Annotated in this window: 50 protein-coding genes (1 of these 50 only partly in view); 34 read left to right on the top strand and 16 right to left on the bottom strand. The window is 34.7% G+C overall.

The genetic code is table 11. The features are described from left to right. The first annotated feature begins 5 nt into the window (after positions 1–5). From GQ46_RS07795 to GQ46_RS07765, 8 genes are all read left to right on the top strand, one after another. Positions 6–2,003 carry a Piwi domain-containing protein gene (locus GQ46_RS07795; RefSeq protein WP_044400168.1) on the top strand — a complete coding sequence of 666 codons (1,998 nt, stop codon included), beginning with the start codon at positions 6–8 and terminating at the stop codon, positions 2,001–2,003. After that, positions 1,991–3,037, top strand: coding sequence for a hypothetical protein (locus GQ46_RS17125; RefSeq protein WP_052503431.1), 1,047 nt, complete (start codon positions 1,991–1,993; stop codon positions 3,035–3,037). The genes GQ46_RS07795 and GQ46_RS17125 overlap by 13 nt, the downstream gene beginning before the upstream one ends. 261 nt (positions 3,038–3,298) lie before the next feature. Further along, complete coding sequence (locus GQ46_RS07785) at positions 3,299–4,459, top strand: integrase core domain-containing protein (protein WP_197077344.1); 1,161 nt, start codon at positions 3,299–3,301, stop codon at positions 4,457–4,459. 57 nt (positions 4,460–4,516) lie between these two features. Beyond that, on the top strand, positions 4,517–4,798 hold the full coding sequence (locus GQ46_RS17970) for a hypothetical protein (protein ID WP_052503430.1): 282 nt from the start codon (positions 4,517–4,519) through the stop codon (positions 4,796–4,798). Between the two features lie 141 nt (positions 4,799–4,939). Beyond that, positions 4,940–6,124 carry a DUF4435 domain-containing protein gene (locus tag GQ46_RS07780; RefSeq protein ID WP_369793456.1) on the top strand — a complete coding sequence of 395 codons (1,185 nt, stop codon included), beginning with the start codon at positions 4,940–4,942 and terminating at the stop codon, positions 6,122–6,124. 156 nt (positions 6,125–6,280) lie between these two features. After that, positions 6,281–7,495, top strand: a complete 1,215-nt coding sequence (locus GQ46_RS07775; RefSeq protein WP_044400164.1) for a hypothetical protein — start codon at positions 6,281–6,283, stop codon at positions 7,493–7,495. A 201-nt stretch (positions 7,496–7,696) separates the two neighbouring features. Beyond that, a complete protein-coding gene (locus tag GQ46_RS07770) occupies positions 7,697–8,152 on the top strand; it encodes an SMI1/KNR4 family protein (protein WP_044400162.1) in 456 nt (151 codons plus the stop codon). A 201-nt stretch (positions 8,153–8,353) separates the two neighbouring features. After that, entirely contained in the window at positions 8,354–8,887 is a 534-nt protein-coding gene (locus tag GQ46_RS07765) for a YcxB family protein (RefSeq protein WP_044400160.1), read from the top strand. 338 nt (positions 8,888–9,225) lie between these two features. Here the strand turns inward: GQ46_RS07765 and GQ46_RS07760 are convergent, their stop codons facing one another. Both GQ46_RS07760 and GQ46_RS17965 read right to left on the bottom strand, forming a co-directional pair. Next, positions 9,226–10,971, bottom strand: coding sequence for a DUF4375 domain-containing protein (locus GQ46_RS07760; RefSeq protein WP_082041722.1), 1,746 nt, complete (start codon positions 10,969–10,971; stop codon positions 9,226–9,228). A gap of 163 nt (positions 10,972–11,134) precedes the next feature. Further along, positions 11,135–11,449 (bottom strand): hypothetical protein, encoded by a 315-nt coding sequence (locus GQ46_RS17965; protein ID WP_231567338.1) that lies wholly within the window; start codon positions 11,447–11,449, stop codon positions 11,135–11,137. Between the two features lie 639 nt (positions 11,450–12,088). Between GQ46_RS17965 and GQ46_RS07750 the strand changes: the two genes are divergently transcribed. The 22 genes from GQ46_RS07750 (at position 12,089) to tsaB (ending at position 39,731) form a co-directional block, all read left to right on the top strand. Next, positions 12,089–14,374, top strand: coding sequence for an NADP-dependent malic enzyme (locus GQ46_RS07750; protein ID WP_044400152.1), 2,286 nt, complete (start codon positions 12,089–12,091; stop codon positions 14,372–14,374). Between the two features lie 375 nt (positions 14,375–14,749). Beyond that, a complete protein-coding gene (ruvA, locus tag GQ46_RS07745; protein WP_044400149.1) occupies positions 14,750–15,331 on the top strand; it encodes a Holliday junction branch migration protein RuvA in 582 nt (193 codons plus the stop codon). 6 nt (positions 15,332–15,337) lie between these two features. Then, positions 15,338–22,609 (top strand): cell surface protein SprA, encoded by a 7,272-nt coding sequence (sprA, locus tag GQ46_RS07740; protein WP_044400147.1) that lies wholly within the window; start codon positions 15,338–15,340, stop codon positions 22,607–22,609. A gap of 60 nt (positions 22,610–22,669) precedes the next feature. After that, positions 22,670–23,050: a glycine cleavage system protein GcvH gene (gene gcvH, locus GQ46_RS07735; RefSeq protein ID WP_044400144.1), complete on the top strand. Its 381-nt coding sequence runs from the start codon at positions 22,670–22,672 to the stop codon at positions 23,048–23,050. Next, positions 23,043–23,435 (top strand): VanZ family protein, encoded by a 393-nt coding sequence (locus tag GQ46_RS07730; RefSeq protein ID WP_197077343.1) that lies wholly within the window; start codon positions 23,043–23,045, stop codon positions 23,433–23,435. Before gcvH ends, GQ46_RS07730 begins: the two co-directional genes overlap by 8 nt. Positions 23,436–23,483: 48 nt before the next feature. Beyond that, positions 23,484–24,206: an energy transducer TonB gene (locus tag GQ46_RS07725; RefSeq protein WP_044400142.1), complete on the top strand. Its 723-nt coding sequence runs from the start codon at positions 23,484–23,486 to the stop codon at positions 24,204–24,206. A gap of 116 nt (positions 24,207–24,322) precedes the next feature. Next, positions 24,323–25,123 carry an energy transducer TonB gene (locus GQ46_RS07720; protein WP_044400140.1) on the top strand — a complete coding sequence of 267 codons (801 nt, stop codon included), beginning with the start codon at positions 24,323–24,325 and terminating at the stop codon, positions 25,121–25,123. Positions 25,124–25,234: 111 nt separating this feature from the next. Continuing rightward, complete coding sequence (locus tag GQ46_RS07715) at positions 25,235–27,343, top strand: hypothetical protein (protein ID WP_044400133.1); 2,109 nt, start codon at positions 25,235–25,237, stop codon at positions 27,341–27,343. Between the two features lie 207 nt (positions 27,344–27,550). Next, the gene (gene cyoE, locus GQ46_RS07710) at positions 27,551–28,444 is read left to right on the top strand and encodes a heme o synthase (protein ID WP_044400119.1); all 894 of its coding nucleotides are present in this window, start codon (positions 27,551–27,553) and stop codon (positions 28,442–28,444) included. A gap of 2 nt (positions 28,445–28,446) precedes the next feature. Then, entirely contained in the window at positions 28,447–29,028 is a 582-nt protein-coding gene (locus tag GQ46_RS07705) for a cytochrome c oxidase subunit 3 (RefSeq protein ID WP_044400116.1), read from the top strand. A gap of 140 nt (positions 29,029–29,168) precedes the next feature. Further along, entirely contained in the window at positions 29,169–30,167 is a 999-nt protein-coding gene (locus GQ46_RS07700) for a cytochrome c oxidase subunit 3 (protein ID WP_044400113.1), read from the top strand. A gap of 58 nt (positions 30,168–30,225) precedes the next feature. After that, a complete protein-coding gene (locus GQ46_RS07695; protein ID WP_044400110.1) occupies positions 30,226–30,606 on the top strand; it encodes a cytochrome C oxidase subunit IV family protein in 381 nt (126 codons plus the stop codon). Positions 30,607–30,717: 111 nt separating this feature from the next. Continuing rightward, complete coding sequence (locus GQ46_RS07690) at positions 30,718–31,449, top strand: hypothetical protein (RefSeq protein WP_044400107.1); 732 nt, start codon at positions 30,718–30,720, stop codon at positions 31,447–31,449. A gap of 57 nt (positions 31,450–31,506) precedes the next feature. Continuing rightward, positions 31,507–32,259, top strand: a complete 753-nt coding sequence (locus GQ46_RS07685; protein ID WP_044400104.1) for an SCO family protein — start codon at positions 31,507–31,509, stop codon at positions 32,257–32,259. Positions 32,260–32,335: 76 nt separating this feature from the next. After that, complete coding sequence (locus tag GQ46_RS07680) at positions 32,336–32,881, top strand: DUF420 domain-containing protein (RefSeq protein ID WP_044400101.1); 546 nt, start codon at positions 32,336–32,338, stop codon at positions 32,879–32,881. 93 nt (positions 32,882–32,974) lie between these two features. After that, entirely contained in the window at positions 32,975–33,199 is a 225-nt protein-coding gene (locus GQ46_RS07675) for a hypothetical protein (RefSeq protein ID WP_044400099.1), read from the top strand. Positions 33,200–33,305: 106 nt separating this feature from the next. Next, positions 33,306–34,007, top strand: a complete 702-nt coding sequence (locus GQ46_RS07670) for an ABC transporter ATP-binding protein (RefSeq protein ID WP_044400096.1) — start codon at positions 33,306–33,308, stop codon at positions 34,005–34,007. Further along, positions 34,000–35,229, top strand: a complete 1,230-nt coding sequence (locus tag GQ46_RS07665) for an ABC transporter permease (RefSeq protein WP_044400093.1) — start codon at positions 34,000–34,002, stop codon at positions 35,227–35,229. Before GQ46_RS07670 ends, GQ46_RS07665 begins: the two co-directional genes overlap by 8 nt. A gap of 2 nt (positions 35,230–35,231) precedes the next feature. Further along, positions 35,232–36,476: an ABC transporter permease gene (locus tag GQ46_RS07660; RefSeq protein WP_044400090.1), complete on the top strand. Its 1,245-nt coding sequence runs from the start codon at positions 35,232–35,234 to the stop codon at positions 36,474–36,476. A gap of 65 nt (positions 36,477–36,541) precedes the next feature. After that, on the top strand, positions 36,542–37,657 hold the full coding sequence (locus tag GQ46_RS07655) for an efflux RND transporter periplasmic adaptor subunit (RefSeq protein ID WP_044400087.1): 1,116 nt from the start codon (positions 36,542–36,544) through the stop codon (positions 37,655–37,657). Beyond that, positions 37,644–39,047 (top strand): TolC family protein, encoded by a 1,404-nt coding sequence (locus GQ46_RS07650; RefSeq protein ID WP_231567337.1) that lies wholly within the window; start codon positions 37,644–37,646, stop codon positions 39,045–39,047. The genes GQ46_RS07655 and GQ46_RS07650 overlap by 14 nt, the downstream gene beginning before the upstream one ends. 6 nt (positions 39,048–39,053) lie before the next feature. Next, a complete protein-coding gene (gene tsaB / locus GQ46_RS07645; RefSeq protein ID WP_044400084.1) occupies positions 39,054–39,731 on the top strand; it encodes a tRNA (adenosine(37)-N6)-threonylcarbamoyltransferase complex dimerization subunit type 1 TsaB in 678 nt (225 codons plus the stop codon). Here tsaB and GQ46_RS07640 read toward each other — a convergent pair. The 5 genes from GQ46_RS07640 to GQ46_RS07620 all read right to left on the bottom strand — a co-directional run bounded on the left by GQ46_RS07640 (position 39,728) and on the right by GQ46_RS07620 (position 44,783). After that, positions 39,728–40,540, bottom strand: coding sequence for a mechanosensitive ion channel family protein (locus GQ46_RS07640; protein WP_044400081.1), 813 nt, complete (start codon positions 40,538–40,540; stop codon positions 39,728–39,730). The two genes, tsaB and GQ46_RS07640, sit on opposite strands and share 4 nt — an antisense overlap. Before the next feature lie 17 nt (positions 40,541–40,557). Continuing rightward, positions 40,558–40,914, bottom strand: a complete 357-nt coding sequence (locus tag GQ46_RS07635; protein ID WP_052503427.1) for a DUF1304 domain-containing protein — start codon at positions 40,912–40,914, stop codon at positions 40,558–40,560. A gap of 1 nt (position 40,915) precedes the next feature. Next, entirely contained in the window at positions 40,916–42,949 is a 2,034-nt protein-coding gene (locus GQ46_RS07630; protein WP_044404721.1) for a thioredoxin domain-containing protein, read from the bottom strand. Between the two features lie 202 nt (positions 42,950–43,151). After that, positions 43,152–43,421 (bottom strand): hypothetical protein, encoded by a 270-nt coding sequence (locus GQ46_RS07625; protein WP_044400074.1) that lies wholly within the window; start codon positions 43,419–43,421, stop codon positions 43,152–43,154. Positions 43,422–43,517: 96 nt separating this feature from the next. After that, positions 43,518–44,783, bottom strand: coding sequence for a 3-deoxy-D-manno-octulosonic acid transferase (locus GQ46_RS07620; protein ID WP_044400071.1), 1,266 nt, complete (start codon positions 44,781–44,783; stop codon positions 43,518–43,520). A 42-nt stretch (positions 44,784–44,825) separates the two neighbouring features. Here GQ46_RS07620 and GQ46_RS07615 point away from each other — a divergent pair, with 42 nt between their 5' ends. From GQ46_RS07615 to GQ46_RS17395, 3 genes are all read left to right on the top strand, one after another. Next, complete coding sequence (locus GQ46_RS07615) at positions 44,826–45,983, top strand: DegT/DnrJ/EryC1/StrS aminotransferase family protein (protein ID WP_044400068.1); 1,158 nt, start codon at positions 44,826–44,828, stop codon at positions 45,981–45,983. A 181-nt stretch (positions 45,984–46,164) separates the two neighbouring features. Continuing rightward, a complete protein-coding gene (locus GQ46_RS07605) occupies positions 46,165–47,442 on the top strand; it encodes an amidohydrolase family protein (RefSeq protein ID WP_044400063.1) in 1,278 nt (425 codons plus the stop codon). Between the two features lie 164 nt (positions 47,443–47,606). After that, positions 47,607–47,798, top strand: a complete 192-nt coding sequence (locus tag GQ46_RS17395; protein WP_082041720.1) for a hypothetical protein — start codon at positions 47,607–47,609, stop codon at positions 47,796–47,798. A 54-nt stretch (positions 47,799–47,852) separates the two neighbouring features. Here GQ46_RS17395 and lspA read toward each other — a convergent pair whose 3' ends face one another. The 4 genes from lspA to GQ46_RS07585 all read right to left on the bottom strand — a co-directional run bounded on the left by lspA (position 47,853) and on the right by GQ46_RS07585 (position 52,023). Beyond that, the gene (gene lspA, locus GQ46_RS07600) at positions 47,853–48,362 is read right to left on the bottom strand and encodes a signal peptidase II (RefSeq protein WP_044400060.1); all 510 of its coding nucleotides are present in this window, start codon (positions 48,360–48,362) and stop codon (positions 47,853–47,855) included. A gap of 1 nt (position 48,363) precedes the next feature. After that, positions 48,364–49,257 carry an ACP S-malonyltransferase gene (gene fabD, locus GQ46_RS07595; protein WP_044400057.1) on the bottom strand — a complete coding sequence of 298 codons (894 nt, stop codon included), beginning with the start codon at positions 49,255–49,257 and terminating at the stop codon, positions 48,364–48,366. Positions 49,258–49,337: 80 nt separating this feature from the next. Then, on the bottom strand, positions 49,338–50,894 hold the full coding sequence (locus GQ46_RS07590) for an NAD(P)/FAD-dependent oxidoreductase (protein WP_044400054.1): 1,557 nt from the start codon (positions 50,892–50,894) through the stop codon (positions 49,338–49,340). A gap of 217 nt (positions 50,895–51,111) precedes the next feature. Continuing rightward, positions 51,112–52,023 carry a dihydrofolate reductase gene (locus tag GQ46_RS07585; RefSeq protein WP_044400051.1) on the bottom strand — a complete coding sequence of 304 codons (912 nt, stop codon included), beginning with the start codon at positions 52,021–52,023 and terminating at the stop codon, positions 51,112–51,114. 264 nt (positions 52,024–52,287) lie between these two features. Between GQ46_RS07585 and GQ46_RS07580 the strand changes: the two genes are divergently transcribed. Continuing rightward, positions 52,288–52,584: an isoamylase early set domain-containing protein gene (locus GQ46_RS07580; protein WP_044400049.1), complete on the top strand. Its 297-nt coding sequence runs from the start codon at positions 52,288–52,290 to the stop codon at positions 52,582–52,584. Between the two features lie 119 nt (positions 52,585–52,703). On the opposite strand, the gene GQ46_RS07575 is transcribed toward GQ46_RS07580, so the two are convergent. From GQ46_RS07575 to GQ46_RS07555, 5 genes are all read right to left on the bottom strand, one after another. Next, a complete protein-coding gene (locus tag GQ46_RS07575; RefSeq protein ID WP_044400047.1) occupies positions 52,704–53,390 on the bottom strand; it encodes a M24 family metallopeptidase in 687 nt (228 codons plus the stop codon). A gap of 469 nt (positions 53,391–53,859) precedes the next feature. Beyond that, positions 53,860–54,684, bottom strand: a complete 825-nt coding sequence (locus GQ46_RS07570; protein ID WP_044404720.1) for a thymidylate synthase — start codon at positions 54,682–54,684, stop codon at positions 53,860–53,862. Between the two features lie 239 nt (positions 54,685–54,923). After that, positions 54,924–56,663: a NupC/NupG family nucleoside CNT transporter gene (locus GQ46_RS07565; protein WP_044404717.1), complete on the bottom strand. Its 1,740-nt coding sequence runs from the start codon at positions 56,661–56,663 to the stop codon at positions 54,924–54,926. A 7-nt stretch (positions 56,664–56,670) separates the two neighbouring features. After that, complete coding sequence (locus tag GQ46_RS07560) at positions 56,671–57,285, bottom strand: bifunctional nuclease family protein (RefSeq protein WP_044400045.1); 615 nt, start codon at positions 57,283–57,285, stop codon at positions 56,671–56,673. A 77-nt stretch (positions 57,286–57,362) separates the two neighbouring features. Further along, positions 57,363–57,671, bottom strand: the final stretch of a protein-coding gene (locus tag GQ46_RS07555; protein ID WP_044400043.1) for an electron transfer flavoprotein subunit alpha/FixB family protein. The gene runs 654 nt beyond the window's last position; 309 of the gene's 963 nt are visible here — the last part of the coding sequence; the start codon falls outside the window, past its right edge; it ends in the stop codon at positions 57,363–57,365.

The following is a 57,671-nucleotide window of genomic DNA, read 5'->3' as shown; positions in this document are numbered from 1 at the left end:
AATAAATGAGTGGACTTTTTTTAAACTTTTACCAAGTAGAAATTGACTTAAAAGAAGTCTCTGCAAAAGCACTGAATTACTCTGATTATCAAAGCAAACAAGATTTTGTAAGTTTAAGAGATTCTAATAAAAAATGTACTTTTTATAGAGAAAATGACAAAATACTTGTTTGGAGTGTCAATGAGTTAAATAGTGAGTTCAAACAATTACCTGATTATAAAATCAATTTAGATGATAACCCGAAAATACTATCACGTATTATTGAAAATGGCGTTATTGATTTATTGAAAGAAACTGATTCCTATCGGATTTTTAAAAACAAATACTCAAATACTTGGGAAATAATTTCTTCAAAAGATGTACTTCAAAACTCAATTAATGGGTTAGAGATTAATCGTGTCGTGCATTTTTCACCATACTTTTGCTATAAAGAAGAGAAGTTACTATTAGGTTTCACTCTATCTAGTTCATTAAAAAATAGATTTACTTGGACTAAACAAGAATTTGAAAAGAATGGAATCGACACCAGTGGTTTAAAAGGAAAAGAAGATATAATTTTTGCAAATAGACATTCAATCAAACGATTTTTAGAGTCGAGAGGTGCTACAGAAAATTATGAATCTACAAGAACGAGAGAGAATCAAAATTCTACTTCTTTCCAAATTATAAACAAATTTTATAATTGGCTAGAGAATAGTAAGAATAGAATAGAGCTCCCATTTGGATTGAATATATCATCAATAACTAGAAGGTATCTTCCATTTGAAAATGATATCATTAAATCAGAAATCATACATAAACCACAAAGGTACTTTTATAGCAACCGAAAAAATACTCAAGGTTTAAGGTATTATGACCAAATGGTTAAAACTTATATGCCATATTCTTTAGAGCAATACCAAAATAAGAATATTAAACTAGGTATTATTTGTCCTTCAGAGTACCAAGGAGAAACAGAAGGTTTTGCGAAAAAAATAGAGTCAAAACTTAAGGAAGTATTTCACTTTAATCACTTAAGTTTTTATTTCCTAAAAATCCCTGATTCAGACCTAAAGTCATATGAACACGCTATTTATGATAAAGAATTACTTGAGTGTAATTTGGTATATGTAATTGTAAACCAACTTCAAGAAAAATTATCAAATAACCTTTCTCCATATTTCAAATGTAAAGCGAAATTAATAGGTAATGGTATTCCAACCCAAGACTTGCAAATAGAAACAATCAGACAAAATTTAGGTGCATTTACAATGACTAATATAGCTCTGAATTCATATGCTAAGTTAGGAGGAACAGCGTGGACTATAGAAAAAGAAGACAAATTAAAGGATGAGTTAGTTATTGGAATTGGTTCAACTATTTCAAAAGATGGACAATTTGTTTTAGGTATTGCGCAAATTTTTCATAATGATGGCCGATATATGACAGGTAACTGTTCTCCTCTGTCTTCATTTGATAACTATGCAGAAAACTTAGAGAATCATTTATTTGAAACTTTAAAACCTCTAGTAGAAGAAATGAAAAATTCAGGAACATTTAGGTTAATTTTCCATTTATTCAAATCTGCAAGTGAAAAGTATGAAATCAAGGCAATTAACAATCTTAAAGAACGCCTTTCTGATTATAATTTTGAATTTGCTTTAGTACACTTAGCCTATGGTCACAATTTTCGACTATACTACAATGATGGCAGAAACGATATTATGGCAGGTTCTTACATTCAACTTAGTAAGCATTCAGCAATTTTACATTTCGTAAAAAATAGCGACCTTCCATTAAAAATAGATATTGACAAACGGTCAACTTTTACCAGTATGTTTTATATCGCAAAGCAAGTATATTGGTTCTCCCATTTATCACATCGAAGTTATATGCCATCCAAGAGAACAGTAACGATAATGTATCCATCATTAATGGCTAAAATGACAGAAGAACTTAAAAAAGTTGATAATTGGGATTACGATAGATTAAAATTTGTAGAAGATAAATTATGGTTTATTTAAGAGAAATAATAAAAAATAATAAAACACAAATTTCTCAATATAATAATATTGAAACTGTTGCATATTTATATGCTTCATCTTCAATTCAATCTACTCAAATAGAAAATATCAATTTTGAACTTTCTCCTGAAGAGTCTGTAGCATTAGATGGTTATTTAAATAAACCTGATTCTCACGAAAAAATAATTTCAGTTATCTCTAAACCACCAATAAAAGGTATTGATGCTACTTCAAACATATTTAAATTTGCAGGATTATATTTAGGAGCAAAAGACCAATTAGAAGATAAACTAATTGAAAGGTTTAAAAGAGGAGACATAAAAGAGCAATTTTTTCTTAGCAAAATTGAGCCTTCTCTAAAAAACTTATTAATTGAAAATCTAAATATTGATTTAACAAACCCATTTTCAGTTTTAGCAAATAAATTGTTTGGAATTAATGATGTTTCAGATAAAAACACAAATAATGCATTAACTGCAATTATTAATACTGACCTTGACATACATACTTTACTTTTACTAGAAGATATCGAAAATCAACTTTTGGAAGTTATGTTTATCTCTAAGAGTCCAGAGGAAGTTTTACGCGATATATTTTATAACTTTCCAAATGCAGTACAAAAAATCATCAAAAACAGAAGGAAAGGTCATCCCGAATTTGAAATAAAAGATGAATATGATGTACAAGATATTCTCTATGTAATAGTTAAGTCGTTTTTTCCAAATATGAGAGACGAAGACCCAATTCCTAAAGTTGGAGGTAAGTCTACAAAAATAGATTTAATACTAAGAGAGGAAAAAATTCTAATTGAGGTTAAAATGATAAAAGAAAAGGATTCTAATGAAACACATTTTATCGAAGAACTTAAAGTAGATTTTGAATCATATCACAAATGTATTTGGCTTGAAAAATTATTTTGTTTTGTATATGACCCATTTAAAAAGACAAGAGACATATCGAATTTTAACGACCTAAATGGTGAACGGACAAAAGGAGAACACAATTACAATGTCGAAGTTATAGTTGTAAACTAAAAGAAAACCTGCAGGTAACAATGTATATAAAAAATAGGCGATACATCAATAAAATTAAGGGTTTTAGCTCGCATGAAAATTTGTGTTTAACCGTAAGATTAGTCCATCTAAATCGCCTACTTTTCATATACTAAACGTTAGGCACAATTTGGTACGTTATACAAACATCCTTTACAAAGTTATAGATACATCGTTTACACTTTTTAACTTGCAATTTGAACCAAAATTCAGATTGCTATGCCTTGGAAAGACACAACGATTATGGAACAAAAAATTGAATTTATCTGTGAATGGCGAACTGGAAAATACACCATTACAGAACTATGTAAAGCTTTTGAAATATCACGGCCAACTGCTTATAAAATCATAGCCAGATTTGAGAAAGATGGTTATGAAGGGCTACGAGAATTATCGAGAAAACCCAGAGGGTTGCATCCTAACGCAACCAATGAAAAAGTAGTAGAAAGCATTCTCAATTTGAAAGAGAAGTATAAGCTGTGGGGTGCAAAAAAAATATGGAAATTGTTGTATAACGATTATCCAGATGAAACTATTCCAACTATTTTGACAGTGCATAACATCCTCAAAAAACATGGGTTAGTAAGTCCCCAAAAACGAATGCGAAGAGTCAAGCCAGTCTTCCCTATTTTCGATCCAAAAGCATGTAATGAAGTATGGAGTGCAGACTACAAAGGAAAGTTCTTAATGGGTAATAAAATCTATTGTCATCCATTAACCATTGCTGACTCTAAAAGCCGTTTTTTGTTTACTGCTAAAGGGCATTATAAAGAAAATTTGGCTTCAGCAAAAGCAGAGTTCACAAGGGTTTTTAGGAAATATGGTATTCCTAAACAAATCCATACAGACAATGGTAGTCCCTTTGGTTCTGTAAGAGCCATCCAGAGATACACACAGCTATCCTATTGGTTTATTGAACTTGGTATAAATCCCGTGTTTTCCGATCCTGCTCACCCAGAACAAAACGGAAGACATGAACGCATGCACAGAGATTTAAAGGCAGCTTGTGCTAAACCTTCAGCCTTTGATTTAAAGGCGCAACAAAGACGTTTAAATCACTTTGTAAAGGAGTATAATCATATTAGACCACATGAAGCTCTGGGAATGGAAACACCTGCTTCTGTGCATGATTTTTCTGCAAGACCTTTTCCTGAAAAAATACTTAATTTTGACTACGAGTCTAACTATAAAGTGATTAAAGTAACTCAAAATGGTGCTATAAGATGGAAATCTTATTATTGGGTGTATCTAACAGCTGCATTAAAGGGAAAACATGTAGGAATAGAAGATCAAGGAAATGGTATTTGGAAAGTATTTTATAGAAACGTGTTTTTAGGTTTCTTTAACGAAAATGAATTAAGAACAAAACAAAAATCAATAAGGTTAGAAACCAATTTAGTGTAAAGTCTAATCTATAACTTGTGTAAACTATGTATCTTAACGAACATTTAAAAACCAACTATGAGAATAACATTACCAACAAAAAAAGGACTGGCTAATACTAATCCAGAGATTGATTTTGAACAATTAGTTATTGTAGGTGCAAATGGCTCTGGAAAGACAAGATTTGGCTCAAGAATTGAAGAAAATAATCTAAAAAAAGTACATAGAATTTCTGCTCAAAAGTCACTAAGTTTCCCAGCAGAAGTTAGTCCTAAATCCAAGGAAAGAGCAACAAAAGAATTTTTGTATGGTTACTATCAAGAAAATAAAACTGAACAACAACAATTAAATAATAAATAATCATTTAGATGGGGAAGTAATTTTAGCACATTTTTATTAAATGATTATGAGAAACTTTTAGTATTTTTACATACCGAAGAGTACGAAGAATCGCTCAGTTATAAAGAAGGTCGTTCTGAAAAGCCAACGACAAAATTAGATATAGTACAAAAAATTTGGGAAGCAACATTACCCCATCGAAGGCTGTTAAAAAAAGCAGGAGTAATTGAAACCTATCCAGCAGGTCAAGAGCGAAATAGTTACAATGCTACAGAGATGAGTGATGGAGAAAGAGTTATTTTCTATCTTATAGGAGAAGTCGTTTGCGCACCAGAAAACTCTATATTAATTATAGACGAACCCGAAATGCACATTCATAAATCTTTAGTAAAAAAACTATTTGATTTGATTGAAAATGAAAGATTGGATTGTTCATTTGTATATTTAACTCACGATATTGATTTTGCTTTCTCTCGTCAAACTGCAACTAAAATTTGGGCAAAATCATATGATGGCTCTAATGTTTGGGATTATGAAATTCTTGCTGAAGAAACACCAATTCCAGAACAATTGTACTTAGAAGTTTTAGGTAGTCGTAAACCTGTAGTATTTTTAGAAGGCGACAATAGTAGTATCGATTATGAACTTTATAATCAGATATATTCAGATTACACATTAAAATCCTTAGGAAGCTGTGAGAAGGTAATACATTCCGTTAAATCATTTAACGAACAAAATGGATTCCACCACATAGAATCATTTGGAATTATTGACCGAGATAGAAGAGTAAATGAAGATGTTGTTAGATTAAACGCTAAGTCAATTTGGGTACTTGATGTTGCCGAATCAGAAAATCTTTTGCTTCTTGAAGATGTCGTGAAATCTGTTTGTGAACATATGGGAAAGAATGCAAATGAGGTTTTTGAAGCTGTAAAAACTAATCTGCTATCCTTTTTTAGTTCTCAACTTGAGAGTCAAGTACTTTTACATTTTAAAGAAGCTCTAAGAAGAAAAATGATTGAAGCTTCAAATTTCGAGACAAGAGAAATTGGAGAAGTTATTGGAGAAGTAGATGCTAATTTCACTTCCATAAACAAGCAGGAAATTTATGACGGAATACGACTAGAGTTTGAACAGATTATAAACACTAAAGACTTCGTTAGTATGCTTCGAGTATTTAATTTAAAAAATGCACTAATCCCAAATTCAAATATTTGCGAATTAACTGACGTAAAAAATAAAAGAGGCTATCTGAAATTAGTTGTAACGCTTCTTAAAAGAAATAATTCGATAAGTGAAAAAATATCGAAGGCAATTGATGAAAGAATAGTAAAAAACGCCACATAACAAAGTACTGTGGTAAAAAACAAGTAAAAATTCATTAATTCATACAAGGAAATAAGATTACATTTATCTTTAGAGTTTAAAACACCTAAATATGGTATATTTAAAAACAGCTTAAATTCAATTTTAACCTGTAGCCCTATTTCAGGACGCGACATTATGAGACAAACATTCTACATATTAACAATCATTCTTTTATTTACCTCTTGTAAAGAAGAAAAAAGAGTAATTGAAAAAATTGATTTTAAAACCGACTATAAATTTTATTCTGAAATAGAAGACAAAATCGCTAAAGACACCGTTCGTTGGAAACATCAAATTTCTGCTTCTGATTATGCTACAAAGGGAGATTATAAAAACGCTTTAATTCAATGGGACTTGGCAATGGGAACAAGAGAAAAAAGCTATTCACAAACCCAAATAGATTCAATAAATCAAAAGTATTCTAAAGTTAAAGCTACAGACTATATTATCGAGCAGTCAAAGAAAAATCAAGTAGTAATAATAAATGAAGCACATCACAATTCTTTTCATCGCGTATTCACAAAATCACTACTTCAAAAACTATTCGATAATGGATATAAAAATTTAGGTCTTGAAGCATTAAGTAATGGAGAGTATTTAGATTCAACACTAAATAGTAGAAAATATCCAATTCATAAAACAGGTCACTATATAAAAGACCCTCAATTTGGAGATTTAGTCAGAGAAGCTTTAGACATTGGATATGAATTATTTGCATATGAGAATATGGGAAAAGGAAGTGGTAAACCAAGAGAGATTGAACAAGCAAAAAATATTGAAAAAGTAATAAGCTCTAAACCGAATGAAAAATTTATAATTCATTGTGGTTTTGACCACGCTTTAGAAGGAATTCATAAATCTTGGGAAAAAGCTATGGCTGGAAGATTAACCGAATATACAGAAATAAATCCTCTAACTATTAATCAAGTCCTTTATAGCGAGAAAAGTAAACCTGAATATAATCATCCTCTTTTAAAAGCATTAGATATAAAAGAGTCATCAGTATTAATTGATAAAGATAATAATCCATTAAAATATGGGCGTGGAGACGCTTGGACTGACATAGCTGTTTTTCATCCAAACACAAACTATATTGATGGTAGACCTAATTGGCTCTTTGAAAGTAGTAATGAAAAAATTTCTATTTCACTAAACGCTATTCAAATTGACTTTCCAGTTATGGTTTTAGCTTTCAAAAAAGGAGAAGATATAAACTTGGCTGTTCCAATTGACATAACGGAAGTAAAAAACCAAACAGAAAATTGTAGTCTCGGATTAAAAAAAGGAAACTATAATATTGTAATTACAAATGGAAAAGAGTCCGTGAAATTTGAACAAAACGTGAAATAACTATTGCCAGCCGTATAAAATTAATTGCTTGGTTATCGCCTACTTACGAAAATTGCTGGCGCCAGTTCGCTTTGCTCGTGTCTCACGGCTTTTGCTTAGCCAGTTCGCTTCGCTCGGGTCTATTTGGTTTTTATTTACTAAATTAGGTGCTTAAACAACGCCACAAATCACATACAACACGTTGTACACAATTTGACCAAAATGACATTTGAAGATATAAAAGCAAAATATTCTGACCGAGAACCTGCATTTCCCGAACACTTACCAAAACCTAATGTATCGGATTTAAATAATTTAATTGCAAAGTATAATTGTAAATTTTCAAAATCATATATTGACTTTCAATTAAAACATTGTAATGAAATTCCAATGGGAGATTTTTCTTTTGAAGGGTTTGGTTGGGCTAATAAGGAACTTGGTCCAAATATGAATTTAGAGGAAATTCTAAAAGACTACTCTGACTTGGAATATCCTGAATATCTAACTCCTTTTAGATATGATAATGGAGATTTTTGGTGTTTTGACAATCGCAGTTCTGGATCTGAATTTCCTGTGATTATTTTTGACCATAACTCTAATGGAATTGAATCTGACCCAAATTATAACTGGAAAAATTTCATAGATTGGATTGACAAAACAATGGAAAATGAATATTAAAAAACGCTGTAAAAAAAAGTACTGTGGTAAAAAACAAGTAAAAATTCATTAATTCATACAACGAAATAAGATTACATTTATCTTTAGATTTTAAAACACCAAATAAGGTATACCTACACGTCAGGCAGGCGGGTAAATTAACAGCATAAATTCAATTTTAAGCTGTAGGCATATTTCAGGACAAGACATTAAAACCTACCAATGAAATTAGAATACATATTAGAAGAAAAAGATTTTATAGACTACCATTTATTCTCGATATCTGAAAATAGGAAAACGAGAAAACTAATGAATACGACGAAATATATTCTCGTTGGTGTGTTTTTGTTTATTGGAATGAATATGTATAACAGAAACAATGTTGAGTTTGCAATCATACTCGGAATCGCAGTTATATTAACTTTATTCTTTTTCGATAAATTATATAAATCCAAATTAAGAAATCACTTTTCAAAAATTGTCAAGAACAATTACTCAAAGAATATTGGAGAAAAACAAACAATGGAATTTACGGCTGAATATCTAATTACAGAGGACAAAACTGGAGAAGGAAAAACTAAAATATCGGAAACTGAACAAATTGACGAAACTCAAAACAATTTTTTTATAAAACTATCAAACGGTTCCTCCTTTGTAGTGTCTAAAAATGGAATTGATAATTTGGAACAAATTAAAAAGAAATGGAATGAATTGAATATTCCAATTTCTGAAAATTTAGATTGGGAATGGAAATAAAAACTACCGCCAACAAAGTACTGTGGTAAAAAACAAATGAAAATGCAATTAATTCATACAACGCAATAAGATTACATTTATCTTTAGATTTTAAAATACCAAATAGGGTATACCTACCCGTCTGGCAGGCGGGTAAATTAACAGTATAAATGCAATGTTAACCTGTAGCCCTAATTCAGGACAAGACAAAATTGTAGCTAACGGTATTGTGTATGGTTAGTTGCGTGTTTAAGCAACTAATTTAGTAAACATAAACGAACGCGAGAAAATTCCGAAGGAATTTTCCAAGTAGGCACTTGCCCAAGCAATTAATTTTACACGTTGTTAGCTATAGTGTTTTATTCAATCAGTTTTAATTTATACCGAACATAATGTATACTTTTAATAGGCTTCCCTTCTATTATTGCAGGTTCAAATTTCAATTCCGCCATACTTGATTTTACTTGTTCATCCAACCACATATTGTCTGCTACAGCAAACTTGATTTCATCTATAAATCCTTTTTCATTAACGAATACATAATAGCCATAAAACATAATATGGTCGTCTCCATAAGGTTCGAATATTGAAACTTCGGCTTTAAAATTCTCTGTCAATTCCAAATCATTTAAGGGTTTTGGTTCATTGTCAGGTAATTGATATTCTTCATAATCCTCATAGCATCCTTTACAAATTCTTGAAACAACAAATGTTTTTACTTTAGGGTTTTTATATTTCCGAAACTTTTTGGTGGAAACAGAATTTCCATTTTCATAGATAGTTTCTTCTTTTAGATTTCCATTTTCATAAAAAGTTTCCATTTTACCGTGACGTTTTCCATTTTGATAATTTACAAGTCTTTGAAGAGTATCGTTTTTAAGTTCTTTCCAAACTCCGTGAGCTACAAAACTTTTGTATTCACGATAATGGAATTCAGGTACATCATCTTTAAAAAATGGTTTTGAAAAAAACTGACTATAGCCAGTTCCACTTGTTAAAGTTTGTTCTCCTTTTTCATTCCAATGATTTTTAAGTCTGTATTCTCCATTAACAAATTCAGCCTCTACTTTTTTGCTTCCATTTTCATAGAATTCTAACCATTCTCCTTTACGTTCATATGCTGATTTGTAATTTCCAGATTCAGCAAGTTGCCCGTTTTCATACCATTCTTTATAATCTCCAATTCTTTCATCTTTATCAATAAGTTTTGACTCAAGTTTTTTTGGATTTCCATTGTCATAATACCATTCGTGCACAAAGATATTTTTTGATGGCTTTTTAGTTATTTGATATTTTAGTTTACCATTATCATAGAATTCTTCTTTCTCTCCAGTTTGTTCTCCTTTTTTGTAATCTATTTTTTCTTTTAGTTTTCCGTTTTCATAAAAAGACTTGAATTCTCCATTTATTACACCTTGTTCAAGCAGAAACTCTTCTTTGACTGTTTTGTCAGCATAAAAGGTCTTGCAAAGACCAGTAAAAGTTATATCAAATTCTTTTCCATCTTCGTCAAGACATATTTCGTTTGGGTTTTCACGAATATAAGTTTCAATTAAAGACATTGTCTTTTCATTCATTTCATAGTAACTGTCATCAAGTAAAGACATTTCATCAAGTCTATCGTAAAGGTCGCTATCAAACAAGTCACTTTCTTGTGCTTTGTCCATTAGCTTTTTGTTTTTCTGATAGATTTTATCTGCTTTTTTAACCAGATTTGCCATTTCAGTATCTCCAATATGTTCCAGTCCTTTAATTATTGTTGGAACATATGGTCCATAACCATTGTAGTAGAATTGAACAAATCCACCATTTGTAACTTGAGCATCTAAATACCACCAATAATAAAGTGCTTTCTGTCCATATGATAAAGATTTTCCACGCTCAATTTCGTACTCCTTGTCCTTTACAAATTTCGATATTGGTTCAAGTACAAACCAGCCAAAATCATAACCACTTAATTTAAAGAATTCGCCTTTGTTCAGTTCAGGTCGGAAATGTTCAGTTTTATTAAATTCCCAATAAGGGGCACTTTCGTTTTGGGCTTTGCAACCGAATATATTTAATAGGTTTATCATTATGATTGAAATGGTAAGTATTCTTTTCATTCTCGATGTTTGTTCAACATTATAGCTAACGTGTTTGTATAAGATTAGTTGCGTGGTTTAAGCACTAAAGTTAGCAAATAAATCACAGATAGAAAGTCCGCGAGGACTTTCGTAAGTAGGCTAGAACTAGCAATTAATTTTATACGGTGTTGCCAGTAGTATTTTATTCCACTTTCTTTTCAATTAGTTTTAATTCTCCGTTTTCAACTTTCCAATGTTCGTAATATTCTTTGTCCTCTGAATTGTGTCCAATAACAAATCGTTCGGTCAATTTTGGGATTCCGTTTGTCAATTCATAAACATCTCGTCCGTGTTCGCAACAGCCATTTCTCCAAGTCGAATTAATTTGCTTTTTTTCGTAATCAAATTCAGGTGAAGTTATTTCTCCGTATTCTGTGCTTTTTTCAAAGAGTTCATTTGTCGGATTATAAATCCAAAATAGAAAAGGAACATTCGGTCCAGCAGGAAGAAATTCCATTAGCCTAAAATCCGTTTTCCCGTCAAAATTCATATCCTCAATTGCAAAAAGTTGGTCGTTTGGAAAAGTTTTACTGAAATAGTTTTCGCTCGGTTTTATAGTTTGCGTTAAGATTCCATTTTTCAGAACCTCAATTTTAGTTATTTCACAGTCGATTTCTCCGCATTTTTTTGTCAGACAAAATTCAAATTCCGCATCTGAAAACTTTATTATTTCTTGCGAATAAAGTTCAAATGAAAACAGAATTATTAATATTAGCAGAGTTTTTCTCATATTACTGGCAACAAAGATATATGATTACTATTAACTATATATCTCTTATATGCGCACTAAGATAACCTATTATTTGAAATGTTTAATTTAGTACGATAGCGGCGATTTTGTCCCTGTATTTTTAACACGGAGTACGTTTAAATTTAGATAGTTTAGTATCGCATTACAAAAGGGACCCGCAATTTAAGGTACTAAGAAACCAGTGAGCAACCGCAGCAAATGAAACAGCTGCTGTAGGGTATTAAAAAGTATAGGCCGTATTTTCTTTCATTTATTGGGTGCTTTTTTCTCCCTTTTCTCTCTCCTTTTTTTAACCACTATTCTCTCAAAACCCGTACATTTGTATTTCACTCTATTGACTAATATATGAGCAAACAAAGTAAAAGACGTGAGGCTTTGGTCTATCACGCAAAACCAACCCCAGGGAAAATAAAGGTAGTGCCAACAAAAAAATATGCGACCCAAAGAGATTTGGCTTTAGCCTATTCTCCCGGTGTTGCAGAACCTTGCTTAGAAATTGAAAAAGATGTAAATAACGTTTATAAATATACCGCGAAAGGAAATTTAGTAGCCGTTATTTCTAACGGAACCGCTGTTTTAGGTTTAGGGAATATTGGTCCCGAAGCGTCTAAACCCGTGATGGAAGGTAAAGGCTTGCTTTTTAAAATCTTTGCAGATATCGATGTATTCGATATTGAAGTGGGTACAGAAGACATTGAAATATTTATTCAAACCGTAAAAATGATTGCGCCTACTTTTGGTGGTATCAATCTAGAAGATATAAAAGCACCAGAAGCCTTTGAAATTGAACGCCGCCTAAAGGAAGAGTTAGACATCCCAGTGATGCACGACGACCAGCATGGTACGGCCATCATCTCAGCTGCCGCCTTATTAAACGCCTTGGAGCTTTCAGAAAAGAAGATAGAAGAGGTTAAAATAGTCGTGAGTGGTGCTGGTGCAGCAGCCATTTCATGTACCCGATTATACCTAGCCTTTGGCGCCAAACGTGAAAACGTAGTCATGCTAGATAGTAAAGGGGTTATTCGTGATGATCGCGACAACCTCACCTCGCAAAAAGCAGAGTTTGCAACCCATCGTAAAATAGACACCTTAGATGAAGCCATGATAGATGCCGATGTGTTTATTGGCCTATCGACCTCAGACATTGTGTCGCCAGAGATGTTACTCGCCATGGCTGATAACCCAATTGTGTTTGCGATGGCAAATCCAGATCCTGAAATTAATTACGATGTAGCGATAGCCACGCGTAAGGATATTATTATGGCCACAGGACGTAGTGACCATCCTAATCAGGTGAATAATGTATTGGGCTTTCCGTTTATTTTTCGAGGGGCTTTAGATGTACGTGCAACAAAAATTAACGAGGCCATGAAAATGGCAGCCGTTAAAGCCTTAGCTAATTTAGCCAAGGAGCCCGTGCCAGAGCAGGTAAATATTGCCTATGGTGAAACGCGACTAACCTTTAGTAAGGAGTATATCATCCCGAAACCATTCGATCCCCGTTTAATTGCCGAAGTACCACCAGCCGTAGCAAAAGCCGCCATGGAAAGTGGTGTAGCAAAAGAACCCATTACCGATTGGGATAAGTATAAAGAAGAATTGCTTCAGCGTTTAGGGAACGACAACAAGATTGTAAGACTCTTATTAAACCGTGCAAAAACAGCGCCTAAACGTGTGGTGTATACTGAGGCAGACCATATTGATGTGCTAAAAGCTGCGCAAATTTCTTATGATGAAGGCATTGCCTTCCCTATTTTATTAGGTAGAAAAGAAGAGATTGAGCGTCTAAAAGAGGAAATTGAATTTGATGCCGATGTGCCAATTATCGATCCTAAAAATGACGATCAGGTAGAGCAAAAAAATAAATATGCGCAAGCCTACTGGGAACAGCGTAAACGCCGTGGAGTGACCCTATTGGAGGCTCAAAAATTAATGCGGGAACGCAATTACTACGGGGCCATGATGGTTAACGAAGGCGATGCAGATGCCATGATTTCGGGCTACTCACGTAGTTATCCGCAAGTGGTAAAACCCATGTTAGAACTCATTGGTTTAGCACCAGGCTCAACACGAATCGCAACCACCAATCTTATGATGACTGAGCGCGGGCCCATGTTTTTAAGTGATACCTCTATTAATATCAATCCGAGTGCGAAAGATTTAATTAAGATTGCACAAATGACCAGTGGTGTTGTTAAAATGTTTGGCTTAGAACCTATCATGGCGATGACTAGCTTTTCAAACTTTGGCTCTTCAAAAGACCAAACCGCAACTAAAGTGCGCGAAGCCGTGTCTTATTTACACCGTAGACATCCAGATTTATTAGTCGATGGCGAACTTCAAACAGATTTTGCCCTCAATAGTAAAATGTTACAGGATATCTTTCCGTTTTCAAAATTAGCAGGAAAGAAAGTGAATACCTTAATTTTTCCGAATTTAGAATCAGCAAACATCACGTACAAATTATTAAAAGAACTGAATAAAGCAGAGTCTATTGGCCCAATCATGATGGGACTGCGCAAACCCGTGCACATTTTGCAATTAGATGCCAGCGTAGATGAAATTGTAAACATGACCGCTATTGCTGTTATTGATGCACAACAAAAGGAAAAAGCAAGCTTAAAACAATAAATAGCTTAGCTTCTTTCCAACTGTTTTTTCATTTCATTTTTTAGGATACATACCAAGAAAAGAAAAAAATAGGCTTCATTTTATCCTTTATAATAAAAGGAAAAAATGAAGCTTTACTTTTTTATGTGTGCGAGTCACAGTACAAAGTATAAGTCAATAGTGCCAGCAAAAAAGTAGATGATACCAAATGAATTTGAATGCGATTTGCCTTAGAGGCAATCAGAAGTGTAAGCATAGTAGTAGTTAGGGTTTTGTTTCCTATTAAAATATAAAGTAAAAAGAAGCGTATGGCATCGACTATTTTGAAGTTTATTTGCTGTTAAACTTTAGTCCAATAATTTTATTACATTTGGTGGCTTAACAAACCGCTAGTAAATGATTACACATATAAAGGGAAAAATGGTTGAGAAAAACCCAACCGACGTCACTATAGACTGTAATGGTGTTGGTTATTTACTCAATATCTCGTTAAACACCTTTTCCCAAATTCCAGATCAGGAAAGCGTACACCTATTTACACATTTGCAAGTGAGAGAAGATGCCCATATTTTATATGGTTTTGCTTCTAAAGGAGAACGCGACGTGTTTAGACTACTTATTTCAGTGAGTGGGATTGGTACAAATACGGCACGTACCATGCTGTCCTCTTTAACACCAAAACAAATTCGTGAAGGGATCGCAACAGAAGATGTAGCGCTTATTCAATCTATAAAAGGAATTGGTGCTAAAACAGCACAACGTGTGATTATTGATCTTAAAGATAAAATCATTAAAATTTATGATATTGACGAAGTTTCTGTCAATAGAAACAATACCAACAAAGATGAAGCGTTATCTGCTTTAGAAGTGCTTGGTTTTGTCAAGAAACAAGCCGAACGCGTGGTCGATAAAATTGTAGTAGCACAGCCAGACGCTACTGTAGAAGCCATTATTAAACAAGCTTTAAAAAATTTATAATAGATTTTGAATACATCTAACCTTCCTTTTCATAAATCGATTAAAACATACCTACTCTTAATTGTCGCTTTTCTGTTCTCTTTTTTAGCTTTTGCTCAAGATCCAGAACCAACAGAACAAGACTCTACGGGTTTCAGCTTAGGGACTATTGTGATGCCAAACCCTAGCAGTATAGCGTCTAAATACACTTACGATGCTATTTTAGACCGCTATATCTATACCGAATCGGTTGGAACTTTTAATATCAACTACCCATTAATTTTAACGCCAAAAGAATATCAGGATTTAGTTTTTTCACAAAACATCAAAAGTTATTATCAGCAAAAAATTAATGCGTTCGATGGAAAAAAAGATACCTCAGAAGAGGATAAAAAGAACCTGCTGCCAGAATTCTATGTTAATTCAGGCTTTTTTGAAAGCATTTTTGGCGGTAACACCATAGAAGTTGTCCCGCAAGGGTCTTTGGAAATGGATTTAGGGGTGCTTTTTACCAAACAAGATAACCCATCGTTCTCACCAAGAAACCGGAGTAATTTTACTTTTGATTTCGACCAGCGTATTAGTTTAAGTTTATTAGGAAAAGTAGGAACACGATTGCAAGTAACGGCCAATTATGATACAGAGTCTACCTTCGACTTTCAAAATTTAGTAAAGCTAGAATACACCCCAACCGAAGATGATATCATTCAAAAAATAGAAGTTGGTAACGTAAGCATGCCTTTAAACAGTTCCTTAATTTCTGGCGCACAAAGTTTATTTGGTGTAAAAACACAACTTAAATTTGGAAAGACAACCGTTACAGGGGTCTTTTCTGAACAAAAATCAGATTCACGATCTGTAGTAGCACAAGGGGGTGGTACCTTAGATGAGTTTGATTTCTTTATTAGAGATTACGACGAAAACCGGCACTTTTTCTTAGCACAATATTTTCGTGAGAACTATGATAAGGCCTTGGAAAATTACCCATTCATTAACACGAATGTTCAAATTACAAGAGCCGAAGTTTGGGTAACCAACAGAAGCAATAGGACAGAGAATGTTAGAAATATTGTAGCGTTTCAGGATTTAGGTGAATCGAGCATACTTGGAAACCCTGGTGTTATTTCAACAGCTGGACCAGGTGCATTTCCAGATAATGGTAATAACCGTTTGGACCCAACCAATATTGGTGGCCCGGGTTCTCAATTAACCGAAGCTGTTAGAGACGTTGCAACAGTACAACAAGGTATTCTGGTACCTAGTTTTAATGAAGGGTTCGATTATGCTAAACTGGAAAATTCAAGAAAATTAACCGAAGGACAGGAGTATATTTTAAATACGCAATTAGGTTATATTTCACTAAATCAGCGGTTAAATAATGATGAGGTACTAGCGGTGGCATTTCAGTTTACTGTTGGCGGACAAGTGTTTCAAGTGGGTGAATTTGCAAATGATGGTATTGGTGCAACAGATGTAGAAACCAATACTGAGGGTCAAGTAACCAATGTGACTAATAATAATCTAGTTTTAAAATTAATAAAAAGTAGTGTAACGTCTGTATCCCTTCCAATCTGGGATTTAATGATGAAAAATATCTACGACACTGGTGCTTACCAATTAAGTCAGGAAGATTTTAAATTGAATATCTTCTATAACGAATCGGCACCCTTAAATTTTATTACTCCAGCTGAAGGTAGTGGTGGTTTTGGAACCGATTTTAATGGAGAACCTATTAGTGAAACAACATTGTTAAGGCTTTTTAATTTAGACCGATTAAATTTTAATAACGATCCGCAAACCAATGGCGATGGTTTTTTTGATTTTGTGCCAGGGATTACGGTAATACCACAAAACGGAAAAATTGTGTTTACCAAAGTAGAACCTTTTGGGCGTTATTTATTCGATGTTTTAGATAGTGATAATAATCCTGGGAATAATGCTACAGAATACGAACTCGATACGTATCCCAATCTCAACCAGGAAAAATACGTTTACGATTTACTCTATAAAAAGACAAAAACGGCAGCATTAGATGAGGTTCAGAAAAATAAATTCCAAATAAAAGGCCGCTATAAATCTCAAGGCGGTGACGGTATTGCTATTGGCGGTTTTAATGTGCCTAGAGGTTCTGTAAAAGTAACCGCTGGTGGTCGTGTGTTAGTAGAAGGTGTAGATTATACCGTGAATTACCAGTTGGGCCGTGTACAAATTTTAGACGAAGCTTTAAAAGCCAGTAACACGCCAATTCAGGTTACCACAGAAAATAACGCGATTTTTGGTCAGCAAACCAAACGGTTTACAGGCTTAAATGTTGAACATCAATTCAATGAAAATTTCTTAATTGGTGCCACTTATATTAATTTGAATGAACGACCAATCACACAAAAGGCAAACTATAACAGTGAGCCTATTAATAATACAATCTTAGGTTTTAATGGTAACTATTCAACCGAAGTGCCTTTTTTCACGCGCTTAGCAAACAAATTACCAAACATAGATACCGATGCCCCGTCTAACTTGTCTGTACGTGGTGAGTTTGCCTACCTGTTACCGGGTGCACCAAAAGGCACCGATTTTAATGGTGAAGCGACCTCTTATATTGATGATTTTGAAGGCACCCAAAATGGGATTGATTTAAAAGCGGCGCAGGCCTGGTTTTTATCAAGTAGACCCTTAAATTTAAATGGCACAAGTGCTTTTGATGTTGATGGACAAGAAAATGGCTATGATAGAGCCTTGTTAAACTGGTACACTATCGATCCTATTTTTTATAGTAGCCAACGACCTGGTGGGTTAACAGATGATGATGTCTCAGGCTTATATACTTCTCGTGTTTTTGTTGAGGAGTTATTTCCACAGCAAGACATTGCACAAGGGCAAACCACAGTATTAAACACTTTAGATTTAACGTACCATCCCACAGAGCGAGGTCCCTATAACTTTAGTGATACAAACTTAAACGGTAATCAGGTGATTAATCCTGATAATGCCTGGGCAGGAATAACAAGACAAATTACCTCTACAGATTTTGAGCAATCTAATGTGGAGTATATTGAATTCTGGTTGCAGGATCCGTTTCAAGAGAATCCAACAAATCCAGGAGGAAAGCTCGTGTTTAACTTAGGAAGTATTTCTGAAGATGTTCTACGCGATGGTAGAAAGCAATATGAAAATGGGTTACCCCAAGATGGAAATGTAAGTTTACTGCCGGTAACGACGTATGAAACCGTAGTGCCTTTAAATCAAGCCTTAATCTATACGTTTGATTCTACAGGAGAAGCAAGAACCAATCAAGATGTTGGTTACGACGGGTATGATGATGGAGAAGAAGGCATTAACTTTCCTGCTTTTGCAGGGCTTCCAGATCCAGCAGCTGATAACTACCAGTATTATATAAGTGCAGAAGGAGATATTTTTAATCGTTATAAGCGCTATAATGGTGTGCAGGGCAACTCACCAGACACCTTTAGTGATACCAATAGGGGTTCAACAACACAACCAGATGTAGAAGATATTAATCGTGACAATACCATGAATACGATTGATAGTTATTTTCAATACGAATTAGAAATCACCCGTCAAAATTTACCCTTAAATAGTCCAGATGAACTAGCTCCTGGAAATCCTATTGGAGAGTTTATTAGAGATGTTAAAATACGCCAGAGAGAATTGCCTAATGGAGACGTAGAGCAAGTGCGATGGTACCAGTTTAGAGTGCCTGTTCAAGGGGATCATGTCGAGGCAGTAAATGGCATTACCGATCTGCGTTCTATTCGTTTTGCACGTATTTATTTAAATGATTTTTCTGAGCAAACCACCTTTCGCTTTGGAACTTTAGATTTAGTACGAAGTGATTGGAGACGCTACCAATTATCACTAGATGGTGGGGCAACACCACCAAATTTTAATGACACAGAATTTTCTGTAGGAGCAGTCAGTACACAAGAAAATGATGGCAGTTACGCATCGCCTCCAGGTGTTGTGGCTGAGCAGTTAAATAATAATAATACAATCATTGATCAGAATGAACAGGCGTTGGTTGTTAATGTTTGTGACTTAGAACCAAATGATTCTCGTGCGGTTTTTAAGAATATTAGTGTAGACATGAGACAATACAATCGTATTCGTATGTTTATGCATGCTGAAGCCGGTGACGTTCCTGGTTTGGGAGATAGTGATTTAGTAGGGTTTATTCGTATGGGTAACGATTTAACGCAAAACTATTACCAGATTGAAGTACCACTTCAAGTGTCTAAGGGAAATTCTAGCGCAGCCTTATGGCCAGAAGCCAATGAAATAAATCTCGATTTAGAGGTGCTTCAAAAAATAAAATCTTTGGGTATTGCAGACATGTCTTTGTCTAATGGTTTGGCTAGCTTTTATGATGTAGTTAATGGCGAACCAGTGCCTATTACGGGTAACGAATTTGAAAATTATACAGTAGGTCAGCAGCGTGTTGCCATTAAAGGAAATCCAAATTTTGGGGCAGTAAGAACCTTAATGGTTGGGGTTAAAAATGCAACAGATTTTGATCAGTGTGGTGAGATTTGGTATAACGAGTTGCGTTTATCAGATATGGATAACGAAGGCGGTTGGGCAGCCATATTGAGTGTGGATACAAATTTTGCCGACTTTGCAAACGTCAGTGCAACAGGACGTATGAGTACTGCTGGTTTTGGTTCTGTAGATCAAGGCCCGCAAGAACGTAGTAGAGAAGAAATGAAGCAATACGATGTGGTTACTAATGTGAATATTGGGCAGCTATTACCAAAAAAATGGGGCATTCAAGTGCCTTTTAACTATGGCCAGGGAGAAGAATTAATTACTCCTGAATACGATCAGCAATACGAAGATATAAAGCTTCAAACCAGATTAGATGCTGCAGAGACTGGTGATGACCGTGATGACATTTTGGAACAATCTGAAGAATATACCAAACGAAGAAGTATTAATTTTATTGGCGTTAAGAAAAATAGAACTGGCGATTCTAAACCACGGTTTTACGATATTGAAAATCTAACGTTTAACCATTCCTATAACAAAGTCATGCATCGTGATTTTGAAATTAAACGGTCAATAGATAAACAAGTAAGAACTGGAGTCAATTATGCTTATAATTTTGAGCCTAAGGTTATTGAGCCCTTTGCGAAAAACGATTCTTTATTTACGGGTAAATATTGGAAATTGTTAAAAGACTTTAATGTTAACTTATTGCCAGCAAGTTTCGCCATGAATACAGATGTTAACAGGCAATTTAATAGACAGCGTTTTAGGGAAGTCGATTTAGGGGGTGCCAATATTGGTCTAGATGAACTCTTCCGCAGAAATTACACCTTCGATTACCAATCCACAGTTAATTGGAACCTAACCAAATCCTTAGCCCTTAATTTTACTGTGGCAAACAATAATATTGTTAGAAATTATTTTAAAGACAATATTATTAACGGTGAACAAAACCCAGAACTTGATGTTTGGGATGGCTATTTTGATGTGGGTGATGCCAACAGACGTTCGCAAACACTAGGGGTGAATTATGAAATTCCATTAGATAAAATACCCACGCTAAATTTTTTAAAAGCGACGTACTCTTATCAAGGGTTGTATCAATGGCAAAAGGGCTCAGATTTATTTGGGGCACTTGAGGCAGACGATGGTAATACTTATAACTTAGGAAATTCAATCTCTAACGGTAACACGCACAATATCAACTCTACCTTAGATATGAATAAGCTTTATAAATACTTAGGTATTAAGAAAAAGCGTGCGGTAAGAGATAATGAAAAGGTAAGTCGTTTGGCAAAATCTGGTCCTCCAAGTCTTGAAGGTGAAGAAAAAACGGCAGAGAACAAAAAAGGAAACAAACCCAAAAAGGGAAGTGGCGTTGGAACAGGATTGGCTAATTTTGGAATAGGGGTAATAACTTCTGTAAAGAGAATTCAAGTTAATTATTCTGAAAATAATGGAACATTTTTACCAGGTTATACAGACACACCAGGCTTTATAGGAACTTCCAAACCAACCTTAGGCTATACTTTTGGTAGCCAGAATGATGTAAGAGACATTGCAGCAAGAAATGGGTGGCTAACTGTTTTTCCAGATTTCAACCAACAGTATACAGCCAACAAAACGAAACAGTTAGATTTGTCTGCGAACCTTGAGCCCTTTAATGACTTAAAAATAGATGTAGTGGGCACCAGAACCTATGCCGAAAACTATACCGAAAACTACCGTATTGCAGATACGCGAGATGCAAATGGAAATTTAGGTTCAGACGGGGTGCTAGATTATAATTCATTAACGCCTAATGTTTTTGGAAACTTTAATATCTCGACCTTTACACTGCCAACCGCTTTTGGTAAAAGTGATGCAATGAGCTCTCAGGCCTTTGACGATTTTAGAACCAATAGGTTAATTATTGCCAGACGCTTGGCACAAAAACGGGGAGCAGATCCAACGGCTGTAGATGCAGAAGGGTATCCTTTAGGTTTTGGTAAAACCAGCCAAGCTGTTCTATTGCCGTCTTTTTTAAGTGCTTATACAGGCCAGAATGCAGAGAATACAAAGTTAGGGGCCTTTCGAAATATTCCCATACCAAACTGGGATGTTAAGTATACCGGTTTAATGAAATTGAAATGGTTTAAAAAGCGTTTCAAGCGTTTTAGTGTGTCTCATGGTTACCGTTCGACATATACCATTAACCAATTTAGAAGTAACTTAGACCATACGGCTATTGATTATAGCTTAGATTATACAGCGCAACCCGCTGAAGATTTAGATCAGGCAGGCAATTTTAAAAATGAAGAACTCTATAGTAATATTAACTTAACCGAGCTGTTTAGTCCATTAGTTCGTATTGATATGGAGATGAAAAACTCGATTAAGATTTTAGCTGAAGTAAGAAAAGACAGGTTGCTGTCATTGAGTTTTGATAATAATTTAATGACCGAAATTCAAGGTAAAGAGTACGCGCTTGGCTTAGGGTATCGCTTTAAAGATGTTAGAATAAAATCGAAACTTGCAGGTCCTAAGAAGGCGATTGTTAGTGATTTAATTATGGAAGCTAATCTTTCTGTAAGAGATAATAAAACCATAATTAGATACTTAGACCTAGAGAACAATCAAGTGACCAATGGTCAAACCATTTATGGTTTAAAATACAATGCAAACTATTCGTTTAGTAAAAACCTGACAGGTATTTTCTATTTTGATTATACCTTCTCAGAGTACGCTATTTCAACAGCTTTCCCACAAACGACCATACGTTCTGGAATTACTTTGAGATATAATTTTGGTAATTAAAAGTTTCTGTTTGAAAAGCCATTTCTATTAAATACATTTGTAAAAATTTAAAATAAAATAATGAACATTCCAGCAGAATTAAAATACACTAAAGACCACGAGTGGATTAAGATAGAAGGCGATACCATTACAGTTGGTATTACAGACTTCGCACAAAGCGAATTAGGAGACATTGTTTACGTAGAAGTAGAGACTGTAGACGAGACGCTAGATGCTGAAGACGTTTTTGGTACTGTTGAAGCCGTGAAAACAGTTTCAGATTTATATTTACCAGTATCTGGTGAAATTATCGCTTTTAATGAGTCATTAGAAGACGAACCAGAAAAAGTGAATTCAGACCCTTATGGCGCAGGTTGGATGGTGAAAGTTAAGGTGTCTGATGTTTCAGAACTTGACAGCCTGTTATCTGCTGAAGAATACAAAGCAATCATTGGTGCTTAAAAAATCAAGTTTAGTAATAAGTATTTTTTATACAGTATTGCTAACGGCATTAAGTTTATTTAAAATCAATTTAGAGGCCGAACACCTCCCTTTAAACAGTGATAAAGTATACCATGCGATAGCTTATAGTCTATTCACTTTACTTTGGTTTGCGGCGTTTCATTTTAAGCTTAAGATGCAATTTAATAAAGCACTGTTAATCACCGGATTATTTTCTTTTAGTTACGGTATCCTTATAGAAGTACTCCAAGGATGGCTTACAATAAGCAGGCAAGGTGATGTTAAAGACGTGATTGCAAATACAATAGGTATGGTATTTGCTGTATTATTAATATGGGGTATAAAAAAACGGGTGTTAAAAAATAATAATACTTTGCTTTTTTGATAAAATAATAGTTATTTTAGCATCCGGTACAAAACAAATTCTAAATATATGGAACCTAAGAAAAATCCAAAATCAAACGTAGGGAGAAATAGTTCTCTTTATTTTGCAGTGGGTATGGCGCTTATGTTAACCTTAACATATGTGGCTATCAACTACAAGACCTATGATGATAGTGTGCGAAATATGGCACAGCGTGATGTAGATGAAGAATTGGACGAAGAAATTCCAATCACAAATCAGGCACCGCCACCACCACCGCCGCCACCACCACCACCACCAGCACCAGAAGTTATTGATGTTGTTAAAGATGAAGTGGAAATCGAGGAAACAGTTATTGAATCTACTGAGACAACTCAAGCAGAAGAAATAGTTGAAGTTGAAGACGTTGTAGTCGATGAAATTGAAGAAGATGTTGAAGTGTCTTTTGCAGTTATTGAAAACGTACCAATTTTTCCAGGTTGTGATAGTGGAAACAATGATGCCAAGAAAAAATGTATGTCGGATAAAATCAATCAGTTGGTTGCGAAAAAGTTCGATTTAGAATTAGGTCAGGAATTAGGCTTAAGTGGTAAACAAAGAATCAGTGTGTTTTTTACCATTGATAAATTGGGTAACATTGTGAATGTTAAAACCCGTGCACCACATCCAAGATTAGAAAAAGAGGCACAACGTATTGTGGATTTAATTCCGCAAATGAAGCCAGGAAGACAACGTGGAAAGCCAGTAAAGGTTACATTCTTTCTACCGATATCGTTTAACGTACAAGACTAGAAAACAAAGTTTTTTATACGAATTAAAAATCCCACTACAATTAAGTAGTGGGATTTTTGTTTTTGGTATGCTTATTGCGTTTTTATCATAATATTAACATATAAACTTTAATTATTATGAACAATTCAAAGAAAAGCCACGACCTCGTTCGCCAAAACGAGAAAGTTGTGAAAAAATCACAAAAGCATGATGTAAATTTACGAAAAAACTCAACACTGTACTTTCAAATTGGGTTAATTGTTTGTTTATTGGGGAGTTACACCGCATTAGAGATGATGTTTGCTAGTACAAACGATTATGTTTACAAGGTTTCAGTAGATCCCGACGATGATATGTTTGATCTAGTACCAGACAATTATGTGATTGAAAAACCAAAGGAGGCACAAAAATCTGAACCAGTTAAACCCGAGCCAATACCTTCTTCAAAGATTGAAATTAGTGATGATGACACAAAAGCGGCCGATGATTTAGCTAAAACCTTTATTGATACACCTAAGCCGAATAAGAGAGTGCCAGAGGTAAATCCAAATGATTTTAAAGTTACACCTCCAACAGGACCGGTGAGTATCTTAGCCGTTCAAAAAGTGCCAGTGTATCCCGGTTGTGAAAAAGCAACTAACAACGATGCACGTAGAAAATGTATGTCGGATAAGCTGTCAAAACTTATTCAGAATAAATTTAATCCAGATTTAGGCGCTGAACTGGGCTTGCAAGGCAGACAGAAAATTTGGGTACAGTTTAAAATAAACAAACAAGGCGAGGTAGAGATATTAAATACGAGGTCGCCACACGAAGAATTGGATAAAGAAGCAATTCGTGTTGTAGAGAAAATACCAACAATGACACCAGGAATGAATGATGAGAGACCTGTTGAGGTGTCTTACATGTTACCTATAAATTTGAATATTCAAAATTAAGGTATTCGCATATTCTAAAAGGGGCTAATGCTGTAGGTGTTAGCTCCTTTTTTTATTACAATACTTTAAAAAATAGTATCTTTCCACAAAATTTAACCACACTATTTTGTTATGAAGTACTGGATGATTATTACACTACTTTGCTTTCAGTTTTTCGCTTTCGCTCAAGAAACATATTTAAACGAGAAACCACCTGTTTTTGATAGTTGTAAAGAACTACCGCTTGAGGCACTACAAAATTGTTTTGATACAAAGGTCTTTAATTTGTTATTTGAAAATTTTGAAGTACCAGAATCAGTGGTTGTTGAAAATTTTAAAGGTGAAATCGTTATTCTTTTTGAAGTAGAAAAAGAAGGCACATTCAAAGTTATTTATGTTGATGCTGTTCATGCAGCGTTAAAAACAGAGGTCATTCGTGTGTTTAAAGACTTTCCACAAGTGACGCCAGCGACTTACAACGGGAAACCAACGTACAAGCAATATGCTATTACATTAAAAATCCCTTTGGTTGACCAAACTGTTGCAACCAGAGATCTGTCAATTCAAAATAATACCGAAGTAAATAATGCTTTAGAAATTGAAGCAAAAAAAGAATTAGAACGTGTAAATGCCAATTTACAAACGTATACAAATAAAGAGTATAGCAGTCAGTTGAATATTCCATTTTCTCATGAGATTTATTCTAAATTTGATCGTGCTACAAATCTAATTGGTACAAACAGCCATACTGCGGCTAAACCTTTTTTATATGAAGACATTACCGCATATCACGATTTTAGTGCTGAAAATGAAACACTAAAAAAGGAAACGAATACTTGGGTAGGAAAAAAAATATGGAATGAACACTTAGTGCAAGTGCAAGGAAAGGATTACTGGTTTACAGTGGATCCTATTTTGGATTTGCAGGTTGGAAAAGATACAGATGCCGATTTTAATTCAACATTTAACAACACAAGAGGGGTTTATATTCAGGGGGGCTTAGGAAAACAATTTAATTTTTCAGCTTCAGTTTATGAAAACCAAGGGCGTTTTGCACAGTATTTTAATGAATATGCCGAAAGTATAAAGCCTTCAGGAGGAGATCCAGCAGTGATTCCTGGTAGAGGTATTGCTAAACGTTTTAAAGAGGATGCCTATGATTACCCTGTAGCAGAAGCGTATTTGTCGTACTCACCAGCAAAATTTATTAATGTGCAGTTTGGTCATGGTAAAAATTTTATTGGTGATGGGTATCGCTCCTTGTTACAAAGTGATGTGGCAAGTCCGTATCCATTTTTAAAACTAAACACCAAATTCTGGAAAATAAAATACACCAATACCTATACTTGGTTAAAAGACATTAGGCCAGAAGCGACAGTTGATGGCGCCTTTTTAACTAAATACATAGCAAATCACTATTTGAGCTGGAATGTAAATGCCCGCTTAAATTTAGGTTTGTTTGAGTCTGTGGTGTGGACGAATACCAACGACAGAGGTTTCGATGTTAATTACCTAAACCCAATCATTTTTTATCGCGCTATAGAGTTTGAAACAGGACAAGATGCAGGAAATGCAATTGTTGGTGCTTCTGCTAAATATAAGTGGAGCGATAATTTTAATATGTATTCACAGTTTATTTTAGATGAGTTTTCACTAAGTGATGTCACAGGTGGTAATAAAAGTTGGAAGAATAAATTCGGGTTACAGTTAGGTGCAAAGTATTACAATGCTTTTAAAATAAAAGAGTTAATGCTGCAGGCAGAATACAATGCAGTAAGACCTTATACGTATTCACACAATACCGTTGTTTTAAACTATGCTCATAACAACCAGCCAATGGCACATCTTTGGGGCGCTAACTTTAGAGAGTTAGTCTTAATTGGACGCTATCGTTATAAACGATGGCTTGGTGAAGCCAAATTAATCGCTGGAATTCGTGGTTTTGATGTAAACGATGGGACAGATACTTTTAACTACGGAGGCGATATTTTTAGAGATGAAGTTGATAGACCTTTTGATACCGGTGTAGCAATAGGTCAAGGTGTAAAAGTCAATACTATTAACGCGAGTTTGCAAGCCGGCTACCTATTGAACCCAATGTCTAATTTAAAAGTTTTCGCAAATATTAGTTACCGTAATTTTAATCCGGAAGCAGAAACGCTATCAGTCATGAATAATAGTACGGTTTGGTTTAATTTAGGAATTAGAACAGATTTGTTTAATTGGTATTTTGATTTATAGATTCTTAATAAGAAGGCATTGCGGTCTATAAAAAAGAATAATTTATCAGGAATCCAAAGGAAGACTATTGCGCCTTGGATTGCAGGATTCTAAAATTTTATATAATAAAACCCCCACAAGTAAAAACCTGGTGATTTTTTGTTATTAATATTGTTTTACAACGTATCTTTGCAAAAGCAAAAAAACGAGCGATAAGCACGCAATATTTTGAGTAGAACGTCAGCAGCAGCAATAAAACATACATGGATTTCAGATTTTAAAGAAATCACAAAAATGCGTTTAGCATTAAGCGTGGTATTCTCCTCTGTGGCAGGTTATTTACTTGGTGTTGAAACCGTAGATTACGCGACCCTTTTGTTACTGGCGCTAGGGGGGTATTTTATGGTTGGTGCTTCCAATGCTTACAATCAAATCATTGAGAAAGATTTAGACGTATTAATGGATCGTACAAAAAACCGCCCAATTCCAGCAGGGCGTATGACGGTGCAAACAGCATTTATTATTGCGACAATCTTTACCGTTTTAGGAATCGCTATCTTATACAGTATTAATGAGCAAACAGCAATGTTTGGTGCTATTTCTATTTTTTTATACACTTGCGTTTATACGCCTTTAAAAACAAAAACGCCCTTAGCTGTTTTTGTTGGAGCCATTCCAGGAGCCATTCCTTTTATGTTAGGTTGGGTAGCTGCTACTGATGATTTTGGTATAGAGCCGGGCGTTTTATTTGCCTTACAATTCTTTTGGCAATTCCCTCACTTTTGGGCAATAGGCTGGTTTTTATATAATGATTATAAAAAAGGAGGCTTTTTTATGTTGCCAACAGGAAAACAAGATAAAGGCACAGCAGTACAAACAATTATGTATACGGTTTGGACGGTCTTAGTCTCTATCGTACCTGTTTTTGGTATCACCGGACAATTAAAATTGTCTATCGTTGCAGGAAGCATTGTGTTTAGCTTAGGGTTATTCATGTTGTATTATGCTATTCAATTATTCAAGAAAATGACAGAAAAAGCAGCCAAGCAACTCATGCTTGCCAGCGTGTCTTACATTACATTAATACAAATTGTTTACGTAGTAGATAAATTTATTAGATAATTATGGATTTAACCCAAGGGACTATAAAAGAAAAAAATGAACGAGCAAAAAAGATGATGCTGTGGTTTGGTCTCATCTCTTTATTTATGTCGTTTGCTGGTTTAACCAGTGCCGTTATTATAAGTCGTACACGTCCAGATTGGTCTCAGGATCTGCAGTTACCAGATGTTTTTCTGGTGAGTGTCTTTGTTATTATTTCCAGTAGTATTGCTTATGTTTTTGCAAAAAGAGCATTAAAACAAGGCAAGAAGGGAATAACAACACTACTGTTATTAGCGACTTTTGTTTTAGGGGTGGTGTTCATTTTTCTTCAATTTAATGGTTTTAATGAATTAATCAATTCTGGTTATTATTTAACAGGAGAAACAAGTGATCCAAAGGCTTCTTTTATTTTTCTAATTGCTTTTGTCCATCTTTTACACGTTGCAGTAGGATTAATTTGTTTGTTGGTTGTTATTTATAATCATTTTAAACAAAAGTACACACCTGCTAAACATTTAGGTTTTGAACTGGCAGGAACATTCTGGCATTTTATAGATATACTGTGGGTATTCTTGTATTTGCTCCTGTATTTTGTAGCCTAAATATTAAAATAAATTCTCAGACTAAAATCCAGTTTTTTTAAAACATAAAATAAAGGCTTTAAAAATTACGCTTTCCTGTTTCGTAACCTAAAGAAAATGATTATTTTTGTGCCATATTTCAAACAAACGAACTCAACTATATGAATACTACAGTTGCAACTACTGAAACAGAGGGCAAAACTTGGGACGGAGGCAATGAGCCATTAAAAGCAAGCTACGGTAAAATGATGATGTGGTTTTTCATCGTTTCAGATGCATTAACCTTCTCAGGATTTTTAGCCGCTTATGGTTTTTCAAGATTCAAATTCATTGGTTCTTGGCCAATTGCAGATGAAGTGTTTACACACGTTCCGTTTTTCCACGGTAATTATCCAATGATTTATGTGGCATTCATGACCTTTATTTTAATCATGTCATCAGTAACTATGGTATTAGCCGTAGACGCTGGGCACCACATGAAGCAAAAAGCAGTAACGTGGTACATGTTTTTAACGGTCATTGGAGGTTTAATTTTCGTGGGTTCTCAAGCTTGGGAATGGAACACCTTCATTAGAGGCGACTATGGAGCGGTACAAACTAAAGGAGGTAATATTCTTCAATTTGGTCACTATGAAACAGTAGAGGGTGAGCAGGTTTTTAAAAGAAATGCCATTTCAGAATTTGCTGTGGTAACGCCCGGAGAAAGAGTTAATCACGAAAGTAAAAACGGGTTGTGGTATGAAAGTGAAGGGACGCTTCCAGAATATTCTGTAGAGGAAGTTTATGCTGGTTTGTTGGCCAACGAAACTATTTTTGTTAGAACGCAAACAATCAATGAAGCCGGTGAAAAAACAATTCTGACAAGAGAAGAGTCTTTAAAGCAAATTAAGGATAATGGAAAGCAAGTCGTTCACGGCGCAAACCTTCAGGTTAATGAATATGGTTCACCATTATTTGCAGATTTCTTTTTCTTTATCACAGGATTTCACGGTTTTCACGTATTTTCAGGTGTGGTAATCAATATCATTATTTTCTTTAATGTCATTATTGGAACCTACGAAAGACGTAAGAGTTATGAAATGGTTGAAAAAGTAGGATTGTATTGGCACTTTGTAGATTTAGTTTGGGTATTTGTATTCACATTCTTCTATTTAGTATAATTAAAACGTATTATTTTCATTTCCTTGAAAAAGGAAATCTATATAAAGTATCTTAAACATGGCACACGAACATAAATTAGAAATATTCAGAGGATTAGTAAAGTTTAAATCAAACACTCAAAAAATTTGGGGCGTTTTAATATTTTTAACTTTAGTAACAGCCGTAGAAGTTGTATTAGGTATCTATAAGCCAGAATCATTGATGATTCCTGTTTTGGGGATGAAAGGCTTAAACTGGGTCTTCATAATTTTAACTTTAGTAAAAGCCTATTATATTACTTGGGATTTTATGCACATGCGTGATGAAACCAAGAGTTTAAGACGTATGGTTGTGTGGACAGCCGTTTTTCTAATTTGCTACTTAATCTTCATCTTATTGCAAGAAGGTGGCTATATAGAAAGTGTTTATAGTAATGGCTATATTAAAAAAGATTTTTAATTAAAATGACCTGCGCTGAGCTCGTCGAAGTAAAGCATTAAAAGAGTATAAAAGGTGGTTTATTTAAACCGCCTTTTTTTATTTTTGCATCAATCATAAAACGAAGTAGAAATGAACAAAAAGCAAACAAAAAAATACATCATTTTAGGCGTGCTATTCTTCTTGCCAGTTGCTTTTTTATTGATGCTATACCCTTCAACTAATAATTATAAAACCCTTGATGTGGTTAAGGAGGATGTTTTAGATCTTTCAAATTTATCTTCAGTAAAAGATACCCTTATTTCATTAAAGGATCATATTACTGTTTTAGGCTTTTTAGGGAATAATCCGGAGTCTAAAATTGTAGAGGCTTCCAACTTAAAAGAGCTCGTATACAATAAGTTTAAGGGCTTTAAAAAGTTTCAGGTCGTTATGCTAGTTTCTAATGAGGCAGAAGCAGAAACGAAACGTTTAACACAAGAATTAAATAAGTACAGTGAGCATAAGTATTGGCATTTTGTTTATGCAACCGAAAGTGATATAAATAAACTATTTAATAGTTTGCGCTCTAGTTTACGATTAGATGGAAGCTATGCAACAAGTAGTGTTTTTATAATAGATAAAGCATTAAATCAACGCGGGAGATTAGATGATCGTACAGAAAAGGAAATAGAAAATGCCGACCCCATAAGACCTTTAACGGCATATAATGCGCTAGAAGTGTCTATCATTAAAAATAAAATGGCTGCTGAAGATGTTCGTGTGTTGTTAGAAGAATACAGAAAGAGTGGTAATAACAAGCCAGATTCTTCAACGCGAAGAGCTCAAGACTTGAATCCAGATAAAGATAAAACTGAAGACTAAGTTTAGTATTAATGCCTAAGTTCAGGAATGCGTAATCGAAACCTCAAAATTTAAAAAATGAAAAAAAACAACTACTCATATATAGGTATTGCATTTATCATTTTACTATTCGGAATTATTTTTATTCCTAAAATAGTAAATAGAATTAAATCAGATAAAGTAGTCGATAATACAGGGCGTAGCGAACAGATAGCAAAACCAACAGAAGACGAAAAAAAAGCTAAGGCATTATCGTTTATTGAAATAAATGGCCAACGCAAAAAAGTGCCAAACTTTAGCTTTACGAATCAGGATGGAAAAACGATCACGCAAAAGGATTATTTAGGGAAAGTATATGTCGTCGATTTTTTCTTTACCACCTGTCCTACTATTTGTCCAAGAATGAGTAAAAACCTGGTGGAGATTCAAGAACTTTATAAGGAGAACAGCAATTTTGGTATTGCTTCATTTTCTATTATGCCAGCGACAGATACCCCAGAAATCTTAAAAGATTACGCCGAAAATTATGGCATTACACATCCCAATTGGCATTTATTAACAGGAGAACAGGAAAAAATTCACCAACTGGCAAATACAGGATTTAATATCTATGTAGGTGAAGTAGAAGATGGAGCATTAGGTTTTGCACACTCTGGGGACTTTGCATTAATAGATAAGAACGGATACATACGCTCCAGAACTGATGCGTTTGGTAATCCTAAAATTTTCTACAAAGGCATCATTAGCGAACAAGAAAAAATGGATGAAGATGGCAATGCACAAGAAATCTCAATGCTAAAAGAAGATATTAGAATTTTATTGGAAGAATAAAAACAAGGTTAAAACCATTCCTTTTAAAATAAATAATTACGAAAGGATTTTTAAAGCCATTCGAAACGTTATAAATATGATTAAAGAAAATATACAAAAAGAAAAAAAATATAATAAATGGATTATTGCGCTTTCAGTAGTCATTCCATTGGCAGTGGCCGCATTATTTCGTGTTAAACTAAAAGATTTTGGATTTAATATTGAGCCATTAACTTTTTTACCGCCAATTTATGCAAGCATTAACGGCCTAACAGCTATTGTTCTAATTATTGCGGTTTTGGCCATAAAAAAAGGGAATAGAAGATTGCACGAACGTTTAATGAAATCTGCAATAGCACTTTCCGTGTGCTTCCTGTTAATGTATATTGCCTATCATATGACTAGTGATTCAACCGCTTTTGGAGGAGAAGGCGGTATTAAATATGTTTACTATTTTATTCTAATCACACATATAATATTATCGATTGCAGTGATTCCATTTGTACTTATCACCTATGTCAGAGCCATTAGTAGTAATTTTGAAAGACATAAAAAAATAGCAAGAATTACTTTTCCGTTATGGCTTTACGTTGCCATAACAGGAGTTGTGGTGTATGTGATGATTGCTCCTTATTACGCATAATTCTATTATTAAAAACACCTTTCCCTGTATTGGAAAGAGCGGTTTTGGATTTCGGAGAAGAAATTCAAAAGTCGGAAAGCTTATAAAACAAACATGAAAATCAAAATACTATTTACAGTATTCACACTATCCTTTTTTCTTGAGACAAACGCGCAATGCGCGATGTGTAGGGCTGTATTAGAAAGTGAAGAAGGTCTAGTTGCTGCTGAGGGTATAAACGATGGTATTATCTATCTTATGGCTATTCCTTATATTCTAGTATTTGGTGTGGTCTTTATTATTTATTGGAAGTACTTCAAAACCAAGCAAAAATCATAACCTATATTTTTTAACATTTTTTTAATACTATTACTGTAACAAATAAGGTCCTTTGCAGTCTAATGGATAGATGTAAATAACACATCAATCAAAAAAATCAACCATTATGCTGAAAATTAACAAGCTTCACAAGTCTTATCCTATAGGCGATTCTAGTTTACATGTATTAAAAGGAATAAATCTTTCAGTTGAAGCGGGAGAGATGGTGGCTATTATGGGGTCATCGGGTTCCGGTAAATCGACCTTACTTAATATTATTGGGATGCTTGATGAAGCCGATGAAGGTGAATACATCTTAGATAACGTGCCTATTAAAAATCTGACCGAAAAAAAAGCAGCTATTTATCGTAACAAGTTTTTAGGCTTTATTTTTCAGTCTTTCAACTTAATCAATTATAAAAATGCTTTAGACAATGTTGCTTTGCCATTATACTATCAAGGTTTAAAGCGCAAAGAGCGTGTTGAGCAAGCCTTATTCCATTTAGAAAAAGTAGGTTTAAAAAATTGGGCAGACCATTTGCCTAACGAATTATCTGGTGGACAAAAACAGCGTGTGGCTATTGCCAGAGCATTGGCGGCTAATCCAAAATTGCTTTTGGCAGATGAGCCAACAGGTGCCTTAGATACCAAAACCTCTTATGAGATCATGGCGTTTATTCAACAATTAAACGACGAAGGAAAAACCATTTTAATAGTAACTCATGAAGAAGACATTGCGAATATGTGTAAACGTATTGTGCGTTTGGTAGATGGCGTTATTATGGAAGACACTTTTGTTAACCAGGTAAGGGCTGCAGAACATGTTTGATAGAGATCTTTGGCGCGAAATATTTCAGAGTATTAATATGAATAAAACCAGGACACTATTGTCTGGTTTTACGGTATCGTTTGCGATTTTATTATTTGCTTTGCTTTTTGGGATCACCAATGGCTTATTAAACACCTTTGATGAAGCCTTTGTTGATGATGCAAAAAACTCCATTTTTATTAATTCCGGGAGGACTTCTAAAGCTAGTGAAGGCCTACAAGCAGGACGGCAAATTCAATTTGAAAATGCAGATCAAGAATGGATAGAAGAAGAATTTGGAGATAAAGTACAATACATCACCTCAAGAATTTACTTAAACGTAACAGCGACTTTTAGAAACGAAAAAGGTAATTATACCGTTCGTGCTGTAAATCCAGATCATCAGTATTTGGAAAACACCAAGGTGACTTATGGGCGTTATATCAATCAATCAGATATTAAAAACAACACTAAAGTGGTTGTTATTGGTCGTCTAGTAGAAGAGGATTTGTTTTTAAAAACGACAGCCATTGGAAAATATATTAACCTCAACGGGATTCAATATAAAGTAGTTGGTGTGTTTAGTGATGATGGTGGCGATAACGAAGAGCGACTAATCTACATGCCAGTATCTACTGCCCAACAAATATATGGTAATAACGATCACATCGATCAAATCAATTTAACCTATAATCCGGAGATGAACTTCGATGCGGCCATAAGCTTTAGTAATGTACTCACAAAAAAGCTTAAAGACAGGTTCCAGGTGTCACAAAACGACCAACGCGCTATTCGCGTTAGAAATTTAGCAAACGAATCTAAAGCAGTAGACCAAATGACCTTTGTTCTTGGAATTCTAGTATTGGTTATTGGTTTTGGGACATTAATAGCAGGGATTGTTGGGATTAGTAATATTATGATTTTTATAGTAAAAGAACGGACTAAAGAAATTGGTATTCGTAAAGCCTTAGGTGCAGAACCTAAAGCGATTGTATTATTAATTTTATTAGAATCTATATTAATTACCATTATCGCTGGATTTGTAGGCTTGTTTTTAGGTATGGGCATATTAGAATTGGTAGGGCCGAGTTTAGAAAAGTATTTTATAAAAGATCCCTATGTAAGCTTAAATCTGGTTATTGGCGCAACCATCACGCTAATAATAGCTGGCGGACTTGCCGGCTATCTTCCAGCAAAAAAGGCGTCAAGAATTAAACCAATTGTAGCACTTAGAGACGATTAATTATGGGATTATTTATATTTGAAAGAGATACGTGGCAGGAAGTGTTTGATAGTTTGGGTAAAAACAAACTGCGAACAGGATTAACGATGGTTGGTGTTTGGTGGGGTATTTTATTACTTATAGGGTTACTAGGTTCTGCTCGCGGTATAGAAAACTCATTTAATAGGTTATTTGGTAGCTTTGCGACGAACAGTGTTTTCGTTTGGGCACAAAGTACGAGTAAGCCGTTTAAAGGCTTTCAAGAAGGCAGACAAGTGCAATTGAAAATTAGTGATGCCAACAAGATAGAAGAGAATGTGGAAGGCATTGAATTTGTGGTGCCTCGGAATAGGAATCAAGCATTGGTGGTTCATAATTTCTTGTCTGGAAACTTTGGCGTTGCTGGTGATTACCCTTTGCTCGATCAGGTTCAGAAAAAGAAAATGATGCGGGGGCGCTTCATCAATCAAACCGACATCGACGAGAATAGGAAAGTGGTTGTTATTTCTGAAGAAATCTATAAGCAACTCTTTGAAAAAGAAGCGGAAATGATAGGAACCTACATTCAGCTCAATGGTATGAATTTTAAAGTCGTGGGTATGTTTGAAACCGGAAAGGCTAACATGGGGCCTACGGAAGACATGCATATACCATTCACTACCTTCCAACAGATTTATAATATGGGAGAAAACATCGGTTGGATGATGATTACTGGAAAGCCAGAGGCAGACATCACTCAAATTGAAAGTGATGCTAAATTGATTTTAAGAAACCTTAATAACGTACACCCTAAAGATAATCGTGCCTTTGGGAGTTTTAATTTAGGAAAGGAATTTGCCAAAGTAACAGGTTTCCTCTCAGGGATGCAGTTTTTAACCTGGTTCGTAGGTATTGCAACGCTAATTGCAGGCGTATTTGCGATAGGTAATATCTTACTCATAACTGTAAAAGAAAGAACAAAAGAAATTGGTGTACGTCGTGCATTAGGTGCCACACCTTTTGAGATCAAAAGACAAGTTATTTTAGAAGCTGTTTTTATTACCATGATAGCAGGTTTATTAGGAATCATTAGTGGCGGATCGCTATTGATGCTTGTTGATGCCTTGATCGGTCAAGGAGATGAAGCGATTTTAGTAAATGCATCCGTTCCTATTAGTGTCGTATTTATTGCATTGGTCATACTGGTAGTTTTAGGAACATTAATTGGGTTAATCCCTGCCTTTAAAGCCACAAGTGTGAAACCAATAGACGCCTTAAGAGAAGAATAATAAATCAATCAAAATAAAAGAAAGCATTGTCGCTTTTAAATCAACAGAGAAAATTAAACTAAAAAATGAAAAAAGCATTAAAAATCATTGTAGGATTAGGATTGCTAGTAGCACTTGTATTCGTGTTAAAGTATTTTAAAGATTCTAATTCAAAATCAGTAGAAGATTTTAAAACAGCAGAGCCGTTTTATACTTCAATTAACACAAAAACTGTCGCTACAGGCAAATTAAACCCTGAAGAAGAAGTAGAATTAAAACCACAAATTTCTGGGATCATAGATAAAATTATGGTTGAAGAAGGAGACATCGTAAAAAAAGGCGATATTATTGCTAAAATTAGAGTGGTCCCGAACGAGCAAAATTTAATAGGTGCCAGTGGGCAAATAGCTTCTGCTAAAATAGCCTATAATAATGCAAAAATGATTTATGATAGAAATAAAGCATTATTTGATAAAGGCGTCATTTCTAGACAGGATTTTGATAATAATGAGTTAGCATTAAATCAAGCCAATGAAACCTTGAGGCAAGCACAAAATAATTATCAGATTATTAGAAAAGGATCCTTATCTGGTGGTGGCTCTGCAAACACAAATATTATAGCGCTCATTGCAGGTACGATTTTAGAAATTCCTGTTCGTGAAGGTGATCAGGTTATTGAAAGTAATAACTTTAATGAGGGAACTACTATTGCGACCATTGCAGACATGAGTAAAATGATCTTTGAAGGGAAAGTAGATGAAGCTGAAGTGGGAAAACTGAAAGAAGGTAAAGAAATAAAAGTTATTTTAGGGGCCATTAATGAAAAGGAATTTCCAGCAAAATTAACGTTTGTAGCACCTAAAGGGATGGAAGAGAATGGTGCGGTCCAATTTACTATTAAGGCTGATGTTGAAGTAGACCAGTCGACTAAAATTAGAGCCGGCTATAGTGCGAATGCTGAAATTGAAATGGAAAGTAAAGACAGTGTTTTGGTAATAAAAGAGTCGTTACTTCAATTTAACCGAATTACTGAAAAACCTTTTATTGAGTTAAAGACCGGTGATGGCAAGTATGAAAAGAAAAATGTAGAATTAGGTCTGTCTGATGGTATTAACGTAGAAATAACTGAAGGAGTTAAAGAAGGAGATAAAATTAAGGTTTGGAACAAAGCCTCTAAAGAAGATAACGATGACGAAGAATAGTATGATTAAAAATAATATTATAGTAGTAGCTGTTCTAGCGCTAGTAAGTTTTTCAGGAAACGCTCAAGAAAAGAACTGGTCGCTAAAGGAAAGTGTTGACTATGCTTTGGAAAACAATATTTCTATAAAACAAACCTTATTAGATAAAGAAATTGCTGAACAAGACTTAAAATCTGCTAAAGGAAACTTTTTGCCTACCTTGAATGGTAATGCTTCTCAAAATTGGAACTTTGGTTCGTTTATTGATCAAAATGGTAGTAGAATTTCTGTAGATTCACGTGGGAACGGGTTTTCTTTAAACACAGGAGTAACACTTTTTAATGGATTCAGAAACACTAATCTTCACAAGCAAGCTGAGTTAGGGGTGCAAGCCAGCCAAATTCAATTAGATATATTACAGAATAATATTTCATTAAATGTGGTGAATGCTTATTTGAACATTCTATTTAATAAAGAGGCCTTAAAATTAGCAGAAGAACAAATAGTAATCAGCCAAAAAAGTTTAGATCAGATACAAAATTTAGTCGATGCGGGTGCGAGAGCTAGAGCAGATTTATTGGTCTCTAAATCACAGTTAGCGGCAGATAATGAACGCTTGGTTAATGCGCAAAACAGTGTTGACTTATCATTACTAAGTTTAGCGCAATTGTTACAAATTACTGCGGAAGGTTTTGATATTGAAGAAATAAATATAGATTTAACAAATGCGGTTTTAACATATAAGAGTTCTGGAGAAATAATATCCTATGCTGTTGTGAATAGACCCGAGATTAAAATTGCTGAATTGAATATTGAAAATGCAGAATTAAATTATCAAATTGCAAGAGGTGCCTACTATCCTACGTTGTCTTTTGGAGGTGGTGCGAGTACTTCATATCAGCATTTACAGGGGCAAGATGATGTTATTCAAATTATCACAGGAATTGATGCCACGACTGGAGAACCAATCATAGTGTCTCAAAAAAATGATTTTATAGACCAAATTGAAAATAACCTAGGATATAATGTTGGCTTTAGCTTGAGCATACCAATATTTAATGGTTTTAAAACAGATGCAAACGTTAAACGCGCTCAAATAAGTAAAGAACGTATTGCTTTAGATTTAGATGCACAGAAACAAACCTTAAGTGCTAATATAGAACAGGCGTTTGCAGATGCAAAAGCATCATTGATTCAGTATGAGGCTTCAAAAATCTCCTTGGAATCACAAGAGTTAGCGTTTCAGAATGAACAAGAAAAATATGACCTAGGCGTGAGTACTTCTTTTGAATTAGAACAAGTTAGAAACCGCGTCATTAACGCGCAATCCTCTTTTTTGAATGCAAAATATAATTATGTATTCAAAACAAAAGTATTAGATTTTTATCTTGATAAACCAATTACTGAATAATATAATTTGGCCTATATTTTAAGCATAGAAACCGCAACAACAAATTGCTCAGTCTCTTTATCGAAAGATGGAGAGACTTTGTTGTTGAAAGAAGATTACAGTGCTAACTATTCGCATGCTGAACGCTTACATGTTTTTATAGATGCCGTTTTAAAAGACGCTAATATACAACGGTCACAATTGAGTGCTATTGCGGTAAGCAAAGGCCCAGGATCTTATACAGGTTTGCGTATTGGGGTGTCTGCAGCCAAGGGCTTGTGCTACGCGCTGGATATCCCGCTCATTGCTGTTTCAACCTTAGAAGCTTTAGCACATCAGGTTAAGGTTACCAACGGAATTATTATTCCCATGCTCGATGCGAGACGTATGGAAGTCTATTCTGCGATATTTTCAAAGGACTATAAGCTATTACGTGCAATTGAAGCCCAAATTCTAGACGCACAATCTTTTCAGGACTATTTGCAATCTGAAACAGGCTATTTTATTGGGAATGGTGTTGAAAAAACGAAGGCCCTTATAACACATAAAAACGCAACCTTTATTGAAGGTAGGTTGCCTTCAGCAAATGAAATGAGTCTTATCGCTTATACCAAATACAAAAAAAACGACACCGAAGATGTCGCTTATTTTGAACCTTATTATTTAAAAGATTTTGTGGCTTTAAAACCAAAACCTAAGGCTTAGCCTTGCTTTTGTATTTGAACGCGGTGTGGATAAGGAATATCAATTCCAGCAGCATCTAAAGCTTCTTTAGTTTGCTCGATCATATAAAAATGAATCGCCCAATAATCCTCTTTATTAACCCAAACACGTGTGAAGAAATTGATAGAACTATCGCCTAATTCTGAAACGTTTATTGCTGGCGCTGGTTCTTCTAAGATAAGCGCATTACCATGGATAACCTTTTGGATGACTTCTTTAGTGGTTTTAATATCTGAATCATAGCCTACACCAAAAGTAACATCTACGCGGCGGGTCGCTTCAGTAGAATAGTTGGTAATCGTTCCATTAGATAAACTTCCATTAGGGATAATAACCTCTTTATTATCTGGAGTCAATAATTTAGTGGTAAAAATTTCTATTTGTTTTACAGTCCCCGTTTCTCCTTGGGCTTTAATAAAATCTCCAATTTTAAAAGGTTTAAAAATCATAATTAAAACACCACCAGCGAAATTAGCCAGCGAACCTTGCAATGCCAGGCCAATAGCTAAACCAGCTGCAGCAATTATGGCTGCCAGAGACGTGGTCTCTACTCCTACAGTGCCTAGTATAATAACGATTAAAACAATTTTAAGACCCCAACCAATTAAATTGAGCAAGAATTTCTTAAGACCGATGTCGTAATTAGACTTGTCCATCGCTTTAGCGACCCCTTTTTTTAGGTATTTTAGTACAAATGCACCAACAATCCAGATGACGATCGCTAGCAATACCTTTGGAGCATATTCGACAATAATGTCGTAACCTTTATCAATCCATTTTTGTAAATCCATAGTTTTTTTATTGTTTTTTAGTTAAGTAGTATTGTTATTAAAGCAGCAGTTGCAGGAATTGCCTGTATGTAAAATAATTTTATTTTTTTAGTTGAATAAGCCCCATAAATCCCAGCGATAATGATACATGCTAAAAAGAAAATAGCGACTCCTAAATCCTTAGTAATTAAGGAAAAAAGTAAGCCTGAAGCTAAAATCCCATTATACAAACCCTGATTTGCGGCAAGTACTTTAGTGTCTTCAGCAAACTGCTTGCTTTTTGTTCCAAAGGCTTTCATTGTTCTTGGTTTGGTCCATAAAAACATTTCCAAAATTAAAAAATAAAAATGTTCGAAGGCCACAAAAAGAACCAGAATTATTGTGATGATTTTCATTTTAATGTGTTATTATATTAATAGCTTCTTCTGTTTCAGTTGTCGGTAATTTACAGGCACTATTTTCACAAACATAAATAAAGGTTTTGCCTTCTGAAAATCTATTTTTAAGAAGAGGTAATTCGTTTTCACCTCTACTTCCTACCACAATTTTGTTAGGAAGGTAGTGCGTGTTAAGCTCTGAAATTTTAGCCATTGCATCTTTACCTACAATAGCAACCTCATAAAAGGGTAGGGTGTAATTGAGCATTAAATCTAACCAGTTTGAGAAAGCAGAACCATACTTGCTCATTTCTGGTTTTACATTATGAAGCATTGCTGTAGCAACTTTGTAATAATATTGGTTTTCAAAATAATGAGATAACTTAAAAAGGGTTTTAGCCATAATAGAATTACTGGCAGGAATGACATTGTCACGATATTCAAACGTTTTTACAACAAGCGCTTGCTCTTTCTTTGAAGTAAATTGGAATAATTGACTGGATTCGTTGTAAAAGGCATCAAAAGTATAATCGGTTAATGCTTTGGCAGTTTTAAGCCATTGTTCGTCTAAAGTAACTTCATATAAGGCTATAAATGCTTCCGCTGTAGTAGCATAATCTTCTAAAAACCCAGAGATAGAGGCTTTTCCATTTTTGTAATTATGAAATAAGCTGCCATCTTCTTTTAGTTGGTTGTTTATTATAAAATTAGCATTTTTTAGTGCAGTTTCTAAATAAGTGTCATTTCCTAAAACACGGTAGGCATCTATGTAGCCCTTCAGCATTAAAGCATTCCATGATGTTAATATTTTATCGTCTAATCGTGGGCGCTCTTTTTTGTCTCTTTCCTTTAATAATTTTGATTTCCAGGCGCTTTTTTTGTTTTGAAGCGTTTCCATTGTGATGGAATGCTCAGAGACAAAGTCTTGATCACTATCTTTTCTAATTAATACATAATTTTTATGTTCCCAATACCCATAGCCATTAACATTATAGTACTCGGAAAACAGCTCAAAATCGGCTGCTAAAACCGCTTTTAATGCTTCTTTGGTCCACACGTAATAGGCGCCTTCTTCTAGTACTCCGGCTTCTGTCAAGCTGTCTGCATCTAGAGAAGAGTAAAAACCACCAGAGGTATCGGTTAATTCACGGGCTATAAATTCAAGGGTTTCAATGACTACTTTTTTATACAAAAGGTTCTTCGTTAGTGCATAGGCGTCTGAATATAAGCTTACCAGTTGACCATTGTCATAAAGCATTTTCTCAAAATGAGGCACGTGCCATTTGTCATCCACAGAATAGCGAGAAAACCCACCACCTATCTGATCATAAATACCACCATAAGCCATATTTGTTAGAGTTGTATTTACAAATTCTGAAACTTTTGGGTTGTCGTATTGATAGCCATAGCGCATTAAAAATTGATAGTTATTGGGCATCATAAACTTTGGTGCGTTTCCAATGCCTCCGTTATTGGTATCAAAGTATCTTGACCATTCTTTAATAATACTAGCAACAAAAGGCGTGTCAAAATCAGGAGTTTCAGTATTGATGTTAATGACATCCATAGCTTTCATGCCCTGCTCTAATTTGGTAGCATACTCCTCTAATTTTTCAGGTTGCTTAGCATACAAAGCTGCAATTTGTTCTAAAGCATTTACCCATTGTTCTTTTTTAAAATAGGTACCGCCCCAAACGGGTCTTCCATCTGGTAATGCAATGACGTTCATGGGCCAGCCACCACTTCCAGTCATAATTTGGACCGCATTCATGTATACCTGGTCAACATCGGGCCGCTCTTCTCTGTCCACTTTAATATTCACAAAATGAGCATTCATGACTTTAGCGACTTCTTCATCCTCAAAGCTTTCGTGTTCCATAACGTGACACCAATGGCAAGCCGCATAACCTACGCTAATTAAGAGTAGTTTTTTACTTTGTTTAGCGGCTTCTAAAGTCTCTTCATTCCAGGCGTTCCAAGCTACAGGATTATGAGCGTGTTGCAATAAGTATGGGCTGGTTTCATGGATTAAATTATTGGTGTATTTTGGCATATCTGTTTTTGTTTGCGCGCAGCTATAAAGTGAAAATAAGAGAAAAAGAAGATGAAAATTTTTCATAATATTCAAAGTTAATCAATTCCCTATGAGTTTTTTAATTTTTTATAAGTTCTTAAAGTAAATAAATTTCAGGTTTTTTGAGCATAAAAAAACTCAGCCAATGGGCTGAGTTTAATAATTCAAAATAGAATTTTATTTAGTTGTTATCGTCGTCTGTTGCTTCATTAACAGCATCTTTAATAGACTCTCCTGCTTCTTCAGTTTCATTTACGGCATCGTCAATAGCTTTACCAGTAGCTTCGAATCCACCTTCAACAGCTTCTTCAGTCTCCTCAGCAGCATTTTCAATGGCATCACCTGTATTCTCCATTGCATTTTCAGCGTCTTTTTTGTCTTCTTCTCTACATGATGTAAATGATGCGCTTAATGCTAATAATAAAGCTGCGCTTAATACTAATTTCTTCATTCGTTTTGGGTTTAAAGTTCTTATTAAGATGCAAATTTAACATTTTGAACGATATTTATTCAACTTATTTACATTATTTATAGAATAAGTTTAAAATTATTTACGTAAATACGCTAGAATTCTAATTACAGCCCCTCTGTTTTTTTGAATATATTCAAAATTGTTTTTGCCATAATTTTTTCTTTTAACAGTATTATCAATCAACAGATTAAGAGCACTATTTAATTCTTGTTGGTTTGACACACTAAGCATCCCTTTATTGTCAATCATCGCTTGGGCTTCAGGAAAATTATAATGCTTGTCTCCTATAATAATAGGAATCCCAAAGGCTGCGGCTTCTAAGGTGTTGTGTAAACCTGTTGTTCCAATGGCGCCACCTATGTAGGCAATATCTGCGTAACGATATGTTTTACTCAATAAACCAATAGTGTCCATTATAAAGACTTGATAATGCTCTAGTTTTACACCGTCCATCTCGGAAAACAATACGCACGGTTTCTTTATGCTTTTTTTTAATTGCTGAATTTGATTCGACTTAATATTGTGAGGGGCGATAATAAATTTTAAGTCGCTAGGAGCTTCTTTATTAATGTAGTCTATAATTAATTTTTCGTCTTCTGGCCAAGAACTGCCAACCACGATACATAGCTTATTTTGTTTAAAGGCTTCAAGAAAGTCAATAGTATTGTTTTGTTGAAGTTGATTGGTAACCCGATCAAATCGTGTATCACCTGAAATAGAAACAGAGTCATACCCAATAGTTTTTAATAACACTTCAGAACTTTTATTTTGGGTAAAAATATGTTCGAATGCAAACAAAGCTTGACGCGTATATTTGCCATACCAATTAAAAAAGGACTGGTTTTTTCTGAAAACAGCCGAAATTAAAATCGCTTTTAACTGCCTGTTTTTTAATGCGTTCAAAAGATTAGGCCAGATCTCATATTTAACAAAAATGGTTAATTCTGGATGCACAAAGTCTAAAAAACGTTTGGCATTTTTTTTAGTGTCTAAAGGTAAATAGACTACAACATCTGCAATGGGGCTGTTTTTACGGATTTCATAACCAGAGGGAGAAAAAAAGCTGAGAACAATTTTATGATTAGGAAAATCTTTACGAAGTTCTTGAAAAACGGGCAAGCCTTGTTCATATTCTCCCAAAGAAGCACAATGAAACCATAGTGTTTTGTCAGTTTGAGAAATGTGTTGTTTTAAAATTTCAAAAGTTTTACTTCTGCCTTCGACGCCAAGTTTTATCTTTTTATTAAATAATGCAATGATTTTCAGTATATAACTGGCGAAATAAATACCTAATGAGTAGAGTGAATTCAACTTGATAAAATGCTTTGTGCTAAAATACATAATTCATTGTTTAACATAAGCGAATTTTGTAATTTCGTAACTATGAAAAAAATCCAAATGGTTGACCTTAAAGGTCAATACGCAGATATAAAAACGGTTGTAAATGATTCTATACAAGAGGTTATAGAGAATACAACGTTTATAAATGGACCGAAAGTTCATGAGTTTCAAAAAAATTTAGAAGACTATTTAGGTGTAAAACATGTGATTCCCTGTGCTAATGGAACAGATGCTTTACAAATTGCCATGATGGGCTTAGGCTTAAAGCCTGGTGACGAAGTGATTACTGCCGATTTTACCTTCGCAGCGACGGTAGAAGTGATAGCCTTATTAAATCTCACCCCCGTTTTGGTTGATGTAGATCCAGAAACCTTTAATATAGATATAGAGGCGGTTAAAAAAGCAATTACACCCAAAACAAAGGCAATAGTGCCAGTGCATTTATTTGGACAATGCGCAAATATGGAAGCCCTTATGGCTATAGCAAAAGAACATAACTTATATGTAATAGAGGATAATGCGCAAGGTATTGGCGCAAAATATACCAATAGTAAAGGTGAAAAAGCCATGTCTGGTACCATTGGTCATGTCGCGTCAACCTCTTTTTTTCCCTCTAAAAATTTAGGGTGTTATGGAGATGGTGGCGCTCTTTTTACAAATGACGATGCTTTGGCGCATACGCTACGGGGCATTGTAAACCATGGGATGTATGAACGTTATCACCATGATGTTGTTGGGGTAAATTCTCGATTAGATTCTATACAGGCGGCTGTATTAGATGCTAAATTACCACATCTCGATAAGTACAATAAGGCGCGCAGAAATGCAGCTAGAAAATACAATAAGGCCTTTTCTAATCACCCAAAAATAACCACACCTCAAACGGTAAATGCTTGTGAGGGAATTTGTGATACCTGTGATTGCCACGTGTTTCACCAATACACCTTGAAGATTGAAAATTCAAACCGCGATGCATTGGTTGCGCATCTAAACGAAAAAGGAATTCCATGTGGTGTGTATTATCCAATCCCTTTACACAAACAAAAAGCGTATTTAGATTCGCGTTACAAGGAAGAAAATTTTAAAGTCACTAACCAATTGGTTAAAGAGGTCATTTCTTTACCAATGCATACAGAATTAGATAACGAGCAAATAGATTTTATCACCAAAACAGTTATTGATTTTGTAGATAATAATTAAGGCGATGCTTTTGGTTTTTAATGTGTAAGGTGAGGTCGTGTTCTGTCTTTTTTTATCATGTATCTCAGCAACAAAAGGATACCGCTGTAATTGTGAAGCACTCACGGTTTTATTATAGTTATAAAATACATGAGTAAATTTCATCCCAACAAAGAGAGTGACTTTATTAAAAATAATAAACATGAAAAAAATAACACTAGTACTTGTTTTTCTATTTTCACTACTGCTTCATGCGCAAAACACCTATTTGCATTGTGGGAAAGTGATTGATACAAAAAGTGGAAAAGTAGACACTAATAAAACCATTATAGTTTCTGGGAATAAAATAATAGCTATCGAAAATGGGTTTATTGAATTAAAAACGGATAAAGATAGGGTCATCGATTTAAAATCAAAAACAGTCATGCCTGGTCTAATAGATATGCATGTGCATCTAGAAGGCGAGAGTAACCCAAAAAGTTATTTGGAGCAATACACACTTAACGCATCTGACATTGCTTTTAATGCGACAGTTTTTGCAAAAGAAACCTTGTATTCAGGCTTTACGACGGTTAGAGATTTAGGCGGAAGTGGAGTGAACATTGCCTTAAGAAATGCAATAAATGCAGGGAAAGTAGAAGGCCCACGTGTCTTTACAGCAGGAAAATCATTGGCGACTACAGGTGGTCATGCAGATCCAACCAATGGAAATAATAAAGAATTTATTGGCGATCCAGGACCAAAAGAAGGCGTGGTCAATAATGTTGCTGATGCTAAAAAAGCAGTAAGGCAGCGCTATAAAAATGGAGCCGATTGGATAAAAATCACGGCTACTGGAGGCGTGCTTAGCGTCGCTAAAAGTGGTAGTAATCCTCAATTCACAGTAGAAGAAATTAAAGCGATATGTGATACAGCAAAAGATTATGGGATGCAAGTTGCTGCTCATGCTCATGGTGATGAAGGGATGCAACGTGCTATATTGGGTGGTGTTAAAACTATTGAGCATGGCACTTACATGAGCGATGCAACGATGGAATTAATGAAAAAAAATGAGGTGTATTTAGTACCCACCATTACTGCTGGAAAAGAAGTAGAAGAGAAAGCAAAAATTATAGGGTTCTATCCAGATATTATAGTTCCAAAAGCCCTGGCTGTTGGCCCAAAAATTCAAGGTACTTTTGGGAAAGCTTATAAAAAAGGTGTAGGAATTGCTTTTGGTACAGATGCAGGTGTTTTCAAACATGGAGATAACGGAAAGGAATTTGGTTTTATGGTAGAAGCGGGCATGCCTGCCATAGAAGCATTGCAAAGTGCAACGATTACCAATGCAAAACTATTGGGAATGGAAAATGAAATCGGGCAATTAAAAGTTGGTTTTATTGCAGATATTGTAGCGACTAATGACAACCCTATGGAGTCTATTAGAACAATGGAAGCCGTAGTTTTTGTCATGAAAGAAGGAAAAGTGTACAAAAACTAATTATCAATTTGATAATTTTTAGCCTGTTTTTTTATGAAATTCTTGTAAAAAAGCGCGTAAATTTTTCATATTTGTTTTTATGTATTTGACTAGCAGTGATTTAACGTTTATTTCTTGTTACCTACGTGTTAAAGTTGTTTCTTTATACCTAATGCTATAGATTTATGAAACTGATAAAAGTAAGAAGACAAACAATATTAGAAAAAAGATTCACACCAAAAATGGGTGAATTACAAACGAGAGTCACCTCAATTAAAAAGCAATTTTTAGGGATTTCTATTCGAACGATACACAAATATAGAGAGACCTATTATGGCAAAGTCAAAGATTGTCGAGATTGTGAGTTAACAAGATAACAACGAATTAATAATATAAAAGTAAAAAGCCTCGTTTTTTAAACGAGGCTTTTTTTATGCTTCTATTATTTCTTTTTTCTTAGGTTTTTTCTTTTTGAAATTTCCAACAATCAAACAACCCATTCCAACCATAACAGAAACATCTGCAAGGTTAAATATCCCCGTTCTAAATACACCGCCTAAATCGATATGGAGGAAATCCGTTACCTGACCATAGAGGATACGATCATATATATTAGCGATTCCACCGCCAATAATGCAGGCAAAGCCTACTATCGAAAAACGGTCTAAATTTTTATCTCTAAAAATATGAATAAGTACTAGCGTTAAAACAATAACGGGTAGTACATTCAATAATATGATTTTTAAAATGGGATTAAAATCACTTCCTAAGCCTAAAAAGGCACCACTATTTTCTACGTTGTGCAAAGTTAAATAATCCCCAAAAATCTCTGTATTAGAGCCTCTGGCGACATTGATTCTCACCCAATATTTCGAAACTTGATCAATAATAATATTAAAAACGATAAGTAAACCTATAAGTAATGTTCTGTTGTTTTTCATACTATGCTTCTTTTTCAAATGTTGCAGAAGCTGTTTCGGCAGCGCTGTCTATTTTTTTAACTAAGCCCTGGAGTACTTTTCCTGGGCCAACTTCTGTAAACAAGGTAGCGCCATCTGCTATCATATGCTGTACAGATTGTGTCCAACGCACTGGAGCCGTTAATTGAGACATTAAATTGGTTTTAATATCACTTTCGCTAATAACAGCACTAGCAGTTACGTTTTGGTAAATAGGACAATTTGGTTTACTAAATCGTGTATTTTCTATAGCTGCGGCTAATTTTTCCCGAGCTGGTTCCATCATTGGAGAATGAAATGCGCCACCAACAGGTAGCACTAAAGCACGACGAGCTCCTGCATCTTTCAAGGCTTGACAGGCTCTATTAATAGCGTCAATTTCGCCAGAAATAACAAGCTGTCCAGGGCAATTGTAGTTTGCGGCAACAACGATACCTTCGGTGCTTTTACAAATCTTTTCAACAATAGCGTCCTCTAGACCTAAAACAGCTGCCATTGTACTTGGTTGTATCTCACATGCTTTTTGCATGGCTAAAGCACGTTCAGACACTAATTTTAAACCGTCTTCAAAAGTTAAAGTGCCATTGGCCACTAAGGCAGAAAATTCGCCAAGTGAGTGACCAGCAACCATATCTGGCTTAAAACGATGGCCTAATGTTTTTGCTAGTATTACAGAATGTAAAAAAATAGCGGGCTGCGTTACCTTTGTTTCTTTTAAAGCTTCGGCAGTACCTTCAAACATAATGTCTGTGATATGGAAGCCTAAAATTTCGTTTGCATCTTCAAATAAGTGCTGTGCTTCTGGTGAGTTTTCATATAAGTCTAAGCCCATTCCTGAGAATTGAGCACCTTGACCTGGAAATATATATGCGTGCATTTTTGTATAATTATGAAGTGCAAAAATAGGAATAATATCTTAAAAGGCTTCAGTTTTAACTATTCAGTATGTATTGAAAATTATAACCCAACAACAGCAGCTTCGGCGCAACGTTCACCATCCATTGCGGCGCTAACAATTCCGCCAGCATAACCACCACCTTCACCACAAGGAAATAAATTTGAAATTTGTGGGTGTTCTAAGGTTTCATTTCTTGGAATATTTACAGGAGAACTCGTACGTGACTCTACACCAACAATATTTGCTTCCTCGGTATAGTAGCCTTTCATTTTTTGACCGAAGGCTTCAAAGCCTTTTCGTAATCGGCTACCAATTAATTTTGGTAATAAAGAGTGTAGTGGTGCACTTTTTAAACCGGGTTGATAGGATGTGTCGTTTAATGAAGACGACAAACGGCCTTCCACAAAATCAGTAAGGCGCTGAGCAGGTGCCACCTGGCTTCTGCCACCAGCGGTAAAAGCCAAACGCTCTAAGTCTTTTTGAAATTCTAAACCTTTTAACTCCCCAAACTGTTCATATTTGCGTAAATCTTTATCTGCATTAATTTCTACGACAATGCCAGAATTGGCGAACTTGTTATTTCTGCGAGAAGGCGACATCCCATTAACAACCACTTCTCCATCTGCTGTTGCTGCAGGCACTATAAAGCCACCAGGGCACATGCAAAACGAATACACGCCACGTTCATTCACTTGTTGTACTAAACTGTAAGAAGCAGCTGGTAGTAGTTCATGGCGATTGCCAGAACAATGGTACTGAATAGCATCTATAATGTGTTGCGGGTGTTCTACACGAACACCCATAGCAAAGGACTTCGATTTGATGGCTATTGCTTTTTCATTTAGTAAATAGAATATATCTCTTGCAGAATGACCAGTAGCCAGAATAACACGTTCTGTTGGCATTTCATTACCGTTTTGTAATAGTAGAGAGACAATCTTATTATTTTTAACAGTGAAGTCGGTAACGCGTGATTCAAAATGTACTTCACCACCGTGGTTTAAAATGGTCTCACGTATATTTTGCACTACTTTTGGGAGTTTATTGGTTCCAATATGTGGATGTGCATCGACCAGAATTTCGTCGGTCGCGCCATGAAAAACAAGATTCTCAAAAATCCGGCGCACATCCCCACGTTTTAAACTTCGGGTGTACAATTTACCATCACTATACGTGCCCGCACCACCTTCTCCAAAGCAATAATTTGAATCTTCATTAACGACATGATCTTGATTTATCGCTTTTAAATCACGACGGCGGTCTTTTACATTTTTACCGCGTTCTAATATAATTGGTTTATAACCTAGCTCTATACAACGCAATGCCGCCCACATTCCAGCTGGGCCAAAACCAATAATATGTACTGCTTTTGCTTTTGACACGTCTTTATAATCAAATTGGTAAGCAGATGCTTTGGGAGGGACTTCACGAATGTAAACCGAAACCTTATAATTAAGAATAATTTTTGGTTTACGAGCATCAATAGACTTGCGCACTATTTTTATTCCTGTAATGTCTTCTTTTGGAATATCTAAATACTGTGCTGCCTTGACGAGCAATATATCACTACGTTCTTCATCTTTTAAAGTTAAGCGAAGCTGAATGTCTTTTACCATAGCACAAAATTAGACAAAAATTGAATGAAGAACTAAAGAAAAGCATGAGAAGCGTTGTTTAATAGTGATGTAATTTTATAACAAACGAACGACGCGTTCAGTAAATCAAAATTTAGAATTATGCCGGTAGTACCTGTTCTACAAACGTTTTGGATTAGTCCAATATGTTAAATTTAGCCTAAACGAAATCACTTTCTTTTCAAAAAAACAAGAAAAATCACTTTCGTTCATAGGTTAGAAACGAAAACGCATAATCATGATCTTCATCTTGAGCGTGAATTTTACTTGCTATTTCCTTCCAATTGGTTAAATCGAGTTGTGGAAAAAAAGTATCGGCATCAAAGGTTGCATGTACACGGGTTAATTCAATTTTAGAAACAAAAGGCATGGCTTGTTTGTAAATTTCACCACCACCAATGATAAATGGCTGACTGTCATTTTTTGCAGCATCGAGCGCATCTTCCATAGAATTAACGACAATAACACCTAATGGTACTTCATAATTTTGTTGTCTGGTAATAACCACGTGGGTTCTGTTTGGTAGTGGTTTTTGAAAACTTTCAAATGTTTTACGACCCATAATAATATGATGTCCGGAAGTGAGTGTTTTAAAGCGTTTTAAGTCATCCTTTAAGTGCCAAATCAATTCATTATTCTTGCCTATCTCATTGTTTTCACCAGCTGCTACAATAGAGGTTAGGTTCTTAATGTTTTTAGAAGCAAGCGCTTTATTGTTAAGCTTGTTTTCGGCTTCCTGAGGTGCTTCTTTTTCTAAATCTGCTTTTATTTTTTCAATCCGTAGTTTTTGTTTTGCAACTAATTTATCTAATTGTGCTTTTTCCCATGCTGGTCCCATAAATTTATTGGTGATGAACACATTAAATAAATGATATAAAAAGAAGCATAACCAGATGGATATAGCAATAACAAACCAGTCTAAACCGAATATTTTTACGTCTTCACCAATACCTAAAAACGTATTAGCGATTATTAAAAAAACAGCACCAATTAAAAAAATAACGAAGTGAATATATAGGCGTTTTTTTTGCTTTATACGACCTTGTGCATTTTTAATTAATTCAAATTGCTCTGGGTCTATTTGTGGTTTTTCTTTCTTTTTTCCGAACATACAAAAGGTGTTTATAATGTAAAGTTACACGTTTTGATTGAAATTTTTATTTTCTATTTCAAATGATAATGATATCCTTTGATAATTAGTTAATTACGCTTAAAAATAATTTAGCGATACCATTAAAAATAAAACAAATAATTTAGAATTCTACAATTAATGACCTGCATTTTATCAAAACGATAATTCTTTGTTATTAAATGAGAATGACCTTTTAAAGTTACTGTTAGTTTACTAATTTTAGTATTCAATAAATTTATTAGTATGGCTATTAGAAAACAATTTTTAAAATCGAAACCTGTGTGTAAAGTAACTTTTACTGTGCCTGCAGCAGATGCCAATAACGTTTCTTTAGTTGGAAACTGGAATGCATGGAGTACAGAAGCAGAGCCACTTAAAAAGCTAAAGAACGGGCTGTTTAAAGGAACGGTGAATCTTGAGAAAAATCAATCTTATGAGTTTAGATACCTTGTGGATGGGCAATGGAAAAATGAGGAAGAAGCAGATGCTTTTGCTTGGAATGATTATGCTGCTGATGAGAATAGTGTTTTGAAACTGTAGTATTTACTACTGTTTTCTTTTATTTCAATAGGGAGAATTATGAGGTCCTAATAATGAGAATCGTATTTCTAAATTAGCTTATAGAATTAATGGCTTAGGCGTTTAATTTACTAAAATGATTAAGATAGTAACTGTTCGAAAAACCCACCTATTTCTGATTTTCTGTCTATAAAATGGATTTCATAAATCCAAAAGCGTTCATCTCCGTTGTTGTCTTTTTCTGTCATTAGTAAGTTGTTATTGGGATGAATGTAATTAATTTCTTCTTCGCCTAAAATTTTTTCATGTGGAAAATTACCGATTAAATGACCACAGTGATGGTTTCCATATTCCCAACCATATTTTTTAGCCAAGGCTTTAGTATAATGATAAAAATTCGCTCCTGTTAACCTGTTCTTATTTTGATCAAAGTATGCTTTTCCTTCTTGCCAGGCGAGTTCAACATCTCGTTTTAGTTTTAGTTTTTTTTGATTAGTACCAAGCACATATGTTTTGCCAATATCTGCCTCCCAATTTTCAAAAACGGGACCAAAATCAAAAAACAAAATATCATCTTTTTGAATTGTTAAATTGATTGGATTTGCTTCATAGGGAAGTAGCGTGTTTTTTCCTGACCTTACAATACGTTTGTGCCAAAATTTTTTAATTCCAAATAATTCATAGGCTAAATTAAAGACTTCCTTATTTAGTTCGTGTTCCGTTTTTTCGCCAATTATAAGATGTCGATTTTCAATTTCTTCAAAAAGAATATTGGCTTTTCTCTCAGCTTCGATTAAGTTAATTATGCGTTTATCTATAGAAGTCATTTTTAAATAAGAGGGTAAGTTTCTTGTGTATGTCGTGTAGTGTAAAGATGATGAAATGATTTTCGGTTACACGCGATTCGAGTTTTTAAATTTGCCCTGTTAGTTTGCTAATTTGTTTATGACATAAAATCCCGAAAAGTCATACGACGTATTCAATTCTATCTTATTATTGATTTTAATGTCAGGATGTTTTTAAAATAGTATTTGATACTCAGTGTCCTCTTTTTGAGAAACGGCAGTACCAACAACGTAGTGCTATAGACTTGCTTAGTAATTAAAATTTTAAAGTTAAATACAATGGAGTCTTGGTGTTCAAAAGCTGCAACACAAATTCAGAGCTAATATTTTCGGCAATAAAATCTTTTATTTAATGATTTAGTTCTTAGCTGTGGGATCATAATGATCTGCTTACTCTAATTCATCAAATAAAGGGACTTGTTTACTTGTGATTTCATATAAGGTACTACAACTACACAGCAACAGCACCTTTTATATGTGGGTGAGGCTCGTAATTTTCCAAAGTAAAATCTTCAAATTTAAAAGCTAAGATGTCTTTTACATTAGGGTTGATTTTCATGGTTGGTAATGGGCGTAACTCACGAGACAATTGTAATTCTAATTGTTCAATATGATTGCTGTAAATATGGGCATCACCAAAGGTGTGAATAAATTCGCCTACTTCGTAGCCACAAACCTGAGCCATCATCATCGTAAATAAGGCGTAAGAGGCAATGTTAAATGGGACACCTAAAAAAATGTCTGCACTGCGTTGGTATAATTGGCAAGATAATTTGCCTTCTGCAACATAAAACTGAAAAAAAGCATGGCAAGGTGGTAAAGCAGCTTTGCCATTAGTCACATTTTCACTGAATGATTTTGAAGTATCGGGTAAAACAGATGGATTCCATGCAGAAACTAACATGCGACGACTATTTGGGTTGTTTTTTAGTGTTTCTACGACTTCTTTTATTTGGTCAACTTCATCACTGTTCCAGTTGCGCCATTGGTGACCATAAACGGGACCTAAATCGCCATTTTCATCGGCCCATGAATCCCAAATTTTAACCCCGTTTTCTTTAAGGTAATTAATGTTTGTATCCCCCTTAAGAAACCAAAGCAATTCGTAAATTATAGATTTTAAATGGAGTTTTTTAGTCGTTACCATTGGGAAACCTTCACTTAAATCAAAACGCATTTGGTGTCCAAACACACTTAATGTGCCTGTTCCTGTGCGATCGCCTTTCTGGTTTCCGTTTTCTAATACGTGTTTTACTAAATCGTGGTATTGTTTCATGCGCACTACCCACGAAAGTGGGAATCTCATTAAATTAAACGTCTGTTTTACTTGGGGTTAAAATTAAAAAAAAGCACCTAAGATTGGTCTTAGATGCTCTAATTTATATAAAAAGTTATTAACGTTTTGTGGCCTATGATTTAAAAATAAAAAACAGGCATAACAGGATGGGGTATTCGCGTTCTTTTAGTGTGCCTAGTCTCTTTGTTTTAAAAGACTACTATCTTCTTGTGAATTTATTAACCTATAATCATTCCTGCAATGGTTGCAGAAATTAAAGATGCAATGGTGCCTCCTAGTAAAGCTTTCAATCCAAATTTTGAAAGCAGCTTACGTTGCCCTGGTGCTAAAGAACCAATGCCTCCAATTTGAATACCAATAGAGGCGAAGTTTGCAAAGCCACAAAGCATGTAGGTTGCCATAATAATCGACTTTTCGTATGTTAAATGGGTTGCGCTTACCACATTTTTAAGTTCTGCCAATTGAATATACCCAATAAATTCACTTGCGGCTAATTTGATACCTAACAGTTGTCCCATTAGCGCCATGTCTTCTTGAGCAACACCTATTAACCACATGAGTGGTGCAAATAAATAGCCTAATAAAAACTCCAATGAGAGCTTATCGTATGGGGTGTTTACAGCGATAATTTCGTTAAGCGAGGTAAACTGCCAATTGATATTCAAGCTGTCTATCACCAAACCATCAAAGCCAGCCATGCCGCCTAAAATACCATTAATCATTGCGATAAAGGCGACGAAAACTAACAACATGGCGCCAACATTTACAGCCAATCTTAAGCCTTCAGTGGTGCCGTTGGCTATCGCTTCAAGTATATTAGAGCCTATTTTCTCCTGAGAGACACTCACTTCTGTGTTTATTTTTTCGGTTTGCGGATAAAGTATTTTAGAAATAACAATGGCTCCAGGTGCCGCCATTACTGAAGCTGCTAAAAGGTGTTTCGCATAGAATAATTGAAGGGCTTCATCTTCACCTCCTAAAAAACCTATGTATGCTGCTAATACAGCGCCGGCAACAGTAGCCATACCGCCAATCATAACCAATAGGATTTCAGACTTGTTCATCTTTTCCAAATAGGCCTTGATAAGTAAAGGCGCTTCTGTTTGCCCTAAAAAAATGTTTCCAGCAACACTTAAACTCTCTGCCCCAGAGATTCCTAGAATTTTAGTGAGTAATAAACCCATGCCTTTTACGGCTTTTTGAATAAGCCCTAAATAGAATAATACAGAAGTTAATGCGGAAAAGAAGATAATGGTTGGTAACACCTGAAAAGCAAAAATAAATCCAAAAGACTTAACATCTAGCATGCCACCAAATAAAAACTCGCTTCCTGCTTGAGTAAAGCCTAAAATAGCTATAAAAGCTTTTCCAATATATTCGAACGCTGATTTTATAAAGTCAATTTTTAACACCCCTATGGCGATAACGAGCTGAAAAAATAAACCTAAACCAACAGTTTTCCAGTTAATTGCTTTTCTATTACTACTAAATAAAAAGGCAATAACAATAAGTGAAATCATACCTAAAATACCGCGCCATAGGCTTCCAAACGAAAAACCTTGACTAGGAATAATAGGGGTAGTCGCATCTGTAATTATAGCCACTTCCTCTAAAGCTTGATTTTTAAAAGAATATCTGGTGTTTCTTTCAGAGAATACTAAAGTAGAATCTGTTTTTTCTGAAATTCTAAAATTTCGAGTGGTGTCTTTGGGTGTATTAAAATAGAAAACAAGTAAATTGTTTTGGTATAGGTAATCACCCGCTGCTTTTTCAATAGCATCAGTTGCTAAAATTTTAAATGTACCGTCTTTTAATTCTAATGTTTCAGAGGGAGAAAATAATGCGTTTTCAGAGGTGTTTTCTAAAGCATCTACTTTCCAAGTTTTGTTAATATCTTGAGCTAAAACAGAAGCTATCCCAAAAAAAATAGCTGTAACAGCTAATAAAAAATGTTTCATAAGGTGTTTATCGTTTAGAAATCTCATCTCTAATTTTGGCAGCTTTCTCATAATCTTCACTACTAACGGCTTCGTCTAAAAGACGCTGTAGTTCTTCAAGCGTATGCGATTTGTAATCTCCTTCAGTATCGCTTAGCTCTAGCTCTTCATTAATAATGTCTTCTATTATGATGCTTTCAGGAGATTCCTCATCCTCCTTATTCGGGTCCACTTTTAAGTAAATTCCAGCTTTGTCTAATATATTCTTGTAAGTAAAAATAGGCGCTTGAAAACGCAACGCTAAGGCAATGGCATCGCTTGTTCTTGCATCAATGATTTCTTCAATTTTATCACGTTCGCAAATTAAACTAGAATAAAAAACACCATCTACCAGTTTATGAATGATTACTTGTTTCACTACGATATCAAACCGGTCAGCGAAATTTTTAAAAAGGTCATGAGTTAATGGCCTTGGTGGTCGAATTTCTTTTTCTAACGCAATAGCAATAGATTGGGCTTCGAAAGCACCAATAACAATTGGAAGTTTTCGATCGCCATCTACTTCATTTAATATCAAAGCATACGCGCCATTTTGAGTTTGGCTGTATGATATTCCTTTTATTTTTAGTCTTACTAAGCTCATATGTTAAAAATAAAAAAAGCGGTTCAAATTGTAAAAAAAATTTAAACCGCTTTTTTACGAGCACAATTTATAAAAAATTAAGCGTTTGCCGCTTTAAATGCTTTTAATTTTTCGATTAGTACAGGAACAACTTCAAAAGCATCACCAACAACACCATAATCGGCAGCCTTAAAAAAAGGTGCTTCTGGATCTGTATTGATAACCACTTTTACTTTAGAAGCATTAATTCCTGCTAAATGCTGAATCGCTCCAGAAATACCTATGGCAATATATAAGTTTGCCGCAACGGGTTTTCCTGTTTGCCCTACGTGTTCACCGTGTGGTCTCCAACCTAAGTCAGATACTGGTTTTGAGCACGCCGTAGCGGCGCCTAAAACACCTGCTAG

Source organism: Lacinutrix sp. Hel_I_90 (assembly GCF_000934685.1).
In the GTDB taxonomy this organism is placed as follows: domain Bacteria; phylum Bacteroidota; class Bacteroidia; order Flavobacteriales; family Flavobacteriaceae; genus Lacinutrix.
The sequence above is the reverse complement of the archived record's forward strand: the minus strand, read 5'-3'. Positions and strand labels throughout refer to the sequence as shown.

Bases quoted from the DNA above. Each gene is read 5' to 3' on its own strand.
- GQ46_RS07795 (WP_044400168.1), top strand. From the start codon at position 6: ATGAGTGGACTTTTTTTAAACTTTTACCAAGTAGAAATTGACTTAAAA.
- GQ46_RS17125 (WP_052503431.1), top strand. From the start codon at position 1,991: ATGGTTTATTTAAGAGAAATAATAAAAAATAATAAAACACAAATTTCT.
- GQ46_RS07785 (WP_197077344.1), top strand. From the start codon at position 3,299: ATGGAACAAAAAATTGAATTTATCTGTGAATGGCGAACTGGAAAATAC.
- GQ46_RS17970 (WP_052503430.1), top strand. From the start codon at position 4,517: ATGAGAATAACATTACCAACAAAAAAAGGACTGGCTAATACTAATCCA.
- GQ46_RS07775 (WP_044400164.1), top strand. From the start codon at position 6,281: ATGAGACAAACATTCTACATATTAACAATCATTCTTTTATTTACCTCT.
- GQ46_RS07770 (WP_044400162.1), top strand. From the start codon at position 7,697: ATGACATTTGAAGATATAAAAGCAAAATATTCTGACCGAGAACCTGCA.
- GQ46_RS07765 (WP_044400160.1), top strand. From the start codon at position 8,354: ATGAAATTAGAATACATATTAGAAGAAAAAGATTTTATAGACTACCAT.
- GQ46_RS07760 (WP_082041722.1), bottom strand. From the start codon at position 10,971: ATGAAAAGAATACTTACCATTTCAATCATAATGATAAACCTATTAAAT.
- GQ46_RS17965 (WP_231567338.1), bottom strand. From the start codon at position 11,449: ATGGAATTTCTTCCTGCTGGACCGAATGTTCCTTTTCTATTTTGGATT.
- GQ46_RS07750 (WP_044400152.1), top strand. From the start codon at position 12,089: ATGAGCAAACAAAGTAAAAGACGTGAGGCTTTGGTCTATCACGCAAAA.
- ruvA (WP_044400149.1), top strand. From the start codon at position 14,750: ATGATTACACATATAAAGGGAAAAATGGTTGAGAAAAACCCAACCGAC.
- gcvH (WP_044400144.1), top strand. From the start codon at position 22,670: ATGAACATTCCAGCAGAATTAAAATACACTAAAGACCACGAGTGGATT.
- GQ46_RS07725 (WP_044400142.1), top strand. From the start codon at position 23,484: ATGGAACCTAAGAAAAATCCAAAATCAAACGTAGGGAGAAATAGTTCT.
- GQ46_RS07720 (WP_044400140.1), top strand. From the start codon at position 24,323: ATGAACAATTCAAAGAAAAGCCACGACCTCGTTCGCCAAAACGAGAAA.
- GQ46_RS07715 (WP_044400133.1), top strand. From the start codon at position 25,235: ATGAAGTACTGGATGATTATTACACTACTTTGCTTTCAGTTTTTCGCT.
- GQ46_RS07705 (WP_044400116.1), top strand. From the start codon at position 28,447: ATGGATTTAACCCAAGGGACTATAAAAGAAAAAAATGAACGAGCAAAA.
- GQ46_RS07700 (WP_044400113.1), top strand. From the start codon at position 29,169: ATGAATACTACAGTTGCAACTACTGAAACAGAGGGCAAAACTTGGGAC.
- GQ46_RS07695 (WP_044400110.1), top strand. From the start codon at position 30,226: ATGGCACACGAACATAAATTAGAAATATTCAGAGGATTAGTAAAGTTT.
- GQ46_RS07690 (WP_044400107.1), top strand. From the start codon at position 30,718: ATGAACAAAAAGCAAACAAAAAAATACATCATTTTAGGCGTGCTATTC.
- GQ46_RS07685 (WP_044400104.1), top strand. From the start codon at position 31,507: ATGAAAAAAAACAACTACTCATATATAGGTATTGCATTTATCATTTTA.
- GQ46_RS07680 (WP_044400101.1), top strand. From the start codon at position 32,336: ATGATTAAAGAAAATATACAAAAAGAAAAAAAATATAATAAATGGATT.
- GQ46_RS07675 (WP_044400099.1), top strand. From the start codon at position 32,975: ATGAAAATCAAAATACTATTTACAGTATTCACACTATCCTTTTTTCTT.
- GQ46_RS07670 (WP_044400096.1), top strand. From the start codon at position 33,306: ATGCTGAAAATTAACAAGCTTCACAAGTCTTATCCTATAGGCGATTCT.
- GQ46_RS07665 (WP_044400093.1), top strand. From the start codon at position 34,000: ATGTTTGATAGAGATCTTTGGCGCGAAATATTTCAGAGTATTAATATG.
- GQ46_RS07660 (WP_044400090.1), top strand. From the start codon at position 35,232: ATGGGATTATTTATATTTGAAAGAGATACGTGGCAGGAAGTGTTTGAT.
- GQ46_RS07655 (WP_044400087.1), top strand. From the start codon at position 36,542: ATGAAAAAAGCATTAAAAATCATTGTAGGATTAGGATTGCTAGTAGCA.
- GQ46_RS07650 (WP_231567337.1), top strand. From the start codon at position 37,644: ATGACGAAGAATAGTATGATTAAAAATAATATTATAGTAGTAGCTGTT.
- GQ46_RS07640 (WP_044400081.1), bottom strand. From the start codon at position 40,540: ATGGATTTACAAAAATGGATTGATAAAGGTTACGACATTATTGTCGAA.
- GQ46_RS07635 (WP_052503427.1), bottom strand. From the start codon at position 40,914: ATGAAAATCATCACAATAATTCTGGTTCTTTTTGTGGCCTTCGAACAT.
- GQ46_RS07630 (WP_044404721.1), bottom strand. From the start codon at position 42,949: ATGCCAAAATACACCAATAATTTAATCCATGAAACCAGCCCATACTTA.
- GQ46_RS07625 (WP_044400074.1), bottom strand. From the start codon at position 43,421: ATGAAGAAATTAGTATTAAGCGCAGCTTTATTATTAGCATTAAGCGCA.
- GQ46_RS07620 (WP_044400071.1), bottom strand. From the start codon at position 44,783: ATGTATTTTAGCACAAAGCATTTTATCAAGTTGAATTCACTCTACTCA.
- GQ46_RS07615 (WP_044400068.1), top strand. From the start codon at position 44,826: ATGAAAAAAATCCAAATGGTTGACCTTAAAGGTCAATACGCAGATATA.
- GQ46_RS07605 (WP_044400063.1), top strand. From the start codon at position 46,165: ATGAAAAAAATAACACTAGTACTTGTTTTTCTATTTTCACTACTGCTT.
- GQ46_RS17395 (WP_082041720.1), top strand. From the start codon at position 47,607: ATGAAACTGATAAAAGTAAGAAGACAAACAATATTAGAAAAAAGATTC.
- lspA (WP_044400060.1), bottom strand. From the start codon at position 48,362: ATGAAAAACAACAGAACATTACTTATAGGTTTACTTATCGTTTTTAAT.
- fabD (WP_044400057.1), bottom strand. From the start codon at position 49,257: ATGCACGCATATATATTTCCAGGTCAAGGTGCTCAATTCTCAGGAATG.
- GQ46_RS07590 (WP_044400054.1), bottom strand. From the start codon at position 50,894: ATGGTAAAAGACATTCAGCTTCGCTTAACTTTAAAAGATGAAGAACGT.
- GQ46_RS07585 (WP_044400051.1), bottom strand. From the start codon at position 52,023: ATGTTCGGAAAAAAGAAAGAAAAACCACAAATAGACCCAGAGCAATTT.
- GQ46_RS07580 (WP_044400049.1), top strand. From the start codon at position 52,288: ATGGCTATTAGAAAACAATTTTTAAAATCGAAACCTGTGTGTAAAGTA.
- GQ46_RS07575 (WP_044400047.1), bottom strand. From the start codon at position 53,390: ATGACTTCTATAGATAAACGCATAATTAACTTAATCGAAGCTGAGAGA.
- GQ46_RS07570 (WP_044404720.1), bottom strand. From the start codon at position 54,684: ATGAAACAATACCACGATTTAGTAAAACACGTATTAGAAAACGGAAAC.
- GQ46_RS07565 (WP_044404717.1), bottom strand. From the start codon at position 56,663: ATGAAACATTTTTTATTAGCTGTTACAGCTATTTTTTTTGGGATAGCT.
- GQ46_RS07560 (WP_044400045.1), bottom strand. From the start codon at position 57,285: ATGAGCTTAGTAAGACTAAAAATAAAAGGAATATCATACAGCCAAACT.